General features: G+C 59.8%; 41 protein-coding genes and 3 pseudogenes (1 of these 44 only partly in view). 20 read left to right on the top strand and 24 right to left on the bottom strand.

Translation table 11 applies throughout. The features are described from left to right. The coding region (locus EFB14_RS30015; protein WP_164737610.1) for a sugar phosphate isomerase/epimerase family protein at positions 1-625 on the bottom strand (625 nt) is incomplete at its 3' end. Positions 626-891: 266 nt separating this feature from the next. Further along, positions 892-1,986 (bottom strand): ABC transporter ATP-binding protein, encoded by a 1,095-nt coding sequence (locus EFB14_RS30010; protein WP_126830263.1) that lies wholly within the window; start codon positions 1,984-1,986, stop codon positions 892-894. Between the two features lie 77 nt (positions 1,987-2,063). Between EFB14_RS30010 and EFB14_RS30005 the strand changes: the two genes are divergently transcribed. The 7 genes from EFB14_RS30005 (at position 2,064) to EFB14_RS29975 (ending at position 9,602) form a co-directional block, all read left to right on the top strand. Beyond that, positions 2,064-3,223 (top strand): IS3 family transposase gene (locus EFB14_RS30005; RefSeq protein WP_126830261.1). Its coding sequence is split into 2 segments (ribosomal slippage): positions 2,064-2,328 and positions 2,328-3,223, totalling 1,161 coding nucleotides; the frame shifts between segments, so codons are not numbered across the junction. 216 nt (positions 3,224-3,439) lie between these two features. Continuing rightward, positions 3,440-4,702 carry an ABC transporter substrate-binding protein gene (locus tag EFB14_RS30000; protein WP_126830259.1) on the top strand — a complete coding sequence of 421 codons (1,263 nt, stop codon included), beginning with the start codon at positions 3,440-3,442 and terminating at the stop codon, positions 4,700-4,702. 67 nt (positions 4,703-4,769) lie between these two features. Next, entirely contained in the window at positions 4,770-5,756 is a 987-nt protein-coding gene (locus tag EFB14_RS29995) for a carbohydrate ABC transporter permease (RefSeq protein ID WP_126830257.1), read from the top strand. Continuing rightward, positions 5,756-6,586: a carbohydrate ABC transporter permease gene (locus EFB14_RS29990; protein WP_126830255.1), complete on the top strand. Its 831-nt coding sequence runs from the start codon at positions 5,756-5,758 to the stop codon at positions 6,584-6,586. Before EFB14_RS29995 ends, EFB14_RS29990 begins: the two co-directional genes overlap by 1 nt. Before the next feature lie 11 nt (positions 6,587-6,597). Continuing rightward, complete coding sequence (locus tag EFB14_RS29985) at positions 6,598-7,623, top strand: ABC transporter ATP-binding protein (protein ID WP_126830253.1); 1,026 nt, start codon at positions 6,598-6,600, stop codon at positions 7,621-7,623. 62 nt (positions 7,624-7,685) lie between these two features. Beyond that, entirely contained in the window at positions 7,686-8,471 is a 786-nt protein-coding gene (locus EFB14_RS29980) for a ThuA domain-containing protein (protein ID WP_126830251.1), read from the top strand. 93 nt (positions 8,472-8,564) lie between these two features. Further along, a complete protein-coding gene (locus tag EFB14_RS29975; protein WP_126830249.1) occupies positions 8,565-9,602 on the top strand; it encodes a Gfo/Idh/MocA family protein in 1,038 nt (345 codons plus the stop codon). Positions 9,603-9,765: 163 nt separating this feature from the next. Here EFB14_RS29975 and EFB14_RS29970 read toward each other — a convergent pair whose 3' ends face one another. Continuing rightward, positions 9,766-9,948, bottom strand: coding sequence for a hypothetical protein (locus tag EFB14_RS29970; protein ID WP_126830247.1), 183 nt, complete (start codon positions 9,946-9,948; stop codon positions 9,766-9,768). Positions 9,949-10,019: 71 nt separating this feature from the next. On the opposite strand from EFB14_RS29970, the pseudogene EFB14_RS29965 reads away from it, so the two are divergent. From EFB14_RS29965 to EFB14_RS29915, 11 genes and pseudogenes are all read left to right on the top strand, one after another. After that, positions 10,020-10,264, top strand: a pseudogene (locus tag EFB14_RS29965) (type II toxin-antitoxin system ParD family antitoxin). Next, positions 10,261-10,461 (top strand): annotated as a pseudogene (locus EFB14_RS29960) (type II toxin-antitoxin system RelE/ParE family toxin); the annotation flags it as partial. The pseudogenes EFB14_RS29965 and EFB14_RS29960, both read left to right, overlap by 4 nt. Positions 10,462-10,976: 515 nt before the next feature. Next, a complete protein-coding gene (locus tag EFB14_RS29955; protein ID WP_126830243.1) occupies positions 10,977-11,399 on the top strand; it encodes a ParB N-terminal domain-containing protein in 423 nt (140 codons plus the stop codon). Beyond that, positions 11,396-12,760: a Y4yA family PLP-dependent enzyme gene (locus tag EFB14_RS29950; RefSeq protein WP_126830241.1), complete on the top strand. Its 1,365-nt coding sequence runs from the start codon at positions 11,396-11,398 to the stop codon at positions 12,758-12,760. The genes EFB14_RS29955 and EFB14_RS29950 overlap by 4 nt, the downstream gene beginning before the upstream one ends. Before the next feature lie 11 nt (positions 12,761-12,771). Continuing rightward, complete coding sequence (locus tag EFB14_RS29945) at positions 12,772-13,782, top strand: cysteine synthase family protein (RefSeq protein WP_126830239.1); 1,011 nt, start codon at positions 12,772-12,774, stop codon at positions 13,780-13,782. Further along, positions 13,779-14,921, top strand: coding sequence for an NAD/NADP octopine/nopaline dehydrogenase family protein (locus EFB14_RS29940; protein WP_126830237.1), 1,143 nt, complete (start codon positions 13,779-13,781; stop codon positions 14,919-14,921). The genes EFB14_RS29945 and EFB14_RS29940 overlap by 4 nt, the downstream gene beginning before the upstream one ends. Next, positions 14,918-16,798 carry an IucA/IucC family protein gene (locus EFB14_RS29935; protein ID WP_126830235.1) on the top strand — a complete coding sequence of 627 codons (1,881 nt, stop codon included), beginning with the start codon at positions 14,918-14,920 and terminating at the stop codon, positions 16,796-16,798. Before EFB14_RS29940 ends, EFB14_RS29935 begins: the two co-directional genes overlap by 4 nt. Beyond that, entirely contained in the window at positions 16,795-18,027 is a 1,233-nt protein-coding gene (locus EFB14_RS29930) for an MFS transporter (RefSeq protein WP_126830233.1), read from the top strand. The genes EFB14_RS29935 and EFB14_RS29930 overlap by 4 nt, the downstream gene beginning before the upstream one ends. Then, a complete protein-coding gene (locus tag EFB14_RS29925; protein ID WP_126830231.1) occupies positions 18,024-19,184 on the top strand; it encodes an ABC transporter substrate-binding protein in 1,161 nt (386 codons plus the stop codon). Before EFB14_RS29930 ends, EFB14_RS29925 begins: the two co-directional genes overlap by 4 nt. Then, entirely contained in the window at positions 19,181-20,248 is a 1,068-nt protein-coding gene (locus EFB14_RS29920; RefSeq protein WP_126830229.1) for a FecCD family ABC transporter permease, read from the top strand. Before EFB14_RS29925 ends, EFB14_RS29920 begins: the two co-directional genes overlap by 4 nt. Beyond that, positions 20,242-20,994, top strand: a complete 753-nt coding sequence (locus EFB14_RS29915) for an ABC transporter ATP-binding protein (RefSeq protein ID WP_126830227.1) — start codon at positions 20,242-20,244, stop codon at positions 20,992-20,994. The genes EFB14_RS29920 and EFB14_RS29915 overlap by 7 nt, the downstream gene beginning before the upstream one ends. A 27-nt stretch (positions 20,995-21,021) precedes the next feature. Here the strand turns inward: EFB14_RS29915 and EFB14_RS29910 are convergent, their stop codons facing one another. Next, positions 21,022-23,166, bottom strand: coding sequence for a TonB-dependent receptor (locus tag EFB14_RS29910; protein ID WP_126830225.1), 2,145 nt, complete (start codon positions 23,164-23,166; stop codon positions 21,022-21,024). A 239-nt stretch (positions 23,167-23,405) separates the two neighbouring features. Further along, positions 23,406-23,552, bottom strand: a pseudogene (locus EFB14_RS33640) (MmgE/PrpD family protein); the annotation flags it as partial. A gap of 358 nt (positions 23,553-23,910) precedes the next feature. Between EFB14_RS33640 and EFB14_RS29900 the strand changes: the two are divergent. Further along, on the top strand, positions 23,911-24,579 hold the full coding sequence (locus EFB14_RS29900) for a response regulator (RefSeq protein ID WP_125847661.1): 669 nt from the start codon (positions 23,911-23,913) through the stop codon (positions 24,577-24,579). Position 24,580: 1 nt separating this feature from the next. Further along, positions 24,581-25,990 (top strand): sensor histidine kinase, encoded by a 1,410-nt coding sequence (locus EFB14_RS29895; RefSeq protein WP_245438336.1) that lies wholly within the window; start codon positions 24,581-24,583, stop codon positions 25,988-25,990. Positions 25,991-26,046: 56 nt separating this feature from the next. Here the strand turns inward: EFB14_RS29895 and EFB14_RS29890 are convergent, their stop codons facing one another. The 19 genes from EFB14_RS29890 to EFB14_RS29800 form a co-directional block, all read right to left on the bottom strand. Then, positions 26,047-26,928: an ABC transporter permease gene (locus EFB14_RS29890; protein ID WP_126830223.1), complete on the bottom strand. Its 882-nt coding sequence runs from the start codon at positions 26,926-26,928 to the stop codon at positions 26,047-26,049. A gap of 11 nt (positions 26,929-26,939) precedes the next feature. Beyond that, a complete protein-coding gene (locus EFB14_RS29885) occupies positions 26,940-27,758 on the bottom strand; it encodes an ABC transporter ATP-binding protein (RefSeq protein ID WP_125847657.1) in 819 nt (272 codons plus the stop codon). A gap of 91 nt (positions 27,759-27,849) precedes the next feature. Next, positions 27,850-28,863, bottom strand: a complete 1,014-nt coding sequence (locus tag EFB14_RS29880) for an ABC transporter substrate-binding protein (protein WP_126830221.1) — start codon at positions 28,861-28,863, stop codon at positions 27,850-27,852. 252 nt (positions 28,864-29,115) lie between these two features. After that, positions 29,116-29,676, bottom strand: a complete 561-nt coding sequence (gene msuE, locus EFB14_RS29875) for an FMN reductase (RefSeq protein WP_126830219.1) — start codon at positions 29,674-29,676, stop codon at positions 29,116-29,118. A 38-nt stretch (positions 29,677-29,714) separates the two neighbouring features. Further along, a complete protein-coding gene (locus tag EFB14_RS29870; RefSeq protein WP_126830217.1) occupies positions 29,715-30,698 on the bottom strand; it encodes a ketopantoate reductase family protein in 984 nt (327 codons plus the stop codon). 2 nt (positions 30,699-30,700) lie between these two features. Continuing rightward, positions 30,701-31,897 (bottom strand): acyl-CoA dehydrogenase family protein, encoded by a 1,197-nt coding sequence (locus EFB14_RS29865; RefSeq protein ID WP_126830215.1) that lies wholly within the window; start codon positions 31,895-31,897, stop codon positions 30,701-30,703. Then, positions 31,897-33,000 carry an LLM class flavin-dependent oxidoreductase gene (locus EFB14_RS29860; protein ID WP_125847647.1) on the bottom strand — a complete coding sequence of 368 codons (1,104 nt, stop codon included), beginning with the start codon at positions 32,998-33,000 and terminating at the stop codon, positions 31,897-31,899. The genes EFB14_RS29865 and EFB14_RS29860 overlap by 1 nt, the downstream gene beginning before the upstream one ends. Before the next feature lie 142 nt (positions 33,001-33,142). Further along, positions 33,143-34,234: an LLM class flavin-dependent oxidoreductase gene (locus EFB14_RS29855; RefSeq protein WP_126830213.1), complete on the bottom strand. Its 1,092-nt coding sequence runs from the start codon at positions 34,232-34,234 to the stop codon at positions 33,143-33,145. After that, positions 34,231-35,934, bottom strand: a complete 1,704-nt coding sequence (locus EFB14_RS29850; protein WP_125847643.1) for an ABC transporter ATP-binding protein — start codon at positions 35,932-35,934, stop codon at positions 34,231-34,233. The genes EFB14_RS29855 and EFB14_RS29850 overlap by 4 nt, the downstream gene beginning before the upstream one ends. Next, positions 35,913-36,758, bottom strand: coding sequence for an ABC transporter permease (locus EFB14_RS29845; RefSeq protein WP_125847641.1), 846 nt, complete (start codon positions 36,756-36,758; stop codon positions 35,913-35,915). The genes EFB14_RS29850 and EFB14_RS29845 overlap by 22 nt, the downstream gene beginning before the upstream one ends. After that, positions 36,755-37,765: an ABC transporter permease gene (locus EFB14_RS29840; RefSeq protein WP_125847639.1), complete on the bottom strand. Its 1,011-nt coding sequence runs from the start codon at positions 37,763-37,765 to the stop codon at positions 36,755-36,757. Before EFB14_RS29840 ends, EFB14_RS29845 begins: the two co-directional genes overlap by 4 nt. A 37-nt stretch (positions 37,766-37,802) precedes the next feature. Continuing rightward, a complete protein-coding gene (locus tag EFB14_RS29835; RefSeq protein ID WP_126830211.1) occupies positions 37,803-39,455 on the bottom strand; it encodes an ABC transporter substrate-binding protein in 1,653 nt (550 codons plus the stop codon). A 185-nt stretch (positions 39,456-39,640) separates the two neighbouring features. After that, positions 39,641-41,941 (bottom strand): molybdopterin guanine dinucleotide-containing S/N-oxide reductase, encoded by a 2,301-nt coding sequence (locus EFB14_RS29830; RefSeq protein ID WP_126830209.1) that lies wholly within the window; start codon positions 41,939-41,941, stop codon positions 39,641-39,643. Positions 41,942-41,982: 41 nt separating this feature from the next. Then, on the bottom strand, positions 41,983-43,359 hold the full coding sequence (locus EFB14_RS29825; RefSeq protein ID WP_126830207.1) for an FAD-binding oxidoreductase: 1,377 nt from the start codon (positions 43,357-43,359) through the stop codon (positions 41,983-41,985). 110 nt (positions 43,360-43,469) lie between these two features. Further along, positions 43,470-44,072, bottom strand: coding sequence for a 2-hydroxychromene-2-carboxylate isomerase (locus tag EFB14_RS29820; protein WP_126830205.1), 603 nt, complete (start codon positions 44,070-44,072; stop codon positions 43,470-43,472). An 11-nt stretch (positions 44,073-44,083) separates the two neighbouring features. Beyond that, complete coding sequence (locus tag EFB14_RS29815) at positions 44,084-44,650, bottom strand: TetR/AcrR family transcriptional regulator (protein ID WP_125847628.1); 567 nt, start codon at positions 44,648-44,650, stop codon at positions 44,084-44,086. Positions 44,651-45,510: 860 nt separating this feature from the next. Beyond that, a complete protein-coding gene (locus EFB14_RS29810; RefSeq protein WP_125847626.1) occupies positions 45,511-46,254 on the bottom strand; it encodes an ABC transporter ATP-binding protein in 744 nt (247 codons plus the stop codon). Then, a complete protein-coding gene (locus EFB14_RS29805) occupies positions 46,251-47,108 on the bottom strand; it encodes an ABC transporter ATP-binding protein (protein ID WP_125847624.1) in 858 nt (285 codons plus the stop codon). The genes EFB14_RS29810 and EFB14_RS29805 overlap by 4 nt, the downstream gene beginning before the upstream one ends. Further along, positions 47,105-47,776, bottom strand: the 3' portion of a protein-coding gene (locus EFB14_RS29800) for an ABC transporter permease (protein ID WP_125847622.1). It continues 264 nt past the right edge of the window; the window shows 672 of its 936 coding nt (coding positions 265-936); its start codon lies off the right edge, out of view — the gene reads right to left on this strand; the stop codon is at positions 47,105-47,107. Before EFB14_RS29800 ends, EFB14_RS29805 begins: the two co-directional genes overlap by 4 nt.

Raw genomic sequence — 47,776 nt, 5'->3', positions numbered from 1 at the left:
CGTGAGAACCCGTTGCCTCCAGGAACCGCTCGAAAGTGGCGCCATCGTGCAGGTCTTCCCCCGGATGCAATTCGTAGCAAAGATTGACACCGCTGGCGGCGAACGCATTCAAGATCGGAGTCCAGCGCCCGGCAAGTTCGGCAAAAGCCTCTTCCACGAGACCTGCAGGACGCTGCGGCCATGGATAGGCATACGGCCAGGCCAGTGCGCCAGAAAACGTCGCATGAGTATTCAGGCCCAGATATTCCGACGCCTTGGCGGCAGATTTCAGTTGACCGATCGCCCATTGCTGCCGTTCGGCTGGATTTCCACGCAGATGCGCTGGCGCAAAGCCGTCGAACAGGGTGTCGTAGGCCGGATGCACGGCCACCAGCTGCCCCTGGATATGCGTTGAAAGCTCTGTGATCTCGATACCATGCTCGGCAATGCGTCCACGAACATCGTCGCAATATGCTTTCGACCGTCCGGCAATGTCGAGATCAAACAGGCGCGGATCGGTAGGGACCTGGATCCCCTTGTACCCGAGCGATGCGGCCCATGCGGCGAGATTGTCGAGTGTGTCGAATGGCGGGTTTTCGCCCAGAAACTGGGCAAGAAAGATTGCCGGGCCCTTAATCGTTTTCATATTCTACCTTTCTGGTCAGCCTTCGATCCGGATAGCACTGCAAACATCGATGCCCGGATGTGCATCTGCCGCGTCGATTAGAAGCGCAGCCGAAATGCAGACCGGCTCATCGTCTGCACACCCGCTTGGCGACTGAGCAAGCGCCATCGAAATCGGTAACCAAGTCAGCCGAACGCGACCTCGAATCCGGTTCGAAAGGACAGGGCTCCGTAAGGGTAGTTCGCCTCGTGGCCGTGCACCGCCACGGCATGTGTCTAATGCCACTATCAAAGACGCATCGTTGTTTCCGCGTCGAATAGCGAGACGTGGGCCGCATCGATAACAAACTTCACTGAAGAATTACGTTCGAACTTACTCGTCCCAGGCATTCGGATCGCGAACCGATTGGCGCCGGTCTGAACCCAGATCACCGTGTCAGCACCAAGCGTTTCAATGAAATCAATGGTGCCGTGCTGAACTGCTTCCGCACTGGATTTGGCTAGCCGTATATTCTCACAGCGCACGCCCAAAATTACCCGTCCGGAGACCTTTTCTTGCGAGAATCTGTAGTTGGTAAGGTCAATCACCAAGCCATCTGAGTAAAAGCGCGGCACACCTTCAACATGTCCAATCTCTCCCTCTATGAAGTTCATGATGGGCGAGCCAATGAAGCCGGCAACAAACTGGTTGCTTGGATACTGATAAATTTCTTCAGGTGATCCAAGCTGCTGTATGATCCCTCCCTTCATCACGGCTATACGATCCGCCAAAGTCATCGCCTCGACCTGATCGTGCGTGACATAGATCATGGTATTGCCGAGTGCGAGGTGAAGCTTCTTCAATTCGACACGCAACTCATTCCGCAATTTTGCGTCAAGATTGGAAAGCGGCTCGTCGAAGAGAAAAACGTCGACTTTGCGGACAAGCGCCCGACCGATCGCGACGCGCTGCCGCTGGCCGCCAGATAGTTCGGACGGCTTGCGATTCATCAAACTTTCAATCTGGAGGAGGCGAGCGGCTTCCGCCACCCGTTCCTTGATCTCGCCTTTGGGTAGCCCAGAAACCCTTAGACCAAAGGAGAGATTTTCACTGACTGTCATATGGGGATAGAGCGCGTATGATTGGAAGACCATGGCAATCCCGCGGTCCTTGGGCTGTGCCCAAGTTACATTTCGTCCGGAAATCCAAATCTCCCCGTCCATGATATCCATCAGCCCTGCAATGGAATTCAGGAGAGTGGATTTACCACATCCCGAAGGCCCTAGAAGGACGAGGAACTCGCCGCGTTGAATGGACAGGTTCAGCCCGTCAATGACCTTCAGCGAATTATACTGAATGGTAAGATCGTTAACCGCAACGGAGACCGTGTTGACATTGTCCATTGAGTTCAGCCCTGGCCTGCCCCCTGAAAAGTGATCCTTTTTGAAGTATGGCTTATGAGCCAAAGAAGGACATTGAAATGGCAGCGAAAAGACACAAGGCAGAAGAGATCGTCACGAAGCTTCGTCAGGTTGACGTGCTGAATGCGCAGGGCAAATCGATGGCGGAGGCGATCCGGTCGATAGGCGTAACGGAAGTTACATATTACCGCTGGCGCGCAGAATACGGTGGCCTGAAGGGCGATCAGGTGAAGCGTCTGAAGGAATTGGAGACCGAGAACGCTCGCCTCCGCCGGGCAGTTTCCGATCTGACCTTGGACAAGATGATCCTGGCGGAGGCTGCCAGGGGAAACTTCTAAGCCCCGCCCGCCGTCGTGCGTGCGTGGACCATGTCACCGAGGAGCTGGGCGTGTCCGAACGACGGGCATGCAGGGTTCTCGGCCAGCATCGTTCTACGCAGCGCAAGGTCGCAAAGACACCAGATGACGAAGCGGCATTGACCGCCGACATCACAGCGCTCGCCCTCCAATATGGCCGATATGGTTATCGTCGCATTACGGCGATACTGCACCGGGCGGGTTGGATCGTGAACGTCAAACGGGTCGAGCGGATATGGCGGCGTGAGGGGCTGAAAGTACCTTCGAAGCAACCCAAGCGCGGTCGGCTCTGGCTGAACGACAGTTCGTGCATCCGGCTTCGGCCGGAATATCCCAACCATGTCTGGTCCTACGATTTCGTCGAGGACCGCACGCACAATGGAAAGAAAATCCGCATGTTAAACGTGATCGACGAGTTCACGCGGGAATGCATCGCCATCAGGGTGGAAAGAAAGCTGAAAGCTGTCGATGTCATCGACGTCCTTTCCGATCTCTTCATCCTGCGCGGCGTCCCAGCGCATATTCGTTCTGACAACGGTCCCGAATTCATTGCCAAGGCGCTGAGGGAATGGATTGCAATGGTCGGTGCCAAAACGGCTTACATCATGCCGGGCAGCCCATGGGAGAACGGCTATTGCGAAAGCTTCAACTCGAAGCTCAGGGACGAACTGCTCAACGGAGAAATCTTCTACACGCTCAAGGAAGCGAAGATCATCATCGAGGGCTGGCGGCGACACTACAACACCGTGCGTCCGCACTCGTCACTGAACTACAAGCCACCGGCACCTGAAGCCACCGTGTGGCCGCGTCAGAACGGCCCAGCTTCAACGCCAGCAGTGGCGGTCAAACCCAGCATGCACTAACATTAAACCCGGATCACCCGATGGGGGCAGACCAGTTTTCAACTCCGTAACGTTAAATTGCCGATCCTTAAGATCAAAAATGCGCCTTTGGCTCGATATTATCAACGGTTATGGCGCCTAAATACAACTATAAGGCGCTAAAATGCGTCTTGACGCCGCCGCCTCCTTCTGCAATGGTCTGGCTGCCAAATCGATTTCAATTTCTGGGAGGAGATTATGATGAAGTTTGCTCTGGCTTTGTCCGCGCTTGGCGTCATGGCCGCTGCCGGCTCGATCCACGCTGCTGAAATTTCGTTTGCCGCCAATACCACGGGGAAAAACGTCGAATTCCTTCACAAGCAGCTCGCAATTTTTGAGAAGGACACCGGCAATCAGGTCAAGCTCGTCACGATGCCATCGTCGAGCAGCGAGCAGTTCTCGCAATATCGCCTGTGGCTTGCGGCAGGAAACAAGGACATCGACGTCTATCAGACCGACGTCATCTGGGCGCCGCAGCTCGCCGACCAGTTCATCGACCTCAAGGAGGCCACCAAGGATGTGGTCGGCCAATTCTTCCCGTCGATCATCGCCTCACAGACTGTCAATGGCCGGCTCGTGGCGCTACCGCTGTTTACCGATGCTCCGGCGCTGTTTTACCGAAAGGATCTGCTCGAGAAATATGGCAAGCAGCCGCCGAAGACCTGGGACGAGATGGCCGCAACCGCCAAAGAGATAGAGGACAAAGAACGTCAGGCCGGGCAGAAGGACCTTTGGGGTTATGTCTTCCAGGGCAACTCCTACGAAGGACTGACCTGCAACGCGCTGGAATGGGTGAAGTCATCGGGCGGCGGCCAGATCGTCGAGCCGGATGGGACGATCTCGATCAACAATGACAAGGCGGCAGCAGCGCTGGATCGCGCCAAGGGCTGGATCGGCACGATCTCGCCGCCGGGCGTGCTGGCCTATCAGGAAGAAGAATCCCGTGGTGTCTGGCAGACGGGAAATGCCGTCTTCATGCGCAACTGGCCCTATGCCTATTCTCTCGGCAACGGCGCCGACAGCGCCGTGAAAGGCAAGTTCGACGTGACGACGCTGCCGGTCGCGGCCGCCGGCGACAAGCCATCCTCAGCGCTCGGCGGCTGGAACCTGGCGGTTTCGAAATATTCCGAGAAGCGGGAAGCAGCCATCGCGCTCGTAAAATTCCTGGCGTCGAAGGACGTTCAAAAGGCCCGTGCAATCGAGCTGTCCAATTTGCCGACGCTGACCGACCTTTATGACGACAAGGATGTTGCCGCCGCACAGCCCTTCATGCCGAACTGGAAACCCATTTTCCAGGACGCGGTTCCGCGTCCTTCGGCGACAGCCAAGGTAAAGTACAACGAAGTATCCTCGAAGTTCTGGACGGCGGTGCACAATACGCTGTCCGGCAGCGGTTCGGCCGCCGAGAACCTGGAGCTCCTCGAAGCCGACCTCACGACCCTCAAGGGCGAAGCCTGGTGAATATCGGGACCGGCGACCGTCAGGTCGCCGGTCAGTCCCGGGCGACTAATCAGGGGATAGGCGTTTCATGACTGAAATCGTAGTTTCACAAGCAATTGAACCCAAGGTTTCTTGTCTCAGGGCCTCCACGGAGCTGCGATCCGAGCGCATCCGGTCGGCCTGGATTTTTCTTACGCCGACGCTGTTGATCCTGGCAATCGTCGCCGGCTGGCCGCTCTTCAGAACGATCTATTTCAGCTTTACGAATGCGTCGCTCAACCACCTTGGCAATGCGCAGTTCGTCGGCTTTGCCAATTATTTGTCGTGGGTGACGCTGAAAAGCGGAAAAACCATCTATCGCGGTTTGCTTGCCGATCCGGTGTGGTGGAATGCCGTCTGGAACACTGCCAAATTCACTGTCCTTTCGGTTGCGATCGAGACTGTGCTCGGGTTGATCGTCGCGCTGGTGCTGAACGCACAGTTCGTCGGACGTGGAATTGTTCGCGCCGCAATCCTCATTCCCTGGGCGATCCCGACCATCGTCTCGGCCAAGATGTGGGCCTGGATGCTCAACGATCAGTTCGGCATTCTGAACGATGTTCTGCTCGGATTCGGCCTGATCAGCGAGAAGATTGCCTGGACCGCGAATCCGCAAACGGCGATGATCGCCGTACTGATCGTCGACGTCTGGAAGACGACGCCCTTCATGGCGCTTCTGATGCTGGCCGGACTTCAGATGGTTCCAGGCGACATTTACGAAGCTGCCAAGATCGACGGCGTCAATCCGATTAAGGTTTTCTGGCGTCTGACGCTGCCGCTGATCCGGCCGGCCATCATGGTTGCCGTGATCTTCCGGATGCTCGATGCGATGCGCATCTTCGACCTGATTTATGTGCTGACGCCCAACAATGCGCAGACCAAGACCATGTCGGTCATGGCGCGGGAGAACCTGTTCGACTTCGACAAATTCGCCTATGGCGCCACCGCGTCTACGGTGCTTTTCCTCATGATCGCCTCCGTCACCATCCTTTATATCTGGCTCGGCCGCGTCAGGCTCGGCGGGGAGGAGCGCTGATGCTGCTTTCGATCGTCAAGAATACGCTCTTCTATCTGCTGGTCACGATCATCGTCATCATTGCGGTGTTCCCATTCTATTATGCCATCCTCACGAGCCTCAAAACCGGCACTGCGCTTTTCGAAGTCGATTACTGGCCGACCTCGATCTCTTTCGGCAACTATGCTTCCGTAATGGGCCAGGGCAGTTTCGGCCGCAGTCTTGCAAATTCCGCGATGATCGCCTGCATCGTGGTTTCGGCATCGCTGTTGCTTTCGATCACCGCTTCGTTTGCTTTGGCACGGGTGCACTTCCGTGGGCGGGCACTCTTGATGCTGACAATTCTCTCAGTGTCGATGTTTCCACAGATCGCCGTGCTTGCCGGCCTCTTTGAACTCATTCGCTGGATCGGCATCTTCAACACGCCCTTCGCGCTGATCTTCTCCTACATGATCTTCACGCTCCCCTTCACCGTCTGGGTGCTGACGACCTTCATGCGGGAATTGCCAATCGAGATCGAGGAGGCGGCAATCGTCGACGGCGCCTCGCCATGGGTCATTGTCACCCAGGTGTTCATGCCGCTGATGTTGCCGGCGCTGGTGACGACCGGACTGCTCGCCTTCATCGCTGCGTGGAACGAATTTCTTTTTGCGCTGACGTTCACGTCGTCCGATACGCAGCGAACCGTGCCGGTTGCCATCGCCCTGCTTTCGGGAAACAGCGAGTTTGAAATCCCCTGGGGCAACATTATGGCGGCTTCGGTGATCGTTACCGTGCCGGTTGTCGTGCTTGTTTTGATATTCCAGCGCCGGATCATTTCCGGGCTGACCGCCGGCGGCGTGAAGGGTTGAGGGAGTAGGACATGGCAGAAATCCGACTGGAGAATATCCGCAAGAGCTTCGGCGCCTTCGAGGTGATCAAGGGCGTAACGATGGACATCCGCAAGGGCGAGTTCATGGTGTTCGTCGGGCCTTCGGGATGCGGCAAATCTACGCTGCTGCGGCTCATCTCCGGCCTTGAGGACATCACCTCAGGCACTCTCTCCTTCGACAGCCAGACCGTGAACCGGCACGCGCCGTCCAAGAGAGGGATCGCCATGGTGTTCCAGTCCTATGCGCTCTACCCGCATATGACGGTCTTCGACAACATGGCTTTCGGCATGAAACTTTCCGGGAGCACCAGGGAGGAATGCCGCCGGCGCGTTGAACATGCCGCCGGCATGCTGCAGCTCTCGCCCTATTTGGATCGCCTGCCGCGACAGCTTTCCGGCGGGCAGCGTCAGCGCGTCGCCATCGGCCGGGCGATCGTGCGTGATCCCAAGGTCTTTCTGTTCGACGAGCCGCTGTCCAACCTCGATGCGGCGCTTCGCGTCGCGACGAGGCTTGAGATAGCGAAGCTTCATCGCAGCATGCACGGCACGACGATGATTTATGTGACACATGATCAGGTCGAGGCCATGACACTGGCTGATCGCATCTGCGTGTTGAGAGACGGCGTCGTCGAGCAGATCGGCACGCCGCTCGAACTTTACGAAAGCCCGAATTCGGTCTTCGTCGCCGGCTTCATCGGTTCGCCAAAAATGAACTTCCTGTCGGGCGGTCTGGCGCAACCCTATGACAGCCATACGATCGGTGTGCGCGCGGAGCATGTTCGCATCACGGTCGAGCAGCCGATCTGGACCGGCACGGTCATTCATTCGGAAATCCTCGGCTCCGATAGCTTCGTCTATGTGGATATCGGGGCGGATGAGCCGCTTATCGTGCGGGAGGCGGGCGTCTCTCGTCACGATCCGGGTCAGGTTCTGGGCCTTGCGCCTCTTGCCGGTCATGTCCACCGTTTCGACCGGTCTGGCCGGGCGCTGGAGCGGGTAACGATGCAGGCTGCTTGATCTTCCCGGGGTCTGTGTTCCCAACAAGACCCTGTTCCATTCAACTACCAGGAGCAAACAACGTGACTATCCGCACCGTCGTCTGGGGTGAAAACATCCACGAGAATACCAATGAAATCGTTCGGGGCATTTATCCCGAGGGCATGCACACCACGATCGCCAATGCGCTGAATACCGACCCCGACATTTCCGCGACCACGGCGACGCTGCAGGAACCGGAACATGGGCTGAGCGAAGCGCGCCTTGAGGAAACCGACGTTTTGACCTGGTGGGGCCACAAGGATCATGGCGCGGTGTCCGACGTCGTCGTCGAACGCGTCGCCAAGCGCGTCTGGGAAGGCATGGGCCTGCTGGTCTTGCATTCCGGCCATTTCTCCAAGATCTTCAAGCGGCTGATGGGCACGCCCTGCGCGCTGAAATGGCGCGAGGCGGGCGAGCGCGAGCGCCTGTGGACGATCAACCAGCGCCATCCGATCGCCGCCGGCATCGGCGAGCATTTCGAACTTGAGAACGAGGAAATGTACGGCGAGCAGTTTTCCGTACCGGAGCCGCTCGAAACGGTGTTCATCTCCTGGTTCCAGGGCGGTGAAGTGTTCCGTTCGGGCCTGACCTGGCGCCGCGGCGCCGGCAACATCTTCTATTTCCGCCCCGGCCACGAGACCTATCCGACCTATCACGACGCCAATGTCCAGAAGGTGCTGATCAACGGCGTGAAGTGGGCCTATAACCCGCAGGGGGCGTTGACCGGCATCACCGACGCTCCAAATGTGCCGGTAGAAAAGGCACTGGAGCCGATCGTCGAACGCGGCCCGAAACTGCACCAGGCCGGCGAAGCCGGTTATCGCTGAGGAACTGACACATTTCTCGGGCAGCGGACGCTGTCGGTGATCTTGAGGTTTTGGGCTGCTAAAACGTTTCGGTAAACAACCATGAGGACAAAAATGCGCTTGATCATTCTCGGAGCAGGAGGATGGGCAAATACCCACGCCATGAATTTTTCGGAAATCGCCGACGTAAAAATTGTTGCCGCTGTCGATCCGGACGAAGTCCGGCTGCGGGCGTTCGCGCACAGGCATGGGATCCCCCTGACTTTCACCTCGCTCGATGACGCCCTTGCCTGGGGGGATTTTGACGCGGTCAGCAACGTCACGCCGGACCGGCTCCACTATCCCACGACAATGAAGATACTCGAAGCGGGTAAGCATGTCCTCTGTGAGAAGCCGCTAGCGGTCAATTATGGCGAAGCCAAAGCGATGGCCGACGCCGCGGCGGCATCCGGCAAGGTCACAATGGTGAACCTTACCTATCGCAACGTGGCGCCGCTTCAAGCTGCGCGAAAGATTGTGCTGGACGGCCGTCTCGGCGCAATCCGCCATTTCGAAGCCTCGTATCTGCAGAGCTGGCTGGTCTCCAAGGCCTGGGGCGATTGGACCAAAGAATCGCAATGGCTTTGGCGACTGTCGACAAAGCACGGTTCCAATGGCGTGCTGGGCGATGTCGGCATCCACATTCTCGACTTTGCGGTCTTTGCCGCAGGCAGCGACGTCAAGGCGGCGGCGGCGCATCTTAAAGTCTTCGACAAGAGTCCCGGAAACCGGATCGGGGAATACGACCTCGATGCGAATGACAGTTTCCTGATGATGGCTGAGCTCGAAAACGGTGCGGCCGGGGTGATCCACGCCACGCGCTGGGCGACCGGTCATCTGAATGAATTGCGCTTGCGCCTGCATGGAGACAAGGGTGCGCTGGAGGTGGTGCATACGCCTGAAGGCTCGACACTCAAGACCTGCGAAGGCGCCGACGCCGACAAGGCAATCTGGCGCAAGATCGAGGCTGAACCTGTCATCACCAACTTCCAGCGATTTGCAAACGCCGTGCGAGTAGGGCAGCCGGATGAGCCGGGTTTTGGGCACGCCGCGAAGCTGCAATTCGTTCTTGATCATGCAGTAAAGACGGCCGGGGTTTTGACCGAGCTTTAGGCAGAGGCGGGACTTCAGGGCGTGCCTCAACAAGTTGGATGTTTGCTGGCGTACAATGTTGCCAAGGAGAATTCATGTTACTTAGGCTGAAGATCGGGGGAGCTGGATCGCTCAGCGTCTGCAGCAAATGCAGGCCGACGAGAGAGATGCTGCGTAGAAGACGTTATGGTCGCCCGTTGTCACCCGCAGCGACCGGCAGCGGGATCAGGTTGCTTTCCGCCTGGATGTCCTTATCGGATGTCAGGTCCATTTTTCCCAGATCGATGGTTTCCTCGTTGGCCTTTGCTTTCGGGAAAGGCGCTGCTAAGGCATTGAAGTTGATGAAATTGAGTGAACTGGACCGCATCTCATCAAGGCTCTCCAGCCTCTGACAAACTTTGCCAAAATCGGTATGGTGCCTTCAAATGGAGGCTATCAATGGCCACGATGAACGTATCTCTTCCAGGCCCGATGAAGGATTGGGTGGAGGCCCAGGCCAGGACCGGGCGATATTCAAATGCCAGCGACTACGTGCGCGACCTGATCCGACGCGACCAGACGCGAAACGACGACAAGATCGCCGCCATGCAAAGCTTCGTCGGGGCCGGGCCCAAAGTGGGGTCGGCATCCGATCAAAGGATGAACTCTTTGCTGATGCGATGGCTCGTGCCAGCAAGTCATGAGTTCTAAGCTTTCTGCCGAAGCGGAAGAGGACATTATTGCGATCGCCGAGCAAGGTGTCCGTATGTTCGGGGCAGGCCATGCAAGGCGATACCACGATGAACTTTTCGCATTATTTGATCTGATAGTTGTCAATCCAGGCATCGCGCGCGAACGGGAAGAGATTGATCCGCCCGTTAGAATTCATCCCTTCAAAGCGCTGTGACTATGCGTGTCAGCATGTCAGTCTATAGTCTGCGATCCAAGCACAAAAAAGACTTCAGGCTGCCTCTCCTGACCGGGGACGAAGCGAGATAGCCGCCTCCTAGCGCGAGGACGCCTGCCACGGCAGGAAGACCGGGCCCCAAAATCGATTCTTCATGTTCGCAAATTCTCGCCGCGGGTGACGACATCATATCGCCCGATCGGCGGTGAGGGAGGTAAGGGAAGGGAAGGTAGGGGATCCACGCCTCGCGACGACGCCTGCGTTTGGCGCAATTCCGCATGTCCAAACTGATTGTGACCGGGTTTTGGCATTCGTCTGCGGGCGCAGAAGCCATCCCGCGGCGACATGAACCCTAGCGTCAGGGCTCTGCAAAAATCGTCAGGCAGAGTGAAAACCCTTCGTTGACAGAATTGTCATGATCGCGTTAAGGGTGCGATATAACATGAGTGCAAGAATCAAGTTTTCGGCACAATTTAAGTCAATCAAGACAACGAAAGGTGGCTAAAACCATGAATCTCCACATTCTATCCCCGCACAGGTTGATTCCAACCGAGGAGACCGATGCACGCAGGGTCGATGAAGTTCATGGCCTCATTTCCACGGCCGGCTGCTGGACAGTCCCGATCATCGTGGAGAAGGACGCGCTTTTCGTGATGGACGGCCATCACCGTTTGGAAGTGGCTTTCCGGCTTGGGCTACGTGCAGTTCCAACCGTTCTCCTCGACTACAGGAGCGTACGCGTCGAAGCCTGGAGGGCCGGTGAGACCATCACGCCGGCCGACATTTATGACATGGCCAATAGCCGCCGAAAATTTCCGATCAAAACCACCCGGCACATTTTTTTGGACGAGCTCCCCGCGTGCGATGTGAGCCTCGATGATCTTCGACAGTGGTACGAGCCTCTCGATGGTTCGGAGAGGCTTGCCGGATGACTTCCCACATCAAGCCAATGATGGGAGCGGAGTTGTCTCCGATTCTCTCCCCCCTTGCTGCTGACATTCTGACCGCAAGCGCACCGCTCCTGCACAAATGGCTTGAAGAGCACGGGTCTCCACTTCACCTCGTGCTTCCGTCGGAGCTCACGGCAAATGTCGAAGCCCTGCGCCACGTTCTCGACGATCGGGGAGTTGGACACGCGATCTATTATGGTTCGAAAGTCAATAAATCCTCAGCCCTGATGCGCGCCGCACTTGGGGCAGGGGCAGGCATTGACGTGTCGAGCGTCTATGAACTTCGTGATGCTGTGAAACTTGGGGCTCGGGGTAAAGACATTGTGGCGACCGGTCCCGCAAAGACGGTGCAATTTCATGACGAACTCGTCGGCATCCGGGCTCTTGTCTCGGTGGATAGCCCTGAAGAACTCACGGACATATCCGGGCGGCTGCCGGCAAATGGCGCCAAGCAGCCCGTCCTTTTGCGACTGCAGCCGAAAGGTCATGAGAAAAGCCGTTTTGGCATGGCCGCCGACACGGTACGAGCGTGCCTTTCCCGCATCGCCGCCGATGATCGTTTCCGGTTCGACGGCATACATTTCCATTTGAGCGGATACCGCTTTCAGGATCGGGCGGTTGCGTTTGAGGAGGCTGTCAAGCTGGTGGAGGAAGCACGCGCAAGTGGATTGTCTCCAACAATGATCGATATCGGTGGCGGATTACCGGTACAATATGTGCCTGGGGCGGCCTGGGACGAACATCTGCAGCGCCAAAGCGCCGACGATTACCGGACGGGCAAAGTTCCGGCTTCCTTTTATCCCTATGGCGGTCCGCAATCGGCGGCGTCGTGGCTTCGTTGCTTTTTGGGTGCTTTGCTCTCATCGGGCCAGACAGTCGAAGACTATCTCAAGCGGCACAAACTCACCCTCGCGATGGAGCCGGGGCGCGCCCTTGTCGATCAGGCGGCGATTTCAGCTTTCCGTATTACACGCGTGAAGAATATCAGAAGCGGAAATGGCGTTATTTTCGTCGAAGGCAGCAGTTTCAGCGCCTGCGAGACCTGGTTTGCTTCCGAATTCATGGTGGATCCAATCCTGCTACGCCAGAACGGCCGGGCTCCCGCGGGTGAGGCCTTCCGGGCGTACATTGCGGGTCATAGCTGCCTTGATGAAGACGTCCTAAGCAATCGCTGGCTTGGCTTTCCCCATGTTCCCGAGGCCGAAGACCTTCTCGTCTGGGCCAATACAGGCGGCTATCAGATGGACCTCCTGGAAAATGAGTTTCATCGGCACCCGATGCCTAAGCGGTTGTGCGTCACAAAGAGCGCAGCCGGCGAACTGTCGATCTATCCCGATAACTAGGAGAGAACATCATGCTTCCTACGAACGTGACTCAATTGATCGGGCGCACCCCGGTCATGTCGATCGAGGTCCCGAGCCGAAATTCCATACTGGTGTTGAAGATAGAAAAGAACAATCCTGGCGGTTCCATGAAGGATCGCATGGCGCGCAGCATGGTGGTGGCGGCCTTGCAGGATGGCCGGCTTGCTCCGGGAGGCACGATTGTCGAATCGTCCTCGGGAAACACCGGTATCGGCCTGGCGCTGGCGGCGGTTGAGTTCGGGTTGAATTTCATTGCCGTCGTGGATCATCATGCCGCGCCGGACAAAATCCGCATGATGCGAGCGATCGGCGCCGAGATCCGCTACGTCGAAGGGGACTTCAGGGAAGATGAAGTCGCTGTCGTCGCCAGGCAGAGACTGGCAGCGCAACTCGGCGCGCAACTGCCGGGCGCCATGTTCATGAACCAGTCCGACAATCCTGCCAATCCTGAAGGTTATGCGGGTTATGTTGATGAACTGATGGAGCAACTTCCTGGCGGCATCGATGCATTCGTGGGATGCGTCGGCACCGGCGGGTCGATGACGGGCATTTCGCAGCGGCTCAAGCAGCACTTGCCCACGATCCGCACGATCGCCGTGGAGCCTGCGGGCTCCATCGTGTTCGGACAACCGGGACATCCCTATTACCAGTCCGGAACCGGCACGCCGGCCGGCGACGAAGTCGGCAAGGTGCTCGACTATGGCTGCATCGACGAGGGCGTACAGGTTACCGATGCACAGGCATTCGAAACGGCGCGTTATATTGCGCGTCGCAAGGCGCTGCTCGTTGGCGGATCGACAGGCGGGGCGATCTACAAGGCTCTCGAATTCATCGCTTCCGGTAAGTTGCAGGGTACCGTCGTGACGACCGTAGCCGACGGAGGGGAGAAATATCTCGGTTCGGTCTTCGACGACGACTGGATGGCCAAGCGCGGCCTGTTCGACCCGTCGATCGCCGCCCAGTTAGATGCGTGGCTTTTCGGACAGGCACGCGCGGCATGAAGGTCACAATATGCGGGGCCGGGCGAACCGGCCATCTGAACGCCGTCCTGTTCAAACAACGCGACGGCGTGGAAGTATCCGTTCTGACATCATCGGCAGACCTCGCCGGGAAATGGTCGGATGGAGAGCAGGTCTGGCGGGCGAATTTGTCCGATGGCAGCGTTTTGGCGGCGAGGATTGATCATGTCGGTATCGATCCCCGCGCAACGCTTGCCGATACGGATCTGGTCGTTGTGACGCAGCCTGCCCAGGCGCGTCCGGCTCTGTTGCGGCAGATTGCCCCCCATCTGCCGGAAAATAAGCGGGTCTTCGTCGGAGCCATTCCGGGATTTTGCGGGTTCGACTGGCTTGCCGAGACTGCGTTTGGCGGCCGCGAGAATATTGTGATCTGGGGGATGAAGGATGTTCCCCACACCGCCTACAATCTCGTTGCGGGCAGCGAAGTGCGCATGGGCGGCGCAAAGGCTCAGCTATATGCAGCGCTTCATCGTCGCGAGGCGGCAGCTGCGAAGGAAGACCTGTCGGATTTACTCGGCCGGCTCTACGAAGCGCCGATCAGCATCCTCGACGACTATCTCGAGATTACGCTGACCCCAGGCAATGCACTGATGCATCCGGCTGTTCTCTACGGACTGGTTGGCCCCGGTGCCCCCTGGGAAGAACACCCCTTCGATGAGCCCATCTGCTGGTGGAGCGATTGCCCGCGCACCGGCGCGGAAATGCTGGAAGCTTGTGATGCCGAAAATCAGGCGCTCAAGCACGCCGCCGAAAGGCGGCTCAAGGTCGATCTGGCAAGCGTAAAGCCGCTTCGGCAAGAGTTGATCGAGGCTTATGGCGACCAGATCGGCGATGACAGCACGATGTATTCCCTGCTGAGAACCAACAGCGCCTATGCCGGAATCCGTGCGCCGCTCGTTGCCAATCCGGATGGACCGGGTCTGGTGATCGATCGGGAAAGCCGCGCCTTTCATGAAGATATTGCTTTCGGTCAGGCCCTCCTCCTCGAAATGGCCAGGCGGCTGAATGTGCCGGTGCCAGCTATCGAAACGACCTATCATTGGGCGCGAGGCTACCACGGCAATCTGCCGCAACCTCCTCTGAATTTTGTTCCCTTGAAATGGGCGGAGGCAGTCGGATGAATGAAAATTCCGTCAATTCCCACGCGGGGGGGACAGATGCGCTCGACCCGCAACTGCACCAGCAGGCAAGGCACAACGCCCTAGCGCGCCTCGTGCGATGCCTCCTCGCCGAACGTATTCTCAATCCCGACGCTTTGCTTTGGTCCGCAGACGGGTCACAGGCATGGCTTCCGTTATGGTCTGCCAGAAAGGTACTCCATTTCGCAGACTTGCGGCGTTTGCCGGCCAATACAATGTTGAATCGCGGCGCGATCGAGATCATCGATGACAGGGGCAGGCGGCGAAGACTGGAAGCGCCTGCCGATCTGGTCGCCCAGAGCTCATCGGACTGGTCGGTTGAGCCCGCCTCGGATGGGATTGCGCGTCTGCTTGCCGATATCGAAAACAGCATGCAGAACGATGCGCTGATCCGTCGTCACCGCCGGGACTGGATTGCGTCGCTGAGCCGGGAAATAGCCGCTGGCGGCGACACTGGTTTCATTTCCCATCTTCGGCATACGCGTCCCGTGCACCAGGCAGCCATGATGCTGGACCAGTGGGGCTCCTTGGAGGGACATCCGTTTTACCCGACCTGGAAGTCGAAGCCCGGCCTCACGGCGCAGGAGGTCGAGGCCTTGTCGCCGGAATTCGGCGCGCGCGTCAATCTCCGCATAGCTGCGCTTCGACAGGATTGGGCCTATGTGGAGACGATGCCCCATGTCGACAGCTACAACGGCTGGTTCCGTCACAATTACCCCGAGCTCTGGGAAGCCTGGGTCAAGGCATTGACGGAAAGGGGGCAAACTCCTGCGGACTGGCTGCCCTTGCCAATTCATGCCTGGCACCTGGATCATTTTGTCCGCCGGGAATTTGCTGACGAGATCGCTTCCGGTGTGCTTCTGCTCGATGGACCGGAGATTGCCACAATCCCCTCCATGTCCTTTCGCACGATGCTGCCGGACCTGGAAGAGGCAAGGCCGTTTATCAAATTGCCAGTCGCCGTATGGATGACGAGCGAAATGCGGACCTTGCAGGCGAAGTCCATTCACATGGGCCCGAGGCTCAGCACCTTGATTTCCGACATTCTCGAAGCCGACGAAGCCATTGGAGGTGAACTGGAGTTCTTCCGCGAAGAGCTGGGGGCGATCCTCCGCCATCCCGAAACAGGCGACGAACATCCCGGCCGCTTCCTCTCCGTCGTCTATCGCGAGGCCGACGGGATCGCACGCAAGGACGGCCTGATGCCGGTCACCGTGGCTGCCTTGCTTGCCGCAAGTCCCATCGACGGCCGGCCGCTGATCTGCGAACTCGTCGCGCGCATGGGCAATGATCAGCCGGCGGCCGCAGCGTTCTTTCGCCTTTATGTCGAGGTCGTTCTTAGGCCAACGATCGCCATGTATCTTTTATACGGCATCGCCTTCGAAGCTCACCAGCAGAACAGTACCGTACTCTTCGATCCGTCAGGGCGCCCGCAGCGGCTGCTCATTCGTGACTTCGGTGATGGCCGGAGCTTTGCCCCCCTGTTCGAGGCGCGAGGATATTCGCTGAAACCGTTCAGCCGCGCTGGCATCTTGCCGACCACCTTCAATGACGACATCGCTCTTGTTCGCTCGTTCGTCATCGATGCCTGCTTCGTCTGCCATCTTCATGAAGTGGCGCTTTGCCTGAACGAACATTTCGGGTTCAGCGACGCATGGTCGATCCTGAGGCAGAAGACGGAAGAGGCGTTTGATCGGGTGCGGCCCCGCATGCTGTCCGAAGAATTTTGGCTGGAAGAGCGGGAGGCGTTTCTTCATCGCCCTTGGCCGACCCGTTCCGTCTTGCGCATGCATCTCGAGCGGTATCGCGACTATCGTCTGGAGCATCAACTGCCAAACCCGCTGACTGAGACGCCATGACGGGGACTATTGCGGTTATCCGAGGCTTCGGCCCGGTCTTCGGTATTCTCTTCGGCCTGCAGCTCATCTCCATGGGAGCCATGGAGATGAGCGGTCCATTCTGGCCACTACGCATCGAGGAATTATCGTCCTCCGGCGGAATCTTCGCATTGGCTGGGATCGGGGTCTATGTGTGCCCAATGGTCGGCGTCTCTCTTACCAGCGCCCTGTGGGGAAGGATGGGTGACCGGTACGGCAACCGCCTGATGATGGTTAGAGCGCTTGCCGGGCTTGCGGTCACCCAGATCCTCGTTTCCTTCGCTCAGGACGTCTGGCTGATCCTGCTCTTGCGGTTTGTGCAGGGGTGTTGCGCTGGCTATATCGCGCCGGCCCAGGCCTACGGCATCCAGATTACAGGCGGCCGTAACCGAGGGGTGCTTCTGACCTGGCTTCAGGTGGCGACCAATGTCGGTTCGCTCGGTGGCGCATTTCTCGGCGGTCTCATCCTCGACGCATCGTCCTTCACGACGATCAATCTGACTGCCGGTTTTATCTGCGCTGTCTGCGCCGTCGCTGCCTGGGTGACCTTGCCTCGGCCTGCGGCAGAAACGAGCGGAGCCGGTCGCGGCCAGGCTCGCCAAAATCAAGCATTCAAGGGGCAAGCGACGGCGCCTGTCGGGGGCCTATTGGCACTGACGGGAATGATGCTTGCCAGCCGAATGGTTTTACAGGTGCCTTTCGCGCTGTACATGGCTGAGGTCTTTCGAGCTCCTCACTGGGTCACCGGCTTCAGCTATGGCCTTCTGGCGCTCGGCTTTGTCGTGGCGGCTCCGCTCTGGGCGCAATTTTTCAACGAGCGTCCGGCAAGCTTCATCCTTGGTTGGATGATCCTTATTGCCGGTGGATGCGCCGTGCTTACTATTCTTGCCGGCCTGACCCGCTCCGTCGAATATTTTGCTGCGATCTATCTGTTTTGGGGTGGCCTGCTGGGCGGAACGACGCCCATCCTCGTGGCCCTCATGTCCGCAGCCACGGCTGATGGCCGTCAGGGTTCGGTGCTGGGCGCTGCCCAGTCCTGGCAGCAGATTGCTTCCGTGGCGGGGATAGCCATCGGAGCGGGCACGACCCAGATATTTGGACTTACAAGCGTTTACCCTCTCGTCTCGCTGCTTTATGCGGCATCCCTCTTTACTGCCGTCGGCCTGTGGTTCCTTGCACGCTCGCGCCTACCTGTTGGAGATTCCCTTTGACCTGCCTTCGCCTCTACGCGTTTGCGATAATCCTGTTTTTGACGCCGCTTACTGCTATTTCTGCTCGCGCCGAAATTGACGCGATCCGGCAAACGACGATCACCGTCAAGGATATCGCCGGGCGGGATGTACAAGTTAAGCTGCCCGTCCGCCGGATGCTGCTCGGAGAAGGCAGACAACTCTATCTGGTCGCATCGCTCGACAGAGAGGATCCGCTGCAACGCATCGTCGCATGGCGTAACGATTTGATCGAAGCCGATCCCGCGACCTACAAGCAATATCTCGACAAATTCCCCGACCTTGCGAAATTGCCGACTTTCAAGGGGAATGAAGGAAGTCTGATCGACATCGAATCCGCGATCGTGAAGAAACCCGACGTGGTTCTCCTCAACCTCGAAGCCAAACAGGCCAATGAAGACGCTCAGTATATCGAGAAACTCGCATCCCTCGATATACCAGTCCTCTATATCGATTTCAGGCACTATCCGCTTCAGAATACGGACCCGACCATCCGGCTGCTCGGCAAGATCATGGGGCGCGAGGAGCGAGCCGAAGACGTGATCGCATTCCGCAAACAGGCGATCGCTCGGGTCGAGGACGTGCTTGCCAAGACGAAGCCGGACCGCCCGAAGGTTTTCATCGAGCGCATCGGCGGATATACGGAGGACTGCTGCCTTTCATTCGGCGCCGAGAATTTCGGCAAATATGTCGACCTGGCCGGTGGACACAATATCGGCAGTGACTTTCTGCCTTCGACATTCGGCCAGCTGAGTCCTGAACAGGTGGTCGTCTCCAATCCCGATCATGTCATCGTCACCAGCGCCGATTGGCAGGCCTACGTTCCCGGTGGCCGCTGGATTCCGGTCGGCCCAAATGCAGATCTGGATGCCTCGAGGAAGAAGCTCGAGTGGTATACGATGCGGGATGCCTATGCCGGGACAACGGCGCAGACGAAGCGTAATTTCCACGCCATCTGGCACCAGTTTTACAACAGCCCCTACGAATTTATCGCGGTCCAATGGATTGCAAAGTGGCTCCACCCCGATCTCTTCGCCGATCTCGACCCGGGCAAGACGTTTTCTGAATATCACAAGCGCTTTCTGCCGATCGCCTATCAGCCCGGCTACGCCGTCAGCCTGGATGCCCAAGCACAATGACCGAAGCCCAGACAGTCATCGGCCACGTTAATGCGATCGGCCGCTATCGCCTGGCAAGTCTCAGAAAGCACCTTGTGCTTTGTCTGCTGCTTGCGGCGGTCGTCCTTGTGTTCCTCGCCGATATTGCCACCGGTCCAGCCTTGTATGGACTGGGCGATGTGTTGAAGACCGTGCTGATGCCTGCGGATGCGCAAGCCCAGATGCGCGTCGTGATCTGGTCCATCCGGATGCCATCAGCCCTTATGGCTGTTGTCGTCGGAATGGCATTGGCGACCGCCGGCGTTCAGATGCAGACGGTGCTCAACAATCCGCTCGCGAGCCCGTTCACTCTTGGGATTTCGTCGGCAGCAAGCTTCGGCGCAGCCTTGGCTCTCGCCTTCGGCCTATCCTTCATTCCGGTCGCCGGCGACTATATCGTTGCGGTCAATGCTTTTATCATGGCGCTTGGATCCGCCCTCATCATCCATTCCGTGGGATTGCGGCGGGGAAGTTCGGTCCAAACGATCGTGTTGCTTGGCATCGCACTGGTGTTCAGCTTCAATACCGCATTAGCAATGGTCCAGTATTTTGCCAACGACCAGGCTGTTGCTGCCATCGTGTTCTGGACGATGGGCAGCTTGACCAAGGCAACCTGGCCGAAGCTTGCCGTGACAGCCGCCGTTCTGGTTCTCACCATTCCCATCTTCGTCTATCGACGCTGGCAGTTGACAGCCCTTCGGCTCGGAGAGGCCCGCGCAGCATCCTTCGGAATCCCGGTTCGTCGCCTTCGCCTGGAAACGCTCGTGCTCATATCGCTCCTGTCGTCCATCCCGGTAGCATTTGTCGGTACGATCGGCTTTGTCGGACTTGTGGCGCCACATATCGCGCGGATGCTTGTCGGTGAGGATCAACGGCACTTGCTTCCTGCCAGCGCCATGATCGGAGCCCTGATCATGTCATCCAGTTCCACAGTGGCGAAAGTTCTCGTGCCCGGCGCGGTTTTACCGATCGGCGTCATCACCGCCGTCATAGGCCTGCCGGTCTTCTTTTATCTTATCCTGAAGGGAGGGCGGGAAACGTGGTAGTACTTAGCACAAATGCGTTGGGGGCGGTCTACGGCGCGCGACCTGTCCTCAGCGAGGTATCATTGCCTCCATGCCACGGGGGAGAAATCATCGCGCTGATCGGAGCCAATGCTGCCGGCAAGTCGACGCTGTTGCGTCGTATAGCCGGCATCCTTCCCGGTGCCGGAGAATGTCGGCTGGCAGGCGTTGAGGATCTCGAAACGGCGATCGCTTACATGCCGCAGGATCAGGTGACCGGAGCTGCTTTGACCGTCTTCGAAGCCGTGCTTTTGGCGCGCAAGCAGACCAGCGGCTGGAAGCTGGCTGATGTAGATCTCCATGAGGTCGAGCGAGCATTGGCCGCCTTGCAAATCGCAGATCTTGCGTCCGAATATGTTTCGGAGTTGAGCGGCGGTCAGCGCCAGCTCGTCGCGCTTGCGCAATGCGTTGTCCGCACGCCGACAGTGCTGCTTCTCGACGAGCCGACGAGTGCGCTTGATCTCCATCGTCAGTTCGACGTCATGAGGCATGTCAGGTCACTGGCGAAGGAAAAGGGATTGCTCGTCATCATCGCGGTGCATGACCTGAATCTGGCGATGAAGTTTGCCGACAAGATCGCCATTCTTGCGCACGGAACGCTGCATGCTTTCGGCCCGGTCACCGATGTGCTGACGCCCGGAAATCTCGAGACGGCATTTCGTGTGAAAAGCCGTCTCGAGACATGTTCTCTAGGTAAGCTTCACCTGATCGTCGATGATGCAGTGTGAAGCCTGCCTTGACTACTTTCAAGCACCTTAGAAGTCTGTGGTCATCGATATCTTGAAGGTCCGCGGCGCACCCTGGGCGATGGTGCTGAAGCTTGCGACCCCAGACCAATAGTCCTTGTCGAAGACGTTTTCGACAGAGGCCCGGAAGGTGACGGGCCTCTGTTCGATCTCCGTCTTGTAGCGCGCGCCAAGGTCAAGCCGCGTCCAGGAAGGGATCTTCAACGTGTTCGTCGTATTGATATATTGCTCGCCGGTGTGAATGACATTGGCTGTCAGCGTCAGGCCTTCGAGGAAAGACGTGTCCCATTCCGCCCCGACGTTCGCCTGGATCTTCGGTACGCCGATCGGGCGCTTGCCGCGGGTCGCAGCGCTCGAGGTATTTGTCAGTTCGCCATCCATCAGCACCACGCCGCCAAGCACGCGCAGATCGTCCGTGACTTCGCCAAACACGTTGAACTCAACGCCGCGATTGCGCTGTTCCCCGCCAGCCGTGAAGATCTGGCCGTTGCCGCTTGGTTCCAACTGGCCGAAGGGTTTCTCGATCTGGAATGCGCTGACGGTCATGGCAATCTGTCCGAGGTCGATTTTGGTACCGATCTCGTATTGTGTCGTCTTGTATGGAGCGAGCGTTTCGCCCGCATTGATGGCTGTGGTGGGAGCAGTATCGCCTATGCTCAGGCCCTGCGCGTAGTTGGCATAGAAGGAAACCTCGTCCCAGGGGCGGACGACGAGGCCAACGAGGGGCGTGACGGCGTCCTCGTCCGAAGACGACGAAACAGCACCTGTCGTTGCATTGAAGTTCTTCGAGTCGATTTGCTGGAAGCGACCACCAAGAGTGAGCTCCACGCGCTCGTCGAGCATCGACAAGGTGTCCGACAGACCAACGCCTGACAGTCTGGCTTCCGAGACCTTCGGCACTGAACTGGGATTGGCGACGAACTGCTCGATACGACGGACAGGGTCGTACATATTGCTCCGCTGGGCAGTGCCTGAAACGATCGCACGATCGAGGCTCTGGTGGAGATAGCTCGCCTGCAGGCTCAGTGTGTGGGAGATCGGCCCCGTGTCAAACTTGGCGCGGATACCCGTTTCTGCCGTAAGTCTGTCGACGTCGAACACCGCATTCTGCGGCGTGATGCTGACGTCGCCGGCCGGGTTCAGGATGGTGGGCAGGCCAAAAAGGCGATGCACGTGAGAATTGCCGCCACCCACGGCGCCAAACCAGGTGATATCGTCCGTCAAATCATATTCGACCCTGCCCAAGACCGAGCGGTCCGCGCTCTTCGACCACTCCCATGGCTCCTGAACATTGAGCGATCCCTGGGGTGCGCTCGGCACGATCAAACCGGTGGTTTGAAAGAAGGGACGCTGCGGGGCGTCGAAAGTTTCCCGCTGTCCGATCACGTCGAGTGTGGCTCGAAGATTTTCCCCCTGATAATCAAGAGCCAAGGATCCAACGTAAAAGTCCCGTGTCTGATCATCAATAGGCGTGTCACCACCGTGGACACTGCCGTTAAGACGAATGCCAAATTGCCGTTCGTCGCCGAACCGCCGCGACACGTCGACATGAACACCGCCTTGAAAGTCGGAAGCGTAATCTGTCGTCAGCCGCGTCAGATCCTCATCGAGCGCCCGCTTCGGAACGATGTTGATGGTGCCGCCGACGGCGCTGTTAGGAGAGATGCCATAAAGGAAAGCTGTAGGGCCCTTTAGCACCTCGACCCGCTCGGCATATTCGGTAAAAACCCGGTAGGTCGGGGCGATCCCATAAATCCCATCAAATGCGATTTCGCCGGCGTTTCCTTCGCCGACCGGAAAGCCTCTGATGTAGAACGAGTCCAACATCCCTCCTGAGGAGTGGGTGTTTCTGACAGACGGATCGTTGTCCATCACCTCACCCACAGTCTGGGCACCCTGGTCTTCGATTTTCTGGGATGTATACCCAGTCACATTAAAAGGGGTGTCCATAAAATCCCGGTTTCCCAGAGCCCCCAGGCGTGCGCCTTTCGCGACCTGGCCGCCTGCATATTCTTCCGGCAGGCTTCCGATCGTGGAAGTGGCGTCTTTCTTCGCGGTAATCACTATTGGCGCCAATTCGGTGGCACTCTGACCGTATGCGGCACCGTTTGCCACGGCGGTCACCGCTACTGCGCACCCAAACGTAAACTTCATACAAAATCCCCTAATCAGTCATCGCCTGATCCCGTGAACCGCGATCATCAGCAAAAAACCGCTAGATAACATGATAAAAATTGTCAAGTTTTAAAAGGACATATGTGCTTGAAACGACGCCGGTCGATTGCCGTCTGCGTCGTTCCAACAAAGATTTATAACGCCACCACCTGGTGGCGTCGGCATTCCGGGCTACTTGTTTTTGGCGTGGCGCAGGTTGGTATGCTTGCGTTGTAAGGGAGAAGTCGTGCCACGCCAGCCCCAGCCCCGATGCTGCCGATCGTCGCTGTCGCGTGCCAGCCCTTGTTGTATTGAGAGGGATTGGCGTCAGAGCCGAGCGCCGCTCGCGCTTCCAGCCTGAGGGCCTCGAGAAACTGTCTTCCGCTCATGACCTAGCCTCTCGAACGCGATGAAAATCATAAATCAACGCTTCCACGTCGCGCTTGCCCTCGTCGTTGACGTGAAGCTCGTATCGTTGAGCGAGCTTTCGGCATTGGGCTTAGCGGGTTGACGGAAGCGGGTAGCTTTACTCGCACGGAATCTCGAGGGACAGACCGCGTAACAACGGAAAACACCCGGTATCCCCAACCACGCGGACTTGGTGCAACAGAGCCCTCTTAATTCGCCTATCAACAGCGAGCAAACCTCGCTCGCCGCCTCTTACCCCAACCATCTACAAAAATGGAATCAGGGTTGAAAAGGGCAAGCTTCCATTCCCCTAGAGCGAGATGGTATAACTTCTCCATGAAAATCCTCATCGTTGAAGACAATAAGGAGCTCGCCGATTGGCTCGCAAAGGCACTCCGCCAGGCACAATATGCGGTCGACATAGCTTTCGATGGCGAAGACGCCGAATTGATGCTGAAGGTCGCGAGCTATGCGGCCGTGATCCTTGATCTTTCCATTCCCAAGATTGACGGGATGACGCTTTTGAAGCGGCTCCGACAAAGTGGAGAGAAGGTTCCCGTCATTATTCTGACGGCGAATGCCAGCCTTGACGGCCGGGTGGCGGGTCTTGATGGCGGAGCGGACGATTATCTTGCCAAGCCCTTCGAGATCGCCGAACTGGAGGCCCGTATCCGTGCCATTGTTCGACGCGGGCAGGATCGCGCCGCTCCCGAGGTCGCCGTCGGCGATCTGATCTTTGCTGGAGCCACCAGGCAGTTCTCAATCAACGGTGAACCCCTTGCTTTGACGCCCAGAGAACATGCGGTTCTGGAGCATCTGATTACCCGGGTCGGAACGACGGTGTCCAAGGCAGCGCTTTCGGAAAGCATCTTCGGCTTCGACGATGAGGCGGACCCGAGTGCCATCGAAATCTATGTTCACCGACTACGCAAAAAGCTTGAATCGAGTTCTGCCCAGATCGCAACGCTGCGTGGGCTCGGATATCTGCTGCGGGATGCCTCCTAGAATGCGCCGTTTGGGCATGATGCTCGGCGCCGTCTGGAATTTGCGGCAGAGTTTGCGCGCCCAGCTGCTGGCGTGGGTCGTGCTCACCCTGGTCGGCGCAATCTGCTTCAATCTCTACGATAGCTACCAAACGGCCGACCAGACCGCAAAGCTGGTTTCCGACCGCACATTGCTGAGCTCGGCGCGGGTGATTGCCGAAGCCGTACGCGTCGACGAGGGGGGCAATGTCGAGGCGGACATCCCGCCGGCAGCCCTCGAGATGTTCGATACCGGTTATGGCGATCAGGTCTTCTATCAGGTCATCACCGCCTGGGGGAATTTGGTCAGCGGCTTTCCCGATCTGCCGCTGCCGAGCGTCGAGCGCACGGGCCAGGACGTGACATTCCGCAACTCGACCGTTCGCGCGCTGACGCTCAATCACCCGGTCGTCGGCCTCCCTGACGACGGCGATATTTCCGTCACCGTCGCGATTACTCACAACAGCCAATATGCGCTGCGAAGGCGCCTGTGGCTGGACGATTTCACCAAGCAGTTCATCCTCGTTCTGCTCGCCGGTGTCGTCACCATTATCGGACTGCAGCGGGGGCTTGCGCCGGCGCTCCGTCTGCGCGATGCCGTGCGCGCCCGCGGACGTGAGCGGCTCGATCCCCTCTCGCCGGGCATGGTGCAGACCGAGTTTCAGCCGCTGGTGCGCGCTCTGAACGATCACATGGAACGTGTTCAGAACCAGATGGCGGCGCAGCGGCGATTTGTTTCCAATGCCGCGCACCAGCTCAGGACTCCACTTGCCTTGATGTCCACGCAGGCCAGCGTCGCTGCGCGCGAGACGGACGAGGCTAGGCGCGACGAGGCCTTGCAGGCACTGCGCAGCAGCACGCGCCACATGTCGCGCCTGGCGAGCCAGCTTCTCACCCTGTCGCGCGCGGAGCCGGGCAGCCGACGGCCCCGCAGCGACACGATCGACCTCGCTGCCGCCGCCAGGGACATCGTCGCGGCCCATGCAGAGCAGGCCCTGCAACGCGATATCGATATTGGCCTGGAAGTCTCCGGGCCTGTGCCGGTGGAGGGCGATGGCACGATGCTGCGCGAAATGCTTGTCAACCTTGTCGACAACTCGATCCGCTACACACGCCGCGGTGGCCAGGTAACGGTTTCCGTCACGCGGGAGGAGACTCTCGCCGTGCTGGACGTAGAAGACAACGGCCCCGGCATTCCCGCGGACGAGCGCGGACAGGTCTTCGAACGGTTCTACCGCGTGCTCGGCACCGAAGGCGACGGCAGCGGCTTGGGTCTTTCGATCGTCCGGGAAGTGGTCGACGGCGCCGGTGGAACGGTTGCGCTTGCCGAAGCCGATGGCGGTGGTCTGGTGGTGAGCGTGCGGCTTCCGGTCGCTGCCCAAAGACGGGCATGAAAAAAAGGCCAGATCTTGCGATCCGGCCTTCCGAACGCTTGGGAGGATGGCCTCTATTATTGCGCGTCGACATGCTGCTGCGGACGCCATTTGGCGAGGCGGTTCTCGATGATCGTCATGATGTATTCGGCGACAAGCGTCACCACCATGACAAGCAAGATCGCGGCGAACATGCCGGCCGCATCGAAGGTCCCCTTGGCGATCGAGATGAGCTGGCCGATGCCGAAGCGGGCGCCGACGAACTCGCCGACGATCGCACCGATGATCGCAAAGCCAAACGACACGTGAAGGCTGGCGAAGATCCAGCTCATAGCCGAGGGGATAACGACGGTGCGCGTCACCTGCCAGTCGGAGGCGCCGAGAATGCGAGCATTCGCGATCATGTTCCGGTCTGCTTCGCGCACGCCCTGGAAGGCATTAGCGAAGACCACGAAGAACACCATGATGAAGGCGAGCGCCACCTTGGAGGGAAGTCCCAGCCCCATGATCATGATGAAGATTGGGGCGAGGACGACGCGCGGGATCGAGTTGATCGCCTTGATATAAACCGAGAAAATATCCGATAGGAAACGGTTGCGGCCAAGGCCGATGCCGACGAAGACACCGGTGATCGAACCGGCGAAGAAGCCGATCAGCGCTTCTTCCATCGTGACCCAAAGATTGTACCAGAGCGAGCCTTCGGTCGTGCCCTCGGTTGCCCACTCGTAAAGGCGCGCGAGAACGCCGCTCGGGCTGGAGTAGAAGAAGGAATCGATCCACTCCATGTTGGAGGAGAGCTCCCACATGCCGATGACGAAGGCGAGAATGGCGATCTGCCAGAAGCGGACAAGCGCGGTGCGTCGCTTTAGCGCCTTCATCGCGGATGCCTCGATTTCCGCGTCCGAGGTTCCCGGGCGAAACACCGCGGCGGAGCCCGCGACAAAAGTTGTATCAGTCATTGTCCTCTCCCTCAGGCGGCTTCGCTTGCACGGCGGTAGCTGGTTTCCACCTCTTCGCGCAGGTCGTCCCAGATGGTCTTGCAATAGGCGATGAAGCTCTGCTCGTAGCGGATCTCGGAAACGACACGCGGCCGCGGGAGATCGATCGAGTAGACGGATTTCACCGTCGCCGGGCCTGCCGTCAGCACGTAGACCTTGTCGGCGAGCGCAACGGCTTCCTCGAGGTCGTGGGTGACGAAGATGACCGACGCCTTGCGCTCGGCCCAAAGCTTCAACAGCTCTTCGTGCATGACGGTGCGCGTCTGGACGTCGAGGGCCGAGAACGGCTCGTCCATCAGCAGGATCTCAGGCTCATTGATGAAGGTCTGCGCCAATGAGACGCGCTTTCGCATGCCGCCAGAGAGCTGGTGCGGATAGTGATGCAGAAACTTCGAGAGGCCGACGCGCGCCAGCCAGTCCTTGGCACTCTTTTCGGCTTCTGCCTTTGATTTTCCCCGAAAAAGCGGTCCGGCCATCACATTGTCGATCACGTTCCTCCAAGGGAAGAGCGCATCGGTCTGGAAGGCGAAGCCGACGCGGCGGTCGATGCCGGTGATCGGGCCGCCCATCAGGCGAACCTCTCCGGCGCTCGGACGGGCAAGCCCGGTCACCAGGTTGAGTGTTGTCGATTTGCCGCATCCGGTCGGGCCGACGACGGCAACGAACTCGCCGCGTTCGACGGTCATGTTGAAGTCGCGGAGGGCTGTGAGGGATTTTCCGGTTGGCGACACAAAGCGGCGGCTGACATTGATCAGCTCGACCGCAGGCGTCTTCATGTTTTCCTGCTGCATGGTGATACCTATGCGTGCCTCTACGGGCGTGCACGCAGTGCCCATAGCGCGCTGCGCTCCCGCCAAACGGCGGGAGCCGTCGCGACAGAAGTTACTTCGCGTTTTTGACGAACTCGGTCGTGTAGGTCTTTGAAAGGTCGATTTGCTTGCCCTTCACGTTCTTGGAGAACTCGGACAGCACGGCCAGAACCGTCTTCGGGCCGTCGTCGGGCATCACGCCATCTGGAGTGAACATGCCCTTTCCTTCTTCAAGCGCCTTGATGTATCCATCCTTGTCGCCGACGTAGAAATCCTTCGGCATCTTGTCGGCGATCTCGGTCGCCGAATGCGTGTTGATGAACTTTAGCGTCTTCACGAAGGCATTGGCGAGCTTCTGGGTTTCTTCTTTGTGCTCGTTCACCCAGGAGCTTTCGAGATAGAGCGAGGCCGCCGGATAGGTGCCGCCGAGCGCCTGGCGCGTCGCATCTACCGTGCGCATGTCGACGAGAACCTTGGCTTCACCCGTCTTCAGCATACGCGAGATGGTCGGCTCGGTGGTCATGCCTGCCTGGATCTGATCCTGCTGCATGGCGGCGATGAACGTACCGCCGGCGCCAACAGGGACCGTCACGACATCGCCCGGCTGCAGGCCGGCCTTCGATGCCATATAGAGGGTGAGGAAATTGGTTGAGGAACCGAGGCCGGTGACGCCGAGGTTCTTGCCCTTGAAGTCGGCCGGCGACTTGATCTCGGGATGCTTGGTTGAGACGAGCTCCACTTCGCCCGGCGCCTGGCTGAACTGCACGATGGATTCGACGAATTTGCCCTTGGCCTGCAGGTCGACACAGTGGTCGTAGAAGCCGACGACGCCCTGAACGGCGCCTGCCAGAAGCTGGTTTTCGGCATCGACACCGGCAGCTTCGTTCAGAAGCTCGACATCGAGGCCTTCATCCTTGAAATAGCCGAGGTTCTCGGCGAGCTTGGCCGGCAGATAGATCTGCTTTTCATAGCCGCCGACCATGATCGTGATTTTGTCGGCAGCGTGCGTGGCCGAAGCGCCTAACGATGCTGCGGCTGCAATTGCAGAGATAGCAATTCCATTGAACAATTTGCGCGTGAACCGCATAAAAGTCTCCTCCAGGTAAGTTGAGCGCACCGAATTTAGCCACGGACATTGTGTCTCCTCCACGATGCGTGAGCTTTGCGTAGCCCAACGAAGCTTTCAACCGGCTTTCAGGAATGGCCAGCATCTTCAGTTAGAGGTCATTTGCGGGAGGGCGATATACTGCCTCAAGGTGAGCGGACGTCCGACGTAGCGGTTTGAACGGCCTCGCTGCCGTCCCACCACTCAAGCGCAACATTCGATGAGGAGTGGTGTCTACTCCGCGGCTTCACGCGTCGGCACTCGTCCCGGGAAAAAGACGTCCACCTCGCTCACGGCTTCCTCGATCCGCTTGCTGAGGTGCTCCGATGCAACAGCATAGTCGAGGAAATCATGATCCGATGCATAGACGGCCGTTGGCAGGGTGTGAGCCATAAAGAACCCGAACAGGGGGCGAAGTTGGTGTTCTACCATCAGCGCATGACGATTGCCGCCGCCTGTTGCGGTGATGAGTATCGGCTTCGACTTCAGCTCATGAGGATCAATGAGGTCGATCAGGTGCTTGAAGAGGCCCGGGTACGAGCCCTTATAAGTCGGCGCGCCGATGATAAGGATATCGGCGGCGACAAGCTCTTGCAGCACATGTTGTGCCTTTTCATCGAGCTGCTTGCGCCAAAGGGCAGAGCCAAGCGAGGGCCCGACATCTATCATGTCGTAGATGGCGATGTCGAAGCCATAGCGGCCGCTCACGAGTTCGGCGACATGCCGGACCAGCGATCGCGTTTTCGAAGGTCGGCTGAAGCTCCCTGCCATCCCGACGATCTTTGGGTTTCCCATGTCTTTCCTCTCAATCCCGTTACAAAACTGGATCTAACTTAGCCGGCAATACCGCCAACGATTTCGGCGATATCCCTCGTGCCCGGCTGCCGGCCTTCTAGCGCAAGCCTTGCCGCGGCCTGTTGAAAGGCTGCATTGAGAGGAGCTGCGATGCCGTAGATACGGGCGAGCCTGACAATCTCGCCGTTGAGATAGTCGACCTCACTTGTGGTGCCACGGGTGAAGCTTTGCCAAGTCGATTGTTGGCCGGGCTTGATGCCGCTCTCTGGTGCGACGCGCCAGGAAGAGATGTCGATCTTCCACTCCGAAGGTGCAGCTGGATAATAGCCGGCGGCAATGAGAACAGCGCGTGCCTCTTGCGCCAGGCCGGCTGCGGCCTTTGAGCGGAGCTCGGGAGCGCCTGCGAAAAGCTCGACCGCATTGGTGACGTTGTGTTCCAGCTTGGCTGCCTTCCATCGCCGGATGTCGGGGCGCGCTTCGACAAGATAACCCGCCTTTGCAAGATCCGCGACAATCGACAAAGCCCTGTGGTCGAGCCCTTCGGGGTAGCGTCCCAGGGCGACGATGCCGACATTCGGCTCGCCCCCGACGACGACCTCGCCGGTGACGGTGTAGCGCGCCGGAATACGAATGCTGGCCGCATAAACACGATCGAAACGCCGCAGCGCGATGTCTTCCGCAGCCAGCCCATTTTGCAGCGTCACGAGAGGCAGTTCTGATGCAAAGCCTGCACCCTCGACCTGCCGCCAGGCCCAGAATTCCGTGGCCGACTCGACATCCTGCGCCTTGACCGCAAGGACCAGAATATCATCCGGCTGAAGCGCCGGTGGCGCGGCCGTGTCGGCGGTGTTGAGCCGGAGCACACGGTGTCCGCCCGGCCGGCGATACGAGAGACCGTGAGCGGCGATATGGGCAATCTGGGCGCCGCGCCCAACGAGCACATAGGGGATGCCATGCGTTTCGAACTCGGCCGCGAGGCTCGCGCCGACTGCGCCGGCACCGATGATGATGTAGCGTGTCATGATCAGGCCGTCTTCAATACGGTGAGATTGACCGGAGGAGCCAATGGCGTGTCCTTTTCGCTCTTCCAACGTTCAAAGGCGGCGCGCCCGAGAATGGAAATGGACGTGTCTTCCTGCGGGGCATGGACGAGCACTGACTGAATGTCCCGGAAATGGCGCTCGAGCCCCAGTTCGTTCCCGAGGCCGGGATTGCCGATGCCGCGAACGGCGATCTGCACCGCGTCGCGCAGCTGCCGGCCGGCAAGCAGCCGGGCCCGAATGTGCTTTTCGGCCTCGGCTTGCTTGTCCTTCAGGGCGTCGAAAATGATCTGCCGGGCACCGGAGACGAGGAGGTCGATTTCGCCGGAAAGTGTCACGAAGCGTTCCGTGCGGGCAATCGGATGGCCAAGGTTGGTTGGAACGCGCTCGTGAGCAAAGCGGATGAACGCCTCCTGAGCGGCTTCAGCCACCCCAAGATAGAGCGCGGTCAGCGCCAGCGTGATCGCCGCATGGGCGCGGTTGTCCTGCTGTGCGACGGATGGATCGACCAGATCGATGACATTTTCCAGCGGGATTTCCACGTCGGTGTATTCGACATCATGGGAGCCTGAGGCTCGCATGCCAAGGCTCTTCCAGTTTTCGATGACGCGAATGCCCGGGAGCTTGTTTGGAACGACGAATGTTCCCACCCGGGCCGACGTTTCATCGGTGTGCGCCCAGACGAGAAAATGGGTCAGACCGTGTGCGCCTGTGACGAACCGCTTGCGGCCGGTGATCGACCAGCCCGATGCGGCACGGCGGGCAACCGTTGCCGGCAGGCCGCCGCGGGCGGGCGACCCGAGTTCCGGTTCGACACGCGCGGCGTTGAGCAGCAGTGGATGCTGCTTGGCCTGTTTAATCAGGCGTTTGTAGAGGTCCTCGGGCCAATGGCTCTTCGTTGCCTGACCGAGGTGGCTGAAGATCGTCATCGCGCTGATCAGTGCGACCGACGGATCACCCCGTCCGAGGGCTGCAAGGATCGTCGCGGCCTCGTGGAGGCTTGCGCCGGCGCCGCCATATCTCGTCGCGACAGTGCTTTCGAGCAGGCCGCTTTGATGAACCGCACGGATGCCCGTCCAGGGAAAATCCCCCGTCCGGTCCGCCTCGGGAGCTGCGTCCGCAAGCGCGCGCGTCGTGGCGCTCAGCAGGCTTGGATCGAAAGCTGTGTCGCGCGCGATCATCAGGCTGCGGCCTTCTTCTTTGCCTCTTCCCGCTCGCGTATGCCCTCGCGCACCAGCGGCAGGATATAGCGGCCGTAGTCGACGGCATCGTTGAAATTGTCATAGCCGCGGATGGAGATCAGGTCGGCACCGAGATCGATATAGTCGAGGATTGAATCGGCAATCGTCCGCGGTGATCCGACGAGCGCGGTCGTGGCGCCGGAGGCATTGGTCGCCGTGACCGTCGGATACCAGAGGGCGCGATCGTGGACGTCGCCACGCGCGGCGATATCAAGGAGGCGCTGCGAGCCGACATTGGCGGGGCGCGGGGCGGATGGCGGCGCGCGATGAAGGCCCCTTTCCCTGTTGTCCTTGAGACGGTCGAGCACTCGGTGGGCCTTCTCCCAGGCCAGTTCGTCGGTTTCAGCGACGATCGGGCGGAACGTCACCCAGATCCGCGGCCGGTCCGTCCTGCCTGCCTTAGCCGCCTCGGCGTAGATACGTTCGATCTGCTGCCTGGTTTCCGCCAGTGGCTCGCCCCACAGCCCGAAGATGTCGCCGAGCGAGCCCCCGATCCGGTAGGCGGCATCCGACGACCCGCCGACCGAGATGGGGATGGTGCCATTCGTGGGGCGCACTGCGCTGCGGAACTGCTTGAACTGGTAGTATTTGCCATCGAAATCGAAGGGCTCGGTCGAGGTCCATGCGAGGCGCAGGATACGAATATATTCTTCCTGCCGCTCGTAGCGCTGTTCCTTGTTGAGGAAGTCGCCCTCGCGCGCCTGCTCCTCGTCGCTGCCGCCGGCAATGAAGTGGACGACGACACGGCCGCCGCTCAACTGGTCAAGCGTGGCAAGCGATTTGGCAGCAACCGTCGGGTAGACGGTATTAGGCCGCAGCGCGACGATGATCTTGATGTTCTTCGTATGCGCCAGAACGGTAGCGCCAAGGGTAAAGGGGTCAAAGGACGACGACGAGTAGGGGATCAGCGTATAGTTGAAGCCGTAGTCATCGAGGGCGCGCGAATAGCGCTCGAGATAGCGGGGATCGACCGGAGCGTCCGGGATGGGATTGAGGTCGTTCGAGGCGTTGGGAAAGCTGACGCTGATGAATTCCGCGGTCATGGGAGCTCCTCTGATTGTCGATGGTGGTCGAAATTTAGGCGGCAGACAAAGGCTAAGGAAGACAGGTCTTTCTATTTACACTGAAACTATAGAAAATATCTCTAACTGAGGGCGACCGGCATTTAAAATTCCAGCGGGTGTTTTACCAATCCGGCAACCAGCCAAGGCTCGGGGCGACGGTCCCGGCGAGGTCGGTCAGCAGATGGATATTTTCAGCGAGGCCGAAGGCCGGCGGCAGGAAGAGAACGATCTCGTCGGCCGCAGCGAGCCCGGGATCACTGAGCACTGCTTCGATTACCTGGTCCGGTGTGCCGTGAAAGACCGGCGAGATCTGGCTTCCCGGCGGCTGGTTGGTCCGCGAGTTCGGTTCGAGCGCGCCCTTCGGCCGCGATGCGGCGATGCCCTGGGTACGTCGCTCGAGATCATAGGCTACATATTTTTCGCGAAGCTCTGGCGTCGTGCCGACCAGGACCGAGGCCGCCACAGCGACAGGCGGCGGCTCGCTTGTCCGCTGCTTTCGCCAGATGGCCCGGAAAGCCTCGATACAACGGGCCTGATAGCTTCCGAAGCTCTCACCCTCGGCGTGATCATGCTGTACGGTTCCGGCGATCAGCCCGATGCCGAGTTCGGCGGCCTGGATCGCTGACCCGAGGCTGGCGGAACCTTGGCGGATGCGCGAGCGAAGAGTCGGACTGTGCGGCGTTACCCTCAGTTGGCTGCCTTCCACGACAGCCTGGCCGGGCTTTGCGACGGTGTGCAGAACCTCGCCCGAGATCGCGGACAGAAAACGCGCCTGACGGCGCTTGGCTTCCGTCCTGGCGTCGGTTTCGACCGTGCCGAAGACGGCATCGAAGGCTGCGTTCGAGCCGGTCGAGATCGCCAGTTCCAATCTGCCGCCGATCAGGAGGTCGGTCGTGCCTGCGGCTTCCGCCAGCAGAATGGGGTCCTGATAGCGCATCGGAATGACGGCCGAGCCGAGCATGATATGGCTGGTATGCTGACCTGCCGCGGCAAAGAAGGGCAGTGGCGAGGATAGATAGTGGTCGAAATGCCGCTGATAGGCCCAGCCTGACTGGTAGCCCAGACGTTCGGCCGCCTTGAAAAGCTCGATGCCTTCCCACAAGCCATGGGCTGGGCCGGTGTCATCGTTGAACGAGACGCGCGTGTTGAACCCGAGCCGCTTCTTCGGACGGAATGACGCGGACGGTGCCGGGGCGGTGGCGACGGCGGTCATGCGATCTTTTCCTCATTGAAGATCTGCCGCTGCTGCAGGGGCTGGGTTCGCGCAAAACGCGCGGCCCCTGACGGGATCGATTCCAGCAGCGAACGGGTATAGGGCTGGCGGGGCGTGTCGAAGATCTCTCCGACAGTACCGTGCTCGACGATGCTGCCGCGCTGCATGACCGAGACGGTGTGGGCAAACTGGCGCACCAGCGCCAGATCATGCGACACGAAGATATAGGTGAGCCCGAGCTTGACCTGCAGCGACAGCAGCACTTCGACGATATCGGCCTGAACGCTGACGTCGAGCGCCGAGGTAGGCTCGTCAAGCACGATCACATCGGGTTTCAGGACAAGCGACCGGGCAATGGCAACGCGCTGGCGCTGGCCCCCAGACAAGGCGGCGGGCTTGCGGGACAAGAGATGCTCCCCCAGCCCGACATCTGCGAACGCTTTGCGCACCGCGAGTGCCCGCTCCTGATGTGTCCCGATCTTGAAGCGGTCCAGCGGCTCGCGCACGATTTTCTCGACGTTCCAGGTCGGGTCGAGGGATGTGAAAGGGTTCTGATAGACAAGCTGCAGGTGCCGCCAGACAGAGCGAAGCTGCTCGGGGGACCGACCGTTCACCTGTTCGCCGCCAACGGCGATCTTTCCGGTGTCGGGTTGCTCCAGGCCGAGCAGAAGCCGGATTGCCGTTGTCTTTCCGGATCCGGACTCCCCGACCAGCGCATGCGTCGTTCCCGCCTGAACGTCAAAGGAGACGTCGTTGACGGCGGTCAGAACCTTGCCGTCGACGGTGAAGTTCTTCGTTACGCCGCTGACCTCGATCTTCGGTGTCTTTTCGCGGTTGGCGCTGAGGTGCCGGAAACCAGGCTCCCGCAATGGCCGGTACCGGTCCGGGTTGAGGGCTGGCACATCGCCATGCAGTTTTCTGGCGTAGGACGAGGAAGGGGCGGAGAATACCGTAGCGGTGTTTCCGGATTCCTGGATGGCGCCGTCCTTGAGAACCACAATGGAATCCGCGCGCTCGGCTGCGATCGCCAGGTCATGGGTGATCAGGAGAAGGCTGATTTTCAGCTCCTCCTGCAGCTTCGACAAAAGGTCGAGAATGCGCTTCTGGATCGTCACATCGAGTGCGGAGGTCGGCTCGTCTGCGACCAGCAGCGACGGCCGCGGCAGAACGGCGAGCCCGATCAGAACGCGCTGGAGCATCCCGCCTGAAAGTTGATGCGGATAGGAGTCGTAGACACGCTGCGGATTGTCGAGCCCGACCTGCGCGAATGTCTCCAGGACAAGTGCCTTGCGAAGCGCCTTGTCCGGTTCGTCAAGAAGTGCGGCAGCTTCCATTGCCTGCGCGCCGACGGTGCGAACCGGGTTCAGGGAGTTGCCCGGATCCTGCGGCACGAAGCCGATCCTGCGTCCCCTGAATGGACGGAAGCGTCGCTCGGGAAGCGCCAGAAGCTCCTGGCCGTCGAATTCGACGCGGCCGGTGGCGTGTCCCGTTGTGGGAAGCAGCCGCAGGACGGCGCGGGCGATGGTCGATTTGCCCGATCCGGATTCGCCGATCAGCGCGAGACTTTTGCCGCGTCCAAGCTCGAAGCCGACATTGGTCACGACCCTGTGGGTGCCATAGGCCACCGACAATCCTTCGGCCCGCAGCAACGGGGACGATGGGCGATTCAAAAACGTGGTCAGTCTGTCTTGCGGAGCCATCGGCTGATCCTGTTTACAGAGAGAACGGTTGCGATCGTGACGAGGGCCGGGGCGTAAACCAGCCAGGGCCATTTGAGGTAATCCTTGCCGATCGAGATCAGCAGGCCCCAATCGGAAGCAGGCGGCGGGTCGCCGTAGCCAAGGAAGGCAAGACTGGCGATCACCAGAATGGAATCGCCGAACTGCAGGACGGCGAGCGGAAGCACCGATCGCGATGCGTTCGGAAGCACGTGGCGCCACAGAATATGCCAGCGCGATCCACCGAGCAGGAAGGACGATTCGACGAATGTCGCCTGCCTCGTCTTGATGACTTCGGAGCGCATCACCCGGGCAAAAAGGGCAACGGCGGAGACGCCTGTTGCGATTGCCGCATTCGTCGTGTCGAAACCGATTGCGGTGACGACGATCACTGCCAGCAGGAATTTGGGGATTGCCAGCAAGACATCGACGAGGCGGGCAAAGACCGTGTCCACCCAGCCGCCGAAGAAGCCGGCCAGCAGTCCGATAATTCCCCCGGCGACAACGCCGATCACGACCGCGATCAGCGCGCTGGCTACCGATGAGGCCGTGCCATAGACGACGCGTGCGTAGAGGTCACGGCCGAGATGATCGGTGCCGAACCAGTGCGCTGCACTTGGGCCGAGCAATTTCTGGGCGGGGGTGCCGTTCACCGGATCGTAGCCGGTGAACAGGCCAGGGGCCAAGGACCAGGCGATCGCCAGAGTGACGATCAGGAACGAGAGGATGACGACCGGCGGCACACGCAGCCCCGTCAGACGGCCGACCAGTGTCGTGGGCGTGGAAGAAAGAGAGGCGAGCGTCATGGGGTCACCGCCTTGGAGATGGGGAGAGAGCTGTCATCAGCGGTCGTCGGGCGACGGTGCTGCGTGCCAAGAAGTTTTACGCGGGGATCGAGCAGCGGATAGGTCAGGTCGGCGATCAAGTTGACGACCACGAAAACCACCGCGGCGAGCGAAACGACCGCCTGTAGAACCGGCAGGTCCTGAGTGCTGACGGACCGCTGCACCAGGCTGCCAAGCCCGTTCCGGCCAAACACCGTCTCGGTGATTAGCGATCCGCCGAGCAACTCGCCAATCGTCAGAGCGACGACGGTGATGACCGGCAGCGATGAAGGCTTCAGCAGGTGCATGACGAAGAGCCGCATCTGACCAAGCCCTCGGCCGCGTGCGACGGCGGCGTAGTCCTGGCCGGACTCATGGTCGAGATTGGCAATCAGGACTTCGGCAATCTGCGCGGAGATCGGAATGCCGAGGGCGATCGCTGCAAAAAGCGTTGCCCAGAAGCTGTCGGGCTCGATGACGCGAAAGACGCCAAGCTGGAAACCGAAGAGGTGGATCAGCACCAACCCGATCACGAAGTTCGGAACCGACAGGAACAGCGAGGGGACGCCGCGCAGCAGGCCCTGGCCGAACCGCCTGGGCAGAAATTGTGTGCCGTAAGCGATGATCGCTGCCAAGAAAAGTGCAACCGCGAGGCCCGCCGAGGCAAGCACGAGCGTCGATGGCAGAACCTCGCCGATCAGCGTCGCCACCGGCCTGTTGGTCCGCATGGACAGGCCGAGATCGCCGGTCACGAAGCCGGAAAAGGCGTTCCAGAGCTGCACGGGGATCGGTTTGTCCAGTCCCTGCGCAGCGATGATCTCCTTGATCTCATCCGGCGTGAAGCCGTTCTGCGGGTTGTTCAGGACATTGGTGATCGGGTCGCCGGGCAGGATGCTGACGACGATGAAGGTGAAGACATAAGCCAGCAGGATCACGACGATCGCCTGTACGAGGCGTTTTGCTGCGTAGTTGAGGTAGGCTTTGCTCATGCCGTCACCTTCTTACGTTGCTCGGTTGAATTGCGGGTTATTCGCTTTTCGTGGCCGTGTAGTAGCTGGCATAGGCGACGCCGTTGTAGACCTCGCCCTTGAGCTTGGGCGACTGCACGTAAATGCGCTGGACGATCTGCGTTCGCGGAATGAAATAGCCCTGGTCGAGGACGTATTTCTGCAGCTCGTCGAGAAGCGGCCCGCGAGCCTCGATGGAGCCAGCCCCAGCGATCTTGTCGCGTAGATCGTTGAGGGTCTTGTCGCTCTCGTCGAGCGCAAACCAGTTCTCGCCATTGTTGGCGTTGGTCAGAATGCCGGCGACGGTGCCGGCGTCGATGAAGGAGCGCGTCACCTCATATGCCGGCACTCCCGCGCCGCCATACTTCACCTTCTGGCCGTAAGTGACGACGTCATAGGCGCGGATATCGACCTTCCAGCCGATCTTGCCGAGCTGTTGCGAAATCAGTTCGTCGATCGATTTCGATGTCGCGAGGTAGGGGTTCGAGTTCAGCGTCAGCAACAGCGGCTTGCCATCCTTGACGCGGACGCCGTCTGCTCCCTTCTTCCAGCCTGCCTCGTCGAGAAGCTTCTCCGCCTTTTCAGGATTGTAGGCGAGGAGCGCGCTTTGGTCGGTCGCACCCGGAACGTTGCTCTGGATGAACGACGTCGCAAGCTTCCAGTCGGGCGTATAGACGGTGTCGATGATTTCCTGGCGATTGATGCCTGCCTGAAGTGCCTGGCGGACCTTCACGTCGTCATAGGGGGCAAGCTTGGTGTTAACAGCCCAGCCGTTGACGAAGCCGAGATAGCGGGGCGTGGCCACCGTGAGGCCTTCCGACTTGAGGGACTCGAGTTCCTGAGGCGATGCGTTATAGGCGACGTCGGCCTGGCCGGACTGGACTGCCGCAACGCGCAGCGAAGGTTCCGAGACAAGCTTGTAGGTGATCGTATCGAGATGGGCGGGACCGGTCTGACCCACCGCTGCCGGGCCCCAGTTGTAATCTTTGCGCCTGGCGAGCTTGACGTAGTCGCCTTCCTTCCAGGACTCGACAACATAAGGGCCGCTGCCGGAGGTCTTGCTCAAGTCTGCCTGGCTGCTCGCCGGCGAGGCGATGGTCTTCGGGGAAATGAGGATCGAGCCGTGGTAGCCGAGCGTCGGGATGAAGCCTAGGGTCGGCTTCTTGAAGAAGACCTTCACGGTTGTCGCATCGACAGCTTCGGCATGATCATAGGTCTTGGGAAACAGGCCGATCGGATTGATGCCCTCGCTCTTGCGCCCGGCATACCAGATGTCGAGATTTGCGACGACGGCTGCAGCATCGAGCGCGCTGCCATCAGAGAAGGTCACGCCGCCCTTCAGATGCAGGGTGAATTCAGTCGCATTGTCGTTCTGCTCCCAACGCTCGGCGATCCACGGGCTGACCTTGCCGTCGGCATCGACATAGAGAAGCTTGTCGGTCACATGGCCCCAGATATGGCCCTGAAAGCTGGAGATCGCGCTATTGTTGGGGATCCAGGTGTCGCCGAGTGAGTCGATCAGGAAGACGACGTCTCCGCCATCATGCGCTCCGTCCTCAGCCAATGCCGGGGTTACATTCGCGGTCGCGACCAGCGCGGCAAATGCCAGTGCAGAGGTGGCGGTCAGCAGACGACGCCGGGAAAGAAGAGGGCGAGTAGAACGGTCGTTCATAAAGCGGTCCTGTTTGGTTGCCGGGGCTGATTTGAACAGGAGCCTATGTGAGCGGATCGGTTTGGAGAAAGACTGGTTGTTCTTTTTCTATCAAATTTGTAGATTATTTTATCAGCGCAATCTGAAGCACGAGGATCAGGATTTCCAGTGTCCGTTCGCCCGCTGAGGGTACGGCTCCTGCCGGTCTATTTGTCGATGAACGTCATTCCGTCGAGAATGCGCACGGGCGGCAACTCCCCGACAAAGCGCTCGACATCGACCTTTGTCAGCTGCCCGGTCGAGGCCTGGGCAAGCTGAGACGTACCGGTATCGCGGGTGAGAATATTCGGATTGCCATGAAGGCACATGGCAATCTCGGCATCCGCATCATCAGGCTCGAACCACGCGCCGGTGGCAAGCTGCATCACGCCAGGTTTTACATCCGTGCTGATCACCGCAGCCGCCAGGCAACTGCCGCGGGCGTTGAACAGCCTGACGATATCCCGGTCCGAAATGCCACGCTCTGCCGCATCTGCAGGGTTGATGCGCACCGGTTCGCGGCCGTCGATCTTGGTGGAGCGGCTGAAGTCGCCATAATCAAGCTGGCTGTGAAGGCGCGAGCGGGGCTGGTTGCAGACGAGATAGAGCGGATAGCGGCTCTCCGCCGCCCTTGTCGTCGGGTTCGGTTCAAACCAGCGCGGATGGCCGCGGCAATCGTCATAGCCAAAGCTCTCGATCGTTTCAGAGAAGATTTCGATCTTGCCCGATGGCGTCGGCAGCGGATTGGCGTCCGGATCAGCCCGGAATGCGCGCGCAGGGCCGCCATCGTCAGGCTTTACCGGGAGCTGCAGTTCGCCCATCTCCCAGAAGGTTTCGAAATCCGGCGCCGGATGACCGCCGGCAGCGAGCGCCGCGCGTGTGGTCTCGAAGAGGAAAGCGAGCCACTCATGGCTCGACCGGTTCTCGGTGAATGCGCCGCGCTTGCCGAGGCGCTCTGCGATATCCGCGAATATCTCGTAGTCGTCGCGTGCCTCGCCGACGGGTTCGATCAGCCTCTTCATCGCGATCATCATCGGATCGCGATCGGCCGCACCAATATCGTCGCGCTCAAGCGTCGTGGTCGCGGGCAGGACGATATCGGCGTGGCGTGCCGAGGACGTCCAGGCCGTTTCATGCACGATGATCGTCTCCGGCGTCTTGAACGCCTGGCGAAGCCTGTTGAGATCCTGATGATGATGGAACGGGTTACCCCCGGCCCAATAGACAAGGCGGATGTCAGGATAGCGCAGAGCCTGGCCATTGTAGTGGAACGGCTCTCCCGGGTTCAGCAGCATGTCGGCGATCCGTGCGACGGGAATGAAATCCGGCACCGGATTGTGGAATTGCTTGAGCGTCGGCAGGGGAACGGCGAGCTGGCTTTTGCCGATGTTGCCAAGCGCGCCGAGCGAATAGGAAAAGCCGCCGCCATCGAGCCCTATCTGGCCGAGCATGGCCGCCAGTACGATCCCCGTCCATACCGGCTGTTCGCCGTAGTCGGCGCGCTGTAGGGAATGGCTGACGGTGATCAGCGTTCGGGCATTTGCCATGCTGCGCGCCAGATCCACGATCGTATCGGCAGCGATACCGCAGATCCCGGCTGCCCATTGCGGGCTCTTCTCGACGCCATCTTCGCGTCCCAGCAGATAAGCCTCGAAGCGTGGATAGCCTGTCGTATAGCGGTCGAGAAATTCCCGGTTATGCCGCCCCTCGCTGACGAGGACGAAGGCGATGGCGAGCATGAGCGCGACATCGGTTCCAGGGGTGACCGGCAGCCAATCCGCATCGAGATCGGTCGCAATATCATCCTTGAGCGGGCTTACGAGGACGAAACGCGCGCCGCGCGCACGGGCACCGCTCAGCGCCGGGCGCACGACATGCCGGGTGATGCCGCCGCCATGGACATCGGTGTTCTTGACCGCCATGCCGCCGAAGGCAACGATCATTTCGCTGCTGCGCTCGATCGCGTCCCAGGTGACGCTCTTTCGGTCGAGGGTATCGTAAGGACCGAGCACATGCGGAATGATGACCATCGCCGCGCCCGAACTGTAGGTATTGACCGATCTGACATATCCGCCGAGCACGTTGAGGAAGCGGTGGATCTGGCTTTGGGCATGATGAAACCGCCCTGCGCTGGACCAGCCGTACGAGCCGCCGAAGATGGCCTGAGGTCCAGCTTCGCCGTGAACGCGGCGAAGCTCATTGGCGACAAGATCGAGTGCTTCCGGCCAGGTGACCTCGACATAACCGTCACTCCCGCGCTTCCCGGCATTATCGGGCCTGGCTTCAAGCCAGCCGCGCCGGACGGCCGGGCGCCGGATGCGGGCGGGGCTATGGGCGATTGCGGGCAGATTGCCAAGGATGGGAGATGGGTGGGGGTCGGCGGGATGCGGACGGATTTCGAGAGCTTCGCCCTGATGCCGTCCATAGAATGCACCCCAATGAGAGCTGTGGGGTTTGAAGCCGTCCATCGCACCGTCTCCCGCGACAAGGGTGGAAAGATCGACAACATTCACACCGGCAGGATCTTGCCGGGGTTCATGATGCCTTTGGGATCGATGGCGTGCTTCAGCAGGGCCATCAGATCGACGGCGTTTCCGTGTTCCTGACGCAGATAGCCGATCTTGCCGGTGCCGACGCCGTGTTCTCCGGTGGACGTGCCGCCGACGGAGATTGCGTGTTCGACCATCTTCTTGTTGATGGCCGCGACCTCGGCAAGCTCCGCCTCGTTGTCGGGATCTACGGCGAACACCACATGGTAGTTGCCGTCGCCGACATGGCCAAGAATGGCAGCCGGAACACTGCAGTCCTGCAACAGGGCGCGGGTCTTGAGAATGCAGCCGCTGAGTTCCGACACCGGAACGCAGACATCGGATGACCAGCCCTTTGCATTCTGTCTCTGCGAGACGACTGCGTAGAAGGCGTTATGGCGAGCCTTCCAGAGGCGATTTCGCTCTTCCGGCGCATTGGCCCATTCGAAATCCCTGCCACCGTGATCCTTGACAATGTCCGCAACCAGCTCGACCTGTTCCCGAACCGAGGCGGGCGATCCGTGGAATTCAAAGGCGAGGGTATCTTCAATCTTGAGCGAGAGGCCGGAATAGGCATTTGCGGCAGCAATTAGGCCGCGGTCCATCAGTTCCATCCGCGCGACTGGGATTGCCAGCTGCACGACGGCGATCGCGGCGCTGACCGCCTGCTCCACGCTCCCGAATGAGCAGAGGGCCGCCGAAATGGTTTCCGGAACGCCCTGGAGCCGCAAGGTCACTTCGGTGATGATGCCGAGCGTACCCTCCGAGCCGACGAAGAGGCGGGTGAGGTCATAGCCGGCAGACGATTTGCGTGCCCGACCGCCGGTGCGAATGACCTGGCCTGTCGGTAGCACGACGGTCATCGACAGCACGTTCTCGCGCATGGTGCCGTAGCGCACGGCGTTGGTGCCCGAAGCCCGCGTCGCCGTCATGCCGCCAATCGAAGCGTTGGCGCCCGGGTCGATGGGGAAGAACAGGCCCTGGTCGCGCAGATGCGCGTTGAGCTGCTCGCGCGTGACGCCGGCCTGGACGGTGCAGTCTAGATCCTCGGCGCTGACACGAATGATCTGCGACATCTGCGAAAGATCGATCGACACGCCACCGCGCACCGCGGTCAGATGTCCCTCGAGCGAGGTTCCGGCGCCAAAGGCGATGACGGGCACGCCTGCGGCGGCGCAGAGCCGGACGGCATCGGCCACGTCGTCAGTGCTTTGCGCGAATATGACGGCATCCGGAATTGCCGGCGTGTGATGGGATTCGCCGCGGCCATGCTGCTCGCGCAGCGCCTGTGAGATCGAGAAGCGATCACCGAACCTCGCCAGCAATTGGCCCGATAGCTCAACGGACAGGAGGCCCATAGTTCACGTCCCTCTTTCGGGTGTTGACAGTGCCAACCGAAATCGTGCCATGCCATCACGATCAGGCACGGATGCAGATTGACCGTCACCAAGTCTCACCAGGCTGGCGGTCAGACGGCGATCTTCTCGCCGTTCAGGTGGCGCTCAAGGAATGGCAGGCTATCCTGCCCCCAGTAGAGCTCGTCTTCGTAACGAAACGTCGGAAGGCCGAAGACGCCGGTGTTCTTGGCGCTTTCGATGTTGGATCTCCAGATCGATTGGGTGGCCTCGGCCTGGGCGCATTCTTCCAGCTTTGTCCCGTCGATCCCTACCGAGTTGGCGATTGCCTGGCGCACCTCGCTCCGGCCGATATCCGCCGCGTCCGTCCAGAATGCCGTCTGCAGCGCGCGCGTGAGCCCGAGCCAGTCCAAGCCGTCCTCGATGGCCGCGATGACCATGAAGCCGGCGGGCGTCGGATCGGACAGGGCAGCGCGATTTTCGAAGTTCAACGTCTTGCCGCGCAGGACTGCCCAGCGCTTCAGGTCCTTGGTCCAGTAGGCGCGCCGGGCTTCCGGCCTGTTGCGCGAATAAATGCCGCCGTTGTCTTCGATCAGAGAGATGACGTGCGGCCGGATCACGGCACCATGCCTGGAGGCCATTTCTGAAAAGGCATCAAGGCCGATGAAAGCCCACGGCGAGCCGATACCGAAGAAGTAATCAATAACCTTTGCCATGTTCCGCCTGTTCATGACCTCGTTGAAGGACGCGCCGCGTCGAATACGAAAAGCGCGCAGTCCCTGGCGGTCAACACAGCCTGGGGATCGCGCCCGACGGCAACTGTCGCCAGGGCGCCCTCGTAAAGAAGGGAAAGATGAGCGGCCTGCTGAGCGGTCCCGGCACCCGACCTTTCCATCAGCGCACGAAACATCTGGCTGACGGCCGCCTTGTGGGTGCGCGCGACGGTAACAACGCGTTCTGAATCGCCGTGCTCGGCCACTGCCAGAGCGAACGCGCACCCACGAAACTCGGGGCTGTCCGCTTTCTCATGCAGCCGCTCGAAGATGAGATTGAGCTGATCCCGCGGGCTTGGGACCTCGTTCAGAACCTCTTCCAGCGAACGGATAACCCGCTCGTGACGGTCCTGAAGATAGGCCGCGACAAGATGATCCTTGGAGGGGAAATGCCGATAGAGCGTTGCCTTGGCGACGTTGGTTTCTTCGATTATGCGGTCGATGCCGACAGCGCGGATGCCTTCGCGATAGAAGAGGGCGCCGGCAGACGCGAGGATGTGATCTGAAATGGAAGCTTTCATCGAACTGCTTGCGGAGCCTTCTCGAAACAGCGCGCCCTAACATGCGAGTGCGGCGAGAGAGATTTCTATGCGGGCAAACCCTTGAGAGAAAGACAGGTCATTCCGTTTGGATGCGTGGTTGGGAATATTTTTGCGCCGACGCATGTAGAAAAGTCTTTGGACCTGCGACCGTGGACCTGTATGCCGGACCCGCGCTGCCGGGGTAAACATCGCTATCACCGAAATCGATCGGCCAAACGCCTAAGCAGCCATGTATTCCCCGGCTTCGGCAATTGTAGGCGGACCTCTCGAAAGCTGGATCAACGGTTCGCATCCGTTTAAGGCGTGCAACGCCTCTATCGGCTTTCTGTAGCCGCGGGCCCTAGACTTTCCCCGTCTCGACGAGCAGCGCCTGTAAGCGCTTCCGACGCCGCCACTCGTCCTCGGAGAGGACGTCGGCGTTCGACGGGCGGCAGCCGTCCAACACTGTTCGCCGCCCGAAAGAGCTCGACTACCAAAACCCCCACCCGATCGAAAGCATCCGCCATCAGCTCATCGCATTTCCGGAAACGGTCTGGGTGATTTCTGTTACGAGGCGATGGGTTTGTTCCGACCGCGCCATTGCAACGCGTACTTCGATCACGTTCATTCTCCGGCCTTCATTGTGAAACTGCCGACAAAGCGACGGAGATGACAACTTGGGCGAAAGAATAAATGCGTCGCCGGCCGCGATTTCAGAAAACCACTCAGTCCTGCTGTCGGAAAGGAGTTTCTCTCACGCTGCTCGGTCGTTCTCCGAGAGATACGCAACATACTGGATGGAGGCAACTGGACGGTAGGCGCGATCTGGCCGCCCTTTCTAAAAAATCTCGGGAGAGGTGCTACGCCCGACCATACATCCTGCTCGCCCGCAGCAGTCGCTGCGAATATGGATGCTCGACTGCACCTCGGCGCAAGGCCTCGATATCGACCTCCTCGACGATCTCGCCGGCTTTCATGATGGCGACGCGGCTGCACATGTGGGAGACGACGGCAAGATCGTGGCTGACCAGCAGATAGGTAAGGCCGCGCTCGGTACGCAGATCCTGCAGGAGATTAAGGATTTCGGCCTGCACCGACACATCGAGCGCCGACGTCGGTTCGTCCAAAAGCAGAACGTCCGGGTTGAGCATCAATGCTCGGGCGATCGCGACGCGCTGGCGCTGCCCGCCGGAGAGCTGATGCGGAAACCTGTAGCTCAGCGCCGGATCGAGCCCGACCGATCTCAGCACCGCGTTGATATCGACGGAGTTCGCAGCCAGTCCCTGGTTGCGCAGCGGTTCCTTCAGCTGCGAACGGATGGTCTTGCGCGGGTGAAGCGATCCATAGGGGTCCTGGAACACCATCTGCACCCGGCGAAAGAAGGGTCGGCTGCGTTGCCGGTCCAGCGTCTCGCCCTGGAGCTCGATGCGACCGTCATAATTGGCGTTGAGGCCGGAGAGAGCTCTAAGGACCGTGGACTTTCCGCAGCCGGACTCGCCGACCAGACCGAACGCCGTTCCCTTTTTGATGGCGAGGTTTACGTCTCTGACAACCGGCCTTTGGCCGTGTGCGAAACGGATGGTGAGGTTGTCGATCCTGATCATCGCGGCCGCTCCAGTGCGAGGTCGTCAAGCCAGGCGGGATCCCGCTTCAGGATCGGCAGTCGGGCAGGCGGATCCTCGATCGTCGGCAGGGATGCCAGCAACCCTTGCGTATAAGGGTGTCTGGCCTTGTCGAGATCGCGCGCCTCGAGCACTTCCACGACGCGGCCGGCATACATGATGAGGACGCGGTCGCAGAAATGCCTGATGAGATTGAGGTCGTGACTGATGAAGATCAGGCCGAGATTGCGGCGGGCAACAAGTTCGTCGAGCAGAGCCAGAATCTCCAGCCTGACTGTGACATCGAGCGCCGAGGTCGGCTCGTCGGCGATCAGCACTTCGGGTTCGGCAATCAGCATCATGGCGATCATCACGCGCTGGCCCATCCCACCCGATATCTCGTGCGGATAGAGGCGGGCCACGCGCTCTGGATCGTGGATCTGGACGGCTTCGAGCATGTCGAGCGCTTGGCTATCGGTTTTTGCCTTGCTCACCTTTGGATGATGGAAGCGGTAGGTTTCGGCAATCTGTTCGCCGATCCGCATGACCGGATTGAGCGAATATTTTGGGTCCTGCAGGATCAGGCCGATCCGCCGCCCCCTGACGGTCATCATCGTCCGTTCGTCTGCCTTCATGAGGTCGACGTCGCGAAAGCGCATCCGTTCGGCGCTGACCTTTGCTGTCGGGGGCAGCAGCTTCATGATCGCGCGACCAACGGTGGATTTTCCCGATCCGGATTCACCGACGATGCCAAGTTTTTCCTGTCCTAGCTGAAAGCTGACGCCGCGCACGGCCCGTACTTGACCACTGCCGAAAGCGATTTCGAGGTTTTGAATGTCGATCAGGGTGTCAGTCATTCCGAACCTCTGGGATCAAGTACATCACGAAGCGCATCGCCGACGAGGTTGAAGGCCAGGCTGACCAGCGCGATGGCAACGCCGGGTGCTGCGATCACCCACGGACTGTCGAGCATGAACTCGCGGCCGCTGGCGGCCATGGAGCCCCATTCCGGCCAGGGCGGCTGTGCGCCGAGGCCGAGGAAGCCGAGGCCGGCGGCAGTGATGATGATACCGGCCATGTTCAGGGTAACGCGGACGATCACCGAGGGAATGCACATCGGCAGGATGTGGCGGGTAATGATCGCAATCGATGTCGCGCCCTGCAGGCGCACGGCGGCGATATAATCTGCCTTGCGAAGGCTGAGCGTCTCGGCGCGCGCCAGGCGGGCGATCGGCGGCCAGGCCGTCAGCGAGATTGCGATGATCGCGTTGGTAATGCCAGGCCCGAGGGCTGCGGCAAAACCCAGTGCCAGCACCAGCCCTGGGAAGGAGAGGAAGATATCGGTGATGCGCATCAGGATTTCGTCGACGATGCCGCCGAAATAGCCGGAGAACGTGCCGATCAGCAGTCCGACCGGTGCGACGATGATCGTGACGAGCATGATGATGTAGAGCGTCGTGCGGGCGCCGTAGATCACTCGCGCAAAGACGTCGCGACCGAAATTATCGGTGCCGAGAACATGGGT

Origin of the sequence: Rhizobium fabae, from assembly GCF_003985135.1 — a bacterium.
Taxonomy (GTDB): domain Bacteria; phylum Pseudomonadota; class Alphaproteobacteria; order Rhizobiales; family Rhizobiaceae; genus Rhizobium; species Rhizobium pisi.
The sequence above is the reverse complement of the archived record's forward strand: the minus strand, read 5'-3'. Positions and strand labels throughout refer to the sequence as shown.

Excerpts from the sequence above, each read along its gene's own strand:
- EFB14_RS29845 (WP_125847641.1), bottom strand. The coding sequence starts at position 36,758 with ATGACGCTCGCCTCTCTTTCTTCCACGCCCACGACACTGGTCGGCCGT.
- EFB14_RS29840 (WP_125847639.1), bottom strand. The coding sequence starts at position 37,765 with ATGAGCAAAGCCTACCTCAACTACGCAGCAAAACGCCTCGTACAGGCG.
- EFB14_RS29855 (WP_126830213.1), bottom strand. The coding sequence starts at position 34,234 with ATGACCGCCGTCGCCACCGCCCCGGCACCGTCCGCGTCATTCCGTCCG.
- EFB14_RS29870 (WP_126830217.1), bottom strand. The coding sequence starts at position 30,698 with ATGACACGCTACATCATCATCGGTGCCGGCGCAGTCGGCGCGAGCCTC.
- EFB14_RS29860 (WP_125847647.1), bottom strand. The coding sequence starts at position 33,000 with ATGACCGCGGAATTCATCAGCGTCAGCTTTCCCAACGCCTCGAACGAC.
- EFB14_RS29890 (WP_126830223.1), bottom strand. The coding sequence starts at position 26,928 with ATGACTGATACAACTTTTGTCGCGGGCTCCGCCGCGGTGTTTCGCCCG.
- EFB14_RS29805 (WP_125847624.1), bottom strand. The coding sequence starts at position 47,108 with ATGACTGACACCCTGATCGACATTCAAAACCTCGAAATCGCTTTCGGC.
- EFB14_RS29985 (WP_126830253.1), top strand. The coding sequence starts at position 6,598 with ATGGCAGAAATCCGACTGGAGAATATCCGCAAGAGCTTCGGCGCCTTC.
- EFB14_RS30000 (WP_126830259.1), top strand. The coding sequence starts at position 3,440 with ATGATGAAGTTTGCTCTGGCTTTGTCCGCGCTTGGCGTCATGGCCGCT.
- EFB14_RS29950 (WP_126830241.1), top strand. The coding sequence starts at position 11,396 with ATGACTTCCCACATCAAGCCAATGATGGGAGCGGAGTTGTCTCCGATT.
- EFB14_RS29810 (WP_125847626.1), bottom strand. The coding sequence starts at position 46,254 with ATGATCAGGATCGACAACCTCACCATCCGTTTCGCACACGGCCAAAGG.
- EFB14_RS30010 (WP_126830263.1), bottom strand. The coding sequence starts at position 1,986 with ATGGACAATGTCAACACGGTCTCCGTTGCGGTTAACGATCTTACCATT.
- EFB14_RS29970 (WP_126830247.1), bottom strand. The coding sequence starts at position 9,948 with ATGCGGTCCAGTTCACTCAATTTCATCAACTTCAATGCCTTAGCAGCG.
- EFB14_RS29940 (WP_126830237.1), top strand. The coding sequence starts at position 13,779 with ATGAAGGTCACAATATGCGGGGCCGGGCGAACCGGCCATCTGAACGCC.
- EFB14_RS29820 (WP_126830205.1), bottom strand. The coding sequence starts at position 44,072 with ATGGCAAAGGTTATTGATTACTTCTTCGGTATCGGCTCGCCGTGGGCT.
- EFB14_RS29825 (WP_126830207.1), bottom strand. The coding sequence starts at position 43,359 with ATGGGCCTCCTGTCCGTTGAGCTATCGGGCCAATTGCTGGCGAGGTTC.
- msuE (WP_126830219.1), bottom strand. The coding sequence starts at position 29,676 with ATGGGAAACCCAAAGATCGTCGGGATGGCAGGGAGCTTCAGCCGACCT.
- EFB14_RS29990 (WP_126830255.1), top strand. The coding sequence starts at position 5,756 with ATGCTGCTTTCGATCGTCAAGAATACGCTCTTCTATCTGCTGGTCACG.
- EFB14_RS29885 (WP_125847657.1), bottom strand. The coding sequence starts at position 27,758 with ATGCAGCAGGAAAACATGAAGACGCCTGCGGTCGAGCTGATCAATGTC.
- EFB14_RS29895 (WP_245438336.1), top strand. The coding sequence starts at position 24,581 with ATGCGCCGTTTGGGCATGATGCTCGGCGCCGTCTGGAATTTGCGGCAG.
- EFB14_RS29900 (WP_125847661.1), top strand. The coding sequence starts at position 23,911 with ATGAAAATCCTCATCGTTGAAGACAATAAGGAGCTCGCCGATTGGCTC.
- EFB14_RS29975 (WP_126830249.1), top strand. The coding sequence starts at position 8,565 with ATGCGCTTGATCATTCTCGGAGCAGGAGGATGGGCAAATACCCACGCC.
- EFB14_RS29815 (WP_125847628.1), bottom strand. The coding sequence starts at position 44,650 with ATGAAAGCTTCCATTTCAGATCACATCCTCGCGTCTGCCGGCGCCCTC.
- EFB14_RS29920 (WP_126830229.1), top strand. The coding sequence starts at position 19,181 with ATGACCGAAGCCCAGACAGTCATCGGCCACGTTAATGCGATCGGCCGC.
- EFB14_RS29910 (WP_126830225.1), bottom strand. The coding sequence starts at position 23,166 with ATGAAGTTTACGTTTGGGTGCGCAGTAGCGGTGACCGCCGTGGCAAAC.
- EFB14_RS29835 (WP_126830211.1), bottom strand. The coding sequence starts at position 39,455 with ATGAACGACCGTTCTACTCGCCCTCTTCTTTCCCGGCGTCGTCTGCTG.
- EFB14_RS29865 (WP_126830215.1), bottom strand. The coding sequence starts at position 31,897 with ATGATCGCGCGCGACACAGCTTTCGATCCAAGCCTGCTGAGCGCCACG.
- EFB14_RS29850 (WP_125847643.1), bottom strand. The coding sequence starts at position 35,934 with ATGGCTCCGCAAGACAGACTGACCACGTTTTTGAATCGCCCATCGTCC.
- EFB14_RS29880 (WP_126830221.1), bottom strand. The coding sequence starts at position 28,863 with ATGCGGTTCACGCGCAAATTGTTCAATGGAATTGCTATCTCTGCAATT.
- EFB14_RS29830 (WP_126830209.1), bottom strand. The coding sequence starts at position 41,941 with ATGGACGGCTTCAAACCCCACAGCTCTCATTGGGGTGCATTCTATGGA.
- EFB14_RS29995 (WP_126830257.1), top strand. The coding sequence starts at position 4,770 with ATGACTGAAATCGTAGTTTCACAAGCAATTGAACCCAAGGTTTCTTGT.
- EFB14_RS29955 (WP_126830243.1), top strand. The coding sequence starts at position 10,977 with ATGAATCTCCACATTCTATCCCCGCACAGGTTGATTCCAACCGAGGAG.
- EFB14_RS29945 (WP_126830239.1), top strand. The coding sequence starts at position 12,772 with ATGCTTCCTACGAACGTGACTCAATTGATCGGGCGCACCCCGGTCATG.
- EFB14_RS29930 (WP_126830233.1), top strand. The coding sequence starts at position 16,795 with ATGACGGGGACTATTGCGGTTATCCGAGGCTTCGGCCCGGTCTTCGGT.
- EFB14_RS29935 (WP_126830235.1), top strand. The coding sequence starts at position 14,918 with ATGAATGAAAATTCCGTCAATTCCCACGCGGGGGGGACAGATGCGCTC.